Here is a 56,167-nt window from a genome sequence, read left to right as displayed (position 1 = left end):
GGGCAACACCAACGTCCTCAACATCACCAACAGCCTGGGCGAGGACACCACCGTCCACTTCCACGGCGCGCACGTCCCCGCCAAGATGGACGGCGGCCCGCAGGTCGCCTTCTCCGACGGGGACACCTGGTCGCCGACCTTCACGGTCAAGGACGACGCCATGACGCTCTGGTACCACCCGCACGCGCTGGGCACCACGGCGAAGCAGGCGGTGCACGGCCTGGCCGGCATGATCATCGTCGAGGCCGACGACGACACCAGCTCCGCACTGCCCAGCACCTACGGCACGGACGACATCCCGCTGATCTTCCAGTGCCTGGCCGTGGACAGCTCCGGTGACATCAAGTACGACCTGAGCGGCTACCTCAGCAGCGGCCTCAGCTTCCCGCTGCTGGTCAACGGCACCAACGTCGACGACACGACCCTCACCTTCACCGCGACCAAGACCCGGACCCGGTTCCGGCTGCTGAACGCCTCGCCGTCGGACATCATCACCATCCAGCGCAGCGACGGCGGCACGATGACCCAGATCGCCACCGACCAGGGCTACCTGGCGTCGGCGGCCGACGTGACGGAGATCCGGCTGGTGGCGGGGGCCCGCGCCGAGATGGTCATGGACCTCTCGGACGACGTCACCCTCCAGGCGGTCGTCACCACCGGCTGGGTGCGCGGCGGCAGCGGCACGTACGACTTCCTCGCCGTCACCGCGAGCGGCTCGGACACCCCGGACGACCTGCCCAGCTCGCTCAGGACCATCGACCGGTACGACACCAGCGACTTCACCGCGCGGACCATCACCCTCGGCCAGTCCGGCACGACGATGCTGATCAACGGTTCGGCGGGCACCAGCATGAGCTCGATGGCCATGATCAGCACGACCGTCGGGTCCAAGGAGATCTGGACGATCACCAACTCCACGCAGCTGGAGCACTCGTTCCATCTGCACGACGTGCCGTACCAGCTGGTGTCCATCAACGGCGAGGATCCCACCGGCGTCGAACTCGGCTGGTACGACACCTACGAGGTGGTCGGCGGCGGCTCGATCAAGATCGCCATGGAGTTCACCGACTTCTCCGACGACACGTACATGTACATGCTGCACTGTCATCTCCTACAGCACGAGGACGAGGGCATGATGGCGTCCCTCATGGTCACGGACAGCTAGGTCACGGCCAGCCAGGTCACGAACAGCCAGGTCACGGGCGGTCAGGTCACGTGCGGTCAGGTCACGGGCGGACGGTCGTCCCGCGGGCCTCTCGGGCAGGCTGCCGCCGGCAGTGGAAGTGCCGGCGGCAGCCGTTCGTGGGGTTCCGGTCACCGGCGGCCCTCCCGGAACATGTCGGCCCGGCCGTCCGTGCCGATGTGCCGGGTCACGCGGTACTGCCTCTCGTCTCGACGGACTTGACCGCTCACGGGGACCGCATCGCTCAGCTCCGGTCGGCGGCGACCCGGAGGCCCACCGTCGGATAGCCGCCGCTGCCGTCGCGTCCCTCGCCGCGGTAGTGGGTGGTGCAGCTGCGGAGGGTCGCGTACCAGGAGCCGCCGCGTACGGCGTTGACGTCCTGGCCGGCCTCCTCGCCGTTGGTGGCGGTGACGACGCTGGAGGTCCATTCGAAGCAGTTGCCCGCCATGTCGTGGGCGCCGTACCCGCTGACGCCGTCCGGGTACGCGCCCACGGCGAGGTGAGGCCGCCGGTCGCCATCAGCGCGTCGAAGACGTCGGTGTAGACGAACCCGGTCCAGGTGTCGTGGTGGATCCAGCCGGTCACCCCGCCGGTCGCGGAGACGGTGAGGATCTCGGAGATCGGCTCGCTCTCCCCGTACCGGGTGGACTCCGGCTCGTCGTAGGTGGCTTCGGTGGATCCGTGGTCCGCCAGGTAGTGGGCGGCGCAGACCGCGTTGTAGTTGTACCTGCTGGTGAGCACGGAGTCCGTGTAGGTGGTGCCGGCCGCGGGCCCCCAGGGGTAGGCGTAGGAGCCGGGGCCGCGGGCGGCGCTCTCCCACTCGGCCTCGGTCGGCAGCCGGAAGGTCCAGCCGGCGGCCTGTCCGGTGAGCCAGTCGCAGAACCCCTCGGCGTCCGCCAACGCGACCGTCAGGACCGGGTGTTGTTCCTTGCCGGCCGGGACCGTCCCGTCGTCCCAGTAGGACGGCACGGTGTGCCCGGTGCCCGCGTCCGTGCCGAGGAAGGCCGCGTACTGGGCGTTGCTGACCTGGTAGGCGCCCAGCCAGTAAGGCGACCCGATCGGCGCGGCCTCGCCGGCGCCGGTGGTGTCGGACAGGTCGGCCGTGAACACGAAGTCCGGGTCCGCGGGGGCGGACACCAGGGTCTGTCCGGCGACGGTGACCGGGTCCGCCGCGGCGGCCGGAGCCGCGCCGATCAGCGACACGGTGGCTCCCGCGCCGGCGATCCCGAGCAACTTCCTTCTGCTGAGCGGCTGTCGGTGCGGTGGTACGACGGTCATGGGGCGGCCCTCCGTCGACTCGATGGCTGGGGAGGCCGGCCACGCGGCGTTCAGGGGGGGCAGCGCACCGCGTGACCGGCTGTTCAACGGAACGTAAAGTGCGCGCCTTTGCCGTGGCCCTTGCCGGCCTGTGACTTCTCTGGACGCGCGAGCACGGGTTCGGCGCGGGTTGCGCGGCCGTTCCCGTTGAGCCCGCGGTCTGCCCGAAGAAGGGCACAGTGTCGACACCTTGCGCTGTGAATGACCCGATACCCCTTGACCGCACCTTACTGTCGACACTAGATACTTAGCGAGGAGCTTCACGCGATGAGGAGCACGCCATGACCGACCCCCGGCCCGGACAACGCCCTCCCTCGCCGACTCCGCCTCGGTCCACCCGGCGTCCGGCGGGTCCGCGTGGGTCACCCGGGAACCTCCCGATGGACGGCGGGGTGCCGGCGAAGCGAGCGGCGAACGGGCCCACGCGCCCGGCCGGCGGGCCACGGGTGTACGGGACCCGCGGGTCGTCACGTCGGCGGGGTGCGCCGTCGGCGTGACGGCTTGCGGCCGGCCTCCTGCTCCTGGATCTGCTCCTCCACCGAGCGCAGCGCCCGCACCGTCGCCCCCGCGATCAGCGCGGACGCCAGTTCGCCGTCCCGCTCCTCGCAGGCCTGCATCAGCCGCTCCTGGTCGTCCACGCTGTAGGCGAGCCGGCCGGGGCGGGTCAGGCTGAGGTGGCGGAGCATAAGGGTGCGCAGCGCCAGGGAGTCGAGGATCTGCTTGAGGGTGGCGTTGCCGACGATCTCGGTCATCCGCTCCTGGAGCTGCACGTGCCCCCAGAAGTACGCGTCCACGTCGCCCTCGTCGGCGAGTCCGCGCATCTTCTCGACCCGGCCGCGCAGTTCGGCGATCTCGTCGTCGGTGGCCCGTTCGACCAGCAGGGCGGCGAGCATCGACAGGAGCCGGCGGCGGACCTGGTAGATGTCCCGGATGTCCTGGAGGGACGGCGCGGCGACCCGGGGCCTGCGGCGGGCCTTCATCTCGACCAGGCCCTCCTGTTCGAGAACCATCAGGGCCTCGCGCACGGGGGTGCGGCTGGTGTCGAACCGCCGTGACAGGTCGACGCTGTTGAGGTCCTGGCCGGCCGCCAGCCGGCCCTCGATGATCCCGGCGCCCACCCACTCGGCGATCTGCGCGACCAGCGGCTCCCGCCGGTCGCGCAGCCGCAGCAGACGGGCCAGCACGACATGCGTGTCCTGATCGGCCATCCGGCGACCTCCCTGATCCGTGTCCGGGCCCGGTTCCGGGTACACAGCGGACACAACGGTGTCGACACTATCGCACTTCGACACCGCTCATCATCCCGGCCAGGTGGCGCGTTGTCCGCGTCTGTCGACAGCGGATCGGTTTCCGGGAGACGCACCGCCCGGGAGAGCCGCCGGCACCGCTAGTGCCCGACCTCCAGGGCGACCAGGAAGCGGGACACCATGTTGTAGACCGCGACGGTCGCCGTCAGCTCCACCAGTTCCGTCTCGTCGAAGTCCGCGCGCAGCGCGTCGAACAGCTCGTCGGGGACGCGGACCTCGCGGGTCATCGCGTCGGCGTAGGCCACGACCCGGGCCGTGCGTCCGTCGAACTCGGGTCTCTCCTTGCGGACTTCGGCCAGCTCCACGTCGCCGAGCCCGGCCCGCCGGGCGTCCGGCTCGTGCGCCTGCCATTCGTACGGCGCCCGGTTGAGGACCGCGATCCGCAGGATGACCAACTCACGGAGGTGCGCGGGCAGCGACATCCGCCCTCGCACGGCGCCGAGCAGGCTGTTCCAGCCGTCCGCGACCGACGGGCTGTGCAGCAGCATCCGGTCGAGCGGGCGCAGGCTGCCGCCGCGCCGGGCGCGGACGCGGTCGGCGATCTCGCCGCTGCCTTCGGTCTCGGGGAGTCGTGCCACGGGGTTGTTCCTTCCGTTCAGTCGGGCAGGGGGCGCGGCAACCGGTCCAGCAGGCGCAGGGCGTCCAGCCGCTCGACGGTGCCGATCCCGACGCCGTCGGCACCGAACACCATCACCTTCTCGCCCGTGAACTCCGGCCAGGGGGGCAGCGCGCCGCCGCCCGGGTCGTGGTCGGTGACGAAGCGGGCCCAGGTGTCGGCCATGGTGCGGGCCAGCTCCCGGTCGGCCTCCGTCCAGGGCCAGGCGCGGGCCGTCAACGTGTCCAGCACGTAGGGCAGTTCGGCGGTGTGGTGGACGCCGTAGCCGGGGAGGCCGTCGCGGGGCGGGGCGACGGCGAGGCCGGGGGGCAGCGGCGGGGTCCGAGTGAACCGGTACATCCAGGTGGGCGCGGCCGGCGCATGGGTGCGCGCCCAGTGCCACACCGGGTAGCCGAACCGGCTGTCCCCGGTGAACCGCCGTGCTGTCAGGCGGGCTTCGCCGGCGTCCCGCAGCGGGTACACGTCGTCCGCGCCGGGCGCGACGGGCAGTCGTCTGAGGACGTCCAGCGTGGCGTACACCGAGCCCTCGTCGTCGTTGGTGCCGACGAGCAGGGGGACGGCGTGCTGGCGCCCGGCACCGAAGACGTCGTCGCTGGGTTCGGTGAGGACCCTGCCGTCGACGACCGGCCCGAGGCCCCTCCGGACAAGCTCCGGCCCCCGGGATTCGGTTCGCATCCATCCCCGGGGGCCGGTTCTCTTCCGTCTGTCTTTTTACGACACCGTCAGGGTCAGGGCGCCCGTGTAGCTCCGTCCCGGGGTGATGGTCGTAGCCGTGCCGTCGACCGTGAGGGTGACCGTCCTGCCGCTCGGGGCCTCCACGGAGGCCGTGGACGCCAGGGTCAGGGCGCTCAGGTACGACGTCGCGGTCACCGTCCAGGTGGCGCCGGCGCCCAGCGTCACCAGCACGCCGTTGTTGACCACCGCGCTCGGGGTGTTGGTGACCTCGCTGATCTCGCGGTACTCGGCCTTCGTGATGGTGGAGACGCCGTGCTTGGCGGTGCTCGCAGAGATGACGCCCTCGACGGTGGTGCGGGTGAAGGAGAGGCTGAGGTTCTGGCCCTGGAGACTCGCGTTGCCGCCGCCCCACACCGAGTTGTAGAAGTCGCCGGTGAGGGCGATGTCGGTGAAGGTGCCCTTCGCGTCGGTGGACTGGGAGGACGTGGTCACCCAACTGGAGGACCTGGTGGGTGAACCGGTCGGCTCGGTGTACGTGCCGGTCGTCTCGCTCGACCAGGGGTGGCCGGACACGGTGACGCTGCTCGGGCGGTCGGTGTCCATGAGCTGGAAGATGACGCCGTTGCCGGAGTTGATCGTGGCGCCGTCGGAGCCGTCCACGGTGACGGTGCCCGCGACCGCCTTGCACATGAAGGTGGTCTCGCCGGTGTCGACCTGGGTGCCGCCGTCGATGGCGACCGAGCCCGCCGCGTACCACAGGACCATGAAGCGACCCGCGTCGACGGTGGTCGACCGCACCGGGAGGTCGTCGAGTTCGGCGGAGGTGAGCGGGACCGGCCCGGTGACCCGTGACGGGTGGGGTCACCGGGCCGGCGGTGTCAGGAGCTCCGGGCCCGTCGGCCTCAGGAGGTGCTGACACCCACGGTGAGCGTCGCCTTGTACCCGTCGGAGACGCTGTCACCCAGTGCGGTCAGGGTCAGCAGACCCGAGGAGGCACCGCCGTCGTCGTAGATCGTGTCGTCGGCGAGCGCGGTCTCCTTCGTGGTGTTGTCGGAGTACGGCGAGGTCGCCTGGACCTCGGTGTTGATGTCCGCGTCGAAGAACAGCTGACCGGTGTGGATGATCGAGCCGCCGGTGTACGAGTCGTCGGTCAGCGTCACGTCGGTGTGCACCCGCATGTGGACGTGGACCGCACGGGACACGTAGTGGCCCGGCCAGATCGAGATGAGACTCACCTGCCCGTCGGCGTCGGTCAGCTGACCGCCGCGCAGGAAGGTGCCGTCGTCCGTCTCGGTGTGGCCGTTCTTGCCGACGAAACCGGAGTACTCGCCCAGCGCGTCGCAGTGCCAGATCTCGACCAGCGCGTTCTCCAGCGGGGCACAGTCGTTGGCCTCGTCGACGACGGTGAAGGTGTACTGGACCTCGACACCCTCCTTGTCCTCGCGGACGTCCTCGCGCACCAGCGCGCCCGTGAGCGAGTAGGGGCCCTCGGTGACCTCGGCGGTGAGAGAGCAGACGCCCGCGGAGGCGTCGGAGGTGACGGTGGTGGAGGCGTCGGAGTCGGCCTCCGAGGTGGTGGTGTCGGCGGAGGCGAGGCCGGCGGCCATCAGCCCGCCCGCCGCGGCGATGGTGGCGCCACCGATCAGCACCCGGCGCCTCTTCATGGTGTTGTCCATGCGGTGGCGGCCGGTCGCCTGGGCGGCGGAGTCGTCGGAGGAAAGGGGCTCGGGGGTCTGCCCGGAGGCAGCGGCGTTGTCTGTCATGTCTGGAGAACTTAAGGAACGACCTGAGGTGGGCCATGGCCACGCACTGTGAGAACGCTGGGGAAGAACTCCTCAACTGAGCCTCTTCGGAACGGAGTCGGTGTCAATTCCGCGTGTCGCGCAAGCGGCGCGAACGTCACGGACGCGACAGACGACAGCCCCGCCGGAAGGCTCCGGCGGGGCTTCGGCCCGGCTCGGCAGAGAGGCGGTTCACGACAGCCCGGCGGCCCGCGCCCGCTCCACCGCCGGTCCGATCGCCTTGGCCACCGCGTCGACGTCGGCCTGCGTGGAGGTGTGGCCGAGCGAGAAGCGCAGGGTGCCCCGGGCCAGGTCCGGGTCGGTCCCGGTGGCCAGCAGGACATGGCTCGGCTGGGCGACCCCGGCCGTGCAGGCGGACCCCGTCGAGCACTCGATGCCCTGCGCGTCGAGCAGCAGGAGCAGCGAGTCGCCCTCGCAGCCGGGGAAGGTGAAGTGGGCGTTGGCCGGGAGCCGGTCCACCGGGTCGCCACCGAGGATCGCGTCCGGTACGGCCGTGCGCACCGCGTCGACCAGCCGGTCGCGCAGGGCACCGATCTCAGCGGCGAACCGCTGCTGGCGGTGGGCGGCGAGACGCCCGGCCACCGCGAAGGAGGCGATCGCCGGCACGTCGAGGGTGCCGGAGCGGACGTGCCGCTCCTGGCCGCCGCCGTGCAGCACCGGTACGGGGCTGTACTCACGGCCGAGCAGCAGGGCGCCGATGCCGTACGGGCCGCCGACCTTGTGGCCGGAGACGGTCATCGCGGCGAGGCCGGAGGCGGCGAAGTCGACCGGGACCTGACCGAACGCCTGGACCGCGTCGGCGTGCAGGGGGACGCCGAACTCGCCCGCCACGTCGGCGAGTTCACGGACCGGAAAGATGGTGCCGATCTCGTTGTTGGCCCACATGACGGTGGCGAGGGCCACGTCGTCGGGATTGCGGGCGATCGCCTCGCGCAGCGCCTCGGGGTGGACCCGGCCGTGGGCGTCGACGGGAAGGTACTCGACCGTCGCGCCCTCGTGTTCGCCGAGCCAGTCGACCGCGTCCAGGACCGCGTGGTGTTCGACGGGGCTGGACAGGATGCGGGTACGGGCGGGGTCGGCGTCCCGGCGGGACCAGTACAGGCCCTTGACCGCGAGGTTGTCGGCCTCGGTGCCGCCGGAGGTGAGCACGACCTCGCTGGGTCGGGCGCCGAGCGCGTCGGCCAGGGTCTCCCGGGATTCCTCGACCGTGCGGCGGGCCCGGCGGCCGGAGGCGTGCAGGGCGGACGCGTTGCCGGTGACACGGAGCGCTGCCGCCAGGGCGGTGGCCGCTTCCGGGAGCATCGGGGTCGTGGCTGCGTGGTCGAGGTAGGCCATGGTGGGGTCGATTCTACGGGGGGCGGGGTCCGGGTCGCCCAGCGCCGTAGGGGTCCATGACCGATTGCGTGTGCCGGTCGCGTGTGGCTGGTCGCGCGGTTCCCCGCGCCCCTCACGGGGCGTCGCCCTGAACGGGGTTTCGAGATCCCGTTCAGAGGCTCCAGGAGATCGTGTTCGAGACCGCCATCGCGACGCCGAGGACCACGAGGTCGGCCACGCCCAGGAACAGGCCCAGGTACGCGCGGCCCCTGCGCTCGGTGCCGCGCCACAGGGACACGGCCGCCAGGGCGATCGCGATCGGGCCCAGGAACAGGTTCAGGACCAGGAGGCCGAGCAGGCCGAGGATGAAGGACGCCACGGCCATGCCGTCGGCGTCGCGGGTGCGGGACTGGGGGCGGGCGGTGCGGGGGGCGGTGAGTTGCATCATGGTCGGCTCCTCCGGCGAGCGGGGACGGTGGGTCAGTTGGCCGAGGTGCGACGGTGGCGGGCGATGCGCTCGCGGACCGCGAAGACGGCCAGCCAGACGGCGATGACGGCGGCCAGGGCCGCGGTGACGTCGAGCGGCGCGTGGGCCACGGTGCCCAGCACCACGCCGAGCAGCATGAGTGCGGCGACGAGGAACAGCATGGGTTTCGATCCCCCTCCGTTAAATTTGGGTGAACGGTTGTAGTAACAGTTGTTCACTGACTTCGAGTCTAGCAACCCCGACGGCTTTTCAATTCCGGAGAACAGTTGTTAACTGGATGACATGAGTCACACCGTCGGCATCCGACAGGCCCAGAAGCAGAAGACCCGCCAGGCCTTCCTGGACGCGGCGCTCGGACTGCTGGAGGAGCAGAGCCTGAGCAGCCTGGGCCTGCGGGAGGTCACCCGGGCCGTCGGAGTCGCCCCGACCGCCTTCTACCGGCATTTCCGCTCCACCGCCGACCTCGGTGTCGCCCTGGTCGACGAGGCGCTGGGCAGTCTGCACCCCATGGTCCGCACGACGGTCGCCACGCCCGGCGCGGAGCGCATCACCCGGGCCGTACGGCTGATCGCCGACCACGTGGCCGCGCATCCTGCGCACGTCCGGTTCATCGCCCGGGAGCGGCACGGCGGGGTGCAGCCGGTACGGCAGGCGATCCGGGAGCAACTGGCCCGGTTCGCCGAGGAGGTCAAGACCGAGCTGGCCAAGGACCCCGAGGCCGAGGGGTGGAGCGACGAGGATCTGCTGATGCTCGCCCACCTCTACGTGGACCAGATGCTCATCACCGCCTCGCTGTTCCTGGAGACCCTGGAGTCGCCGGAGCCCTCGGAGGCGGCCCGGCAGCGCGTCGCCCACATCGCCACCCGCCAGATGAGGCTGATCAGCCTCGGCCGCCAGCACTGGCTGGACTAGGGGCCGTCCGGCAACGCGCGGGGGCGGTGTGTCCGGTCGTCGGACACACCGCCCCCGCGTACGGGCCCGGACCAGGGGCCTGGCGTACGGGCCCGGTGTCAGGGCCTGGCGTACTGGCCCGGTGTCAGGGCCTGGCGTACTGGCCCGGTGTCAGCTCTTGGTGGCCTGGGCCTGCTGGGTCGGGGCGCCGCTGGGGGCCGCACCACCCCCGCCGGGGCCGCCCTGGCCGCCGCAGCCGCCGCCCTGACCGCCGCCGGGACCGCCCTGGCCGCCGCCGCCCGGTCCGCCGCTCGGCATGCCGCTGGGGACGCCGGTCGGCTTGGCCGTGCCGGTGGGGGCACCCGAGGCGGCGCCGCCGGGACGGCCGGACGCGTTGCCGGTCGGCATGCCCGAGGGCTGCTGACAGGACTGCGACTGGCCGGAGTTGCCGCTGCCGGAGGAGGACGACGAGTCGCCCGAACCGCACGCGGTCAGCAGCAGCGGAGACACGGCGAGCAGGGCGACCGCGGGGACGAGACGTACACGCTTCATGAGAGCCAACTCCGTAAAGGATGAGGGAGTCCTGAGGCGTGGCACTCAACCAACGGCGCTTAGGGCGAACTTGGGCCCGCACTGTCCCCGGCCTGTGATTCGGGTAAAGCGCTGCCCAAGTCGCCGCGTTGACCTGCGCGTTCACCGGCGGCGGCGGTCTACTCGCTGGTACAGGCCCGTGACAGAACCGTGCGTCAGCCGAGGCCGGAGCCCAGCCGGACCCGGGCCAACTGCCGGGACTGGGCGACGAGTCGGTCCGCGCTGTCCCAGACCTCGGCGTCCTCCTCCAGGAAGCCGCCGGCCAGGTTGCGGGTGGTGATGGAGACCCGGAGCGGCCCCGGCGCCGGCCGGTGCCGGACGTGGACGGTGAGTTCGACCGTGGGGACCCAGCCCGTGAGGCCGATCTCGAAGGCGGTGGGCGGCAGCGCGTCGACCGCGAGGAGGAGCGAGAGCGGGTCCGGGTCACGGCCGTCCGCGAGGCCGAACCAGGAGCGCATCTCCCCCTTGCCGGAGGGCGCGCCGAGGGCCCAGCCCAGGGTCGACGGGTCCAGCTTGAGCATCAGCCGGTCGGTGATGGCGGAGCTGCCGTCCACCGGCGCGGGCCCGTCCTCGGGGCCGAAGCACTGGTCCATGGGCGGGATGACGGGTGGGACGGCGGTCGTACGGACGTCGTCGGGGAGGGCGTCGAGGTCGCCGTAGGAGGCGAGGACGCGGATGCGTTCCACCTCGTTGCCCTCGTCGTCGTACTGGAAGAGGGAGGCCTGGCCGGTGGAGAGGGTGCGGCCGGCGCGCACGGTGTCCGTGCGGATCACGGCCGGGCCCGGCTGGGAGGCGGTCAGGTAGTGCGCGGAGACGGTGAACGGGTCCGGGTGCGGCAGCGCGTCCGCGAGGGCCCGGCCGAGCACGGCCAGCAGATAGCCGCCGTTGACGGCGCTGATGATGGTCCAGCCGGCCGAGAGGTCGATGTCGTAGACACCCGGGGCACGCCGGGTGACCGCGGTGTCGCGGTCGAACTCGCTGTCGCCGATCAGGGCCCGCATGGTTGCTGCTTCTGGCATGCCTGAACAGTACAAGAGGTGATTACTAAGCGGTAGCTTTTGTGGGCGACGCGGCGGTGACCCATCGGTAAGGGATCCGTCGCCCGAGTGAGGTTCCGGCAATTTCTAGGTAAGTGTCCGGACACGTCCGTAACCCGGGCCCCGGAACTCCCCTCTATGGGGACATGAGCCTCACCGGGACTCCGTTCCTCTACACGACCATCGTCCTGTCGGTGGTCGCCCTCATACTGCCGCTCTTCCTGTGGTCGAGGATGCGGGGACCCCAGGCCGTGCGTACCGCGGCCCGGGTCCTGATGCTGCTGTTCGCCCAGGCCACGGCGGTGACCCTGATCTTCGTACTGGTCAACAACCAGAACAACCTGTACGACAACTGGGCCGACCTCCTCGGCACCGGCAACCACGTCCAGCAGGCCGCGAACCTCGGCCGGGACGGTACCGGCGGCATAGCGCTGAAAACGCTGCCCAAGGTGAGGCAGTCCTTCACCGCGGCCGGCGGACCGGGCATGCGCGGGGTGCGGGTCACCCAGCTCAAGGGCCGGATCTCCGGGGTGAACGCCGAGGTCTACGTGTGGCTGCCGCCCCAGTACGGCGAGCCGGAGTACCGGAACCACAGGTTCCCGGTCGTGGAGCTGCTGCCGGGCTACCCCGGCTCGGCGAAGGCCTGGTTCGGCTCGATGAAGGTGACCCAGCAGCTGGCGCCGCTGATGAGAAGCGGCCGGGTGGCGCCCTTCATCCTGGTCGCGCCGCGCACCAACCTGCTGGCCGGCGTCGACACCGGCTGCGCCAACATCCCGGGCACGGTCAACGCCGACAGCTGGCTGAGCATCGACGTCCCGAAGATGGTGACCGACAACTTCCGGGCCGCCGCCGCCCCGGCGAACTGGGCCACCGCCGGCTACTCGGCCGGCGCGCACTGCGCGGTCAAGCTGGCCGTCGCCCACCCGGACCGCTACCGGGCCGCGGTCAGCCTGTCCGGTTACAACGACCCGATCGGCGAACGCAACTCGCTCGCCGCGCAGAGCCTGACCCTGCGCGAGCAGAACAACCCCTACCTGCTGCTGAGGAAGGCGGTCAGCCCGCCCCGGATCGCCCTCTACCTCTCCGGCGAGTCCGGTGACGGCTACCAGGCCGGGGTGGCGCTCGAACAGATCGCCAAGGCACCGACCACCGTGCACGTGGTGTACCTGCCGCGCAGCGACGGCGGCCACAACATGGCGCTGTGGCGCCCCCAGGTGACGACCGTGTTCGAGTGGCTGACGGTGAACATGGGCCAGAGCCACGTCAGAGGCCGCTCCACTACTCCTCCCGAACCGTCGAGCGCCGGTTCCACGCACGCGGCGCTCGCCAGTGGTACCGCATCGCGAGCAGGCGCAGTACGAAAGCGGTGACGACCGCGAGCCCGCTGGTGACCGGGGTCAGCGCGTCGTAATGGATGCACAGCACCACCGTCGTCGCCCCGACGATCGCTGGGACCGCGTACAGGTCGCGGTCCCAGCGCAGCAGCGAGGGGACCTCGTTGGCGAGGACGTCCCTGAGCACGCCGCCGCCGACCGCGGTGGCCAGGCCCAGGGCCGCGGAGGCGGTGAGGTTCAGGCCGTAGGAGTACGCCTTCGTCGTGCCGCTGACGGCGAACAGACCGAGGCCGGCCGCGTCGAACACCAGGACCGCCGACTGCGTCCGCTCGACGTGCGGATGCAGGAAGAAGACCACCAGGGCGGCGATGAGCGGGGTGAGGAAGTACCCCAGGTCCGTGAAGGCGGCCGGGGGCACCGCCCCGATGATCACGTCCCGGAAGATCCCGCCGCCCAGCGCGGTGACCTCGGCCATCACCGCGATGCCGAAGACGTCGAAGTTCTTGCGGACGGCCAGCAGGGCGCCGGAGATCGCGAAGACGAAGATGCCGATGACGTCGAGGGTGTGCTGGACGGACGGGGAGAAGAGTTGCTGGAGCTGCACCCTGACATTGTGGACCGCCAGGGTGCATGCACCTTACAAAGCCAGGCCTACAGGGCCGGCTTGCCCGTGGTGAACAGCCAGGTCTGGAACAGGTCGTCCAGCTGCTGTCCGGAGATCTTCTCCGCGAGCCGGATGAAGTCGGCGGTGTCGGCGTTGCCGTAGCGGTGCAGCTTCGTCCAGGCGGGCAGGAGGCGGAAGAAGGCGGTGTCGCCGATCCGTTCGCGCAGCATCTGGAGGGTCATGGCACCGCGCTGGTAGACGGCCGAGGCGAACATGGTGTCGCGCTGCGGGTCGGCGACGGTGATCCCCCAGAAGGGGTTGTCGGCGGCTCGGGCGTTGTAGGCGGTCAGGAACGAGTCGTGGGCCGATTTGGTGCCCTGGTGCTCGGCCCACAGCCACTGGGCGTAGGTGGCGAAGCCCTCGTTGAGCCAGATGTCCTTCCACTGCGCCACGCTCACCGAGTCGCCGAACCACTGGTGGGCCAGCTCGTGCACGATCGTGGACTCGTTGCGCACCGCCGAGTAGGCCGGCTTGCTCTGCACCTCCAGCGAGAACCCCGCCTGGGGCATGTCGTCGACGATCGCGCCGGTCTCCTCGAAGGGGTACGGGCCGAAGAGCGAGGCCCAGTAGTCGGTGGCGGCCGCGGTGACGGCGTACACGTCGACGCTGTTGCTGTTCGCGAGGGTCGGGTCGATGGCCACGTAGACCGGTATGCCGGAGGGGGTCTTCCCGGTCCGCACGTCGAACTTCCCGATGGTGGCGGTGGCGAGGTAGGTCGCCATCGGCTTGCTCTCGCGCCAGTGGGTGTACGTCGAGTCGCCCTTGTCGTACGCCGAGACGAGCCGGCCGTTGGAGACCGCGGTCAGACCCTTGGGCGCCTTGACCCGGATGTCGTAGGTCGCCTTGTCGGAGGGGTGGTCGCTGGACGGGAACCAGGTGGAGGCCGCGTTGGGCTCGCAGGCGACGAAGACACCGTCGGGGGTCTTCATCCAGCCGTAGTCGGAGCCGAAGACGATGGGTCCGTTGAGGGGCACGGGTGTTCCGCCGTAGGTGACGGCGACGGTGAACTCCCGGCCCTTGGCGAGGGCGTTCCGCGGGGTGACGGTGATCTCGTCGCCGCTGCGCGTGAACTCGGCGCGTCTGCCGTCCACTTCGATCCGGGTGACGTCCAGTTTCTGGAGGTCGAGGTCGAAGGAGGAGAGGTTCTGGGTGGCGCGCGCGGTGATCGTCGTACGGCCGTCCAGGCGGCCGGTGTCGGGGGCGTAGGCGATGTCGAGGCCGTAGTGGCGGGCGTCGAAACCGCCGTTGCCGAGCTGCGGGAAGTAGGGGTCGCCGATGCCGTCGGCGCCCGGGGTGGGGGCGGGGGCGGCGGCGATGACGAAGGAGGCGGCTGCCGCGGTCGCGACAGCCGCCAGACGTGCCGAACGGGAGAGGCGCATGGTCGTCCCTTTCGAGCGTGCCGGTCAGTGGACGGACACGGACGACTCTGCACGCCACGGTTACGACATGTACATGGCTTTACCTAGTCGTGTCATGAGTCACCCTTCGACTGACTCCTGAAACGACGTCCCGGTCCGGTGGTCCGGACGACACGTGAACGCCCCGGCGACCCGATGGGGTCGCCGGGGCGTTCACGGGGACGCTCCGCCTACTTCTCGTCGCGGGTTTCCGGTTCCGCGGCCCCGGCCGCGGACCCGGCGTCCGCACCCTCCGCCTCAGCGGTCTCCGGCTCGGCCGTCTCCGGCTGCACGGTCTCCGTCTCGGAGGCCGCGGGCTCGGCCGTCTCCGGCTCGGCCGTCTCCGGCTGCACGGTCTCCGTCTCGGAGGCCGCGGGCTCGGCCGTCTCCGGCTCGGAGGGCGCCGGCTCGGAGGCGTGTTCCGCCTCGGCGATCTCCTCCGCCGCCGCGGCCACCGCGGCCGACGTCTCCGCCGACTCCTCCAGGACCGCCTCGCCCAGCAGCTCCGTGGCCTCCTTCGCCGCGGTCAGCAGGACGGTGTCCTGCGGCGCCTGGTCGGCGAAGTTCTCCGGGTGGTGGCAGGCCACCTGCTGACCCGGGCGGAGTTCGAGCAGCGGCGGCTCGGTCGTCTTGCAGATCTCCGTCGCCTTCCAGCACCGCGTGTGGAAGCGGCAGCCGGAGGGCGGCGAGATCGGCGAGGGGACGTCACCGCGGAGCAGGATGCGCTCGCTCTTCTGGCCGCGCCGCTTCGGGTCCGGGATCGGCACCGCCGACATCAGGGCCTTGGTGTACGGGTGCATCGGCGTCGAGTACAGCGAGTTGCGGTCGGCGAGCTCGACGATCTTGCCGAGGTACATCACCGCGATCCGGTCCGACACGTGACGGACGACCGAGAGGTCGTGGGCGATGATCACATAGGTGAGGCCCAGCTCCTCCTGGAGGTCGTCCATGAGGTTCACGACCTGCGCCTGGATCGACACGTCGAGCGCGGAGACCGGCTCGTCGGCCACGACCAGCTTCGGCTTCAGCGCGAGCGCGCGGGCGATGCCGATGCGCTGGCGCTGGCCGCCGGAGAACTCGTGCGGGTAGCGGTTGTAGTGCTCGGGGTTGAGGCCCACCACCGAGAGCAGCCGCTGCACCTCCTTCTTGATCCCGCCCTCCGGCGTCACGCCCTGGAGCTTGAAGGGCGCTCCGACGATGGTGCCGATGGTGTGCCGCGGGTTCAGCGAGGAGTACGGGTCCTGGAAGATCATCTGCACGTCGCGGCGCAGCGGACGCATCCCGCTGACCCCGAGGTGCGTGACGTCCTTGCCCTCGAACTCGATCTTGCCGCTGGTCGGTTCGAGCAGCCGCGTGATCAGCCGGCCCATCGTCGACTTGCCGCAGCCGGACTCGCCCACGACGCCGAGCGTCTCGCCGGACCGTACCTCGAAGTCCAGCCCGTCGACCGCGTGCACGGCGCCGACCTGCCGCTGGAGCAGGCCCTTCTTGATCGGGAAGTGCTTCTGGAGGCCGGTCACCCGGAGCAGGGTCTCCCCCGGGGCGACGCCCCCGGCGGAGGCGGTGCCGTCGCTCTGCGCGGGAATGGTCACCGCGGTGTCCTTGGGGTTCTCGCTCACAGCTTCGGCGCAATCTCTTCGGTCCAGATACGCTCCCGCTGCTCCTGGGTCATGTGGCATGCGGCCCAGTGCCGGCTGCCGACCTCGGTCAGCTCCGGACGGACCGTGCGGGTGACGTTGTCCTTGGGGACGTCCGCGTACGGGCAGCGCGGGTTGAAGGCGCAGCCGGACGGGATGTTGATCAGCGAGGGCGGGGAGCCCTTGACCGGGATCAGGCGCTCCTGCTGCTCGCGGTCGAGGCGCGGCATCGAGCCGAGCAGACCCCAGGTGTAGGGGTGGCGGGGCTCGTAGAACACCTTCTCGGCCGGGCCGCGCTCCACGCACCGCCCGCCGTACATCACCAGGATGTCGTCGGCGAGTTCGGCGACGACGCCCAGGTCGTGGGTGATGACGATGACCGCGGAGCCGAACTCCTTCTGGAGGTCCCGGATCAGGTCGAGGATCTGCGCCTGGACGGTCACGTCCAGGGCGGTCGTCGGCTCGTCCGCGATGAGCAGTTCGGGGTTGTTGACCAGCGACATCGCGATCATCGCGCGCTGGCGCATACCGCCGGAGAACTCGTGCGGGTAGTTGTCGACCCGCTTGTCCGGCTGGGGGATGCCCACCCGGTCGAGCATCTCGACCGCGCGCCGCCTGGCGGTCTTCTTGTCGACGTCGTGGTGGATGCGGTACGCCTCCACGATCTGCTGGCCGATCGTGTAGTACGGGTGCAGCGCCGACAGCGGGTCCTGGAAGATCATGGACATCTGCCGGCCACGGAGCTTGCGCACCTCGTCCGGCGGGCTGCTGAGCAGCTCGGTGCCGTCCAGCCAGATCTCGCCGGAGATCTGGGCCTTGCGCTTGCCGTACTGCCCGGCGGTGTGCAGGCCCATGATGCCGAGCGAGGTCACCGACTTGCCGGAGCCGGACTCGCCGACGATGCCGAGGGTCTTGCCCTTCTCCAGCTTGAAGGAGAGCCCGTCGACGGACTTGACCAGGCCGTCGTCGGTCGGGAAGTGCACCTTCAGGTCGCGCACTTCCAGGAAGGACGTCGGAGCGGGCGAGCTGCTCGTGGGTTCGCCCACGGCCGCTCCGCTCTTGCTCAGTTCCGTCATGAGAGCCTCACTCGGGGGTCGATCACGGCGTACAGGATGTCCACCACGAGGTTGGCGATCAGCACCGCGAGAGAAGTGATCAGGGTGACGCCCAGGATGATGGGCAGGTCCTGGTTCCGGATGGCGTCGAGCACCGCGCGGCCGAGGCCGGGCAGGTTGAACGTCGACTCCGTCAGGATGGCGCCGCCGATGAGGGCGCCGAGGTCCATGCCGAGCATGGTGAGGATCGGGGTCATCGTGGAGCGCATGGCGTGCTTGCCGATGACGACCTGCTCCTTGAGGCCCTTGGCGCGCGCCGTGCGGATGTAGTCCTCACCGAGGATCTCCAGCATGGTGGCGCGGGTGATCCGGGCGTACATCGCCGCGTAGAGGAACGCGAGGGTGATCCAGGGCAGGATCATGCCGCCGAACCAGCCGCCGACGCTCTGGCTGAGAGGCACGTACTGCGCGTCGATCCACTTCAGGCCGAAGGCGAAGATCGCCAGGCTGAGCAGACCGGTGAAGTAGATGGGGAGGGAGACACCCGCCAGGGCGACGACCATCGCGCCACGGTCCCAGATGGTGCCCCGCTTGAGCGCGGAGAGCACACCGGCCGCGACACCGAAGACCAGCCACAGGACGGCGGCACCGAGCGCGAGACCCAGGGTCACCGGGAAGCGGTCGGTGAGCACCGGCCAGACGGCCTGCTCGCTGCGGAAGGAGTAGCCGAAGCAGGGCGCGGCGCAGTGGGTGACGTCGCCGCCGCCCGAGTAGGTGCGGCCGACGAAGATGCCCTTGAAGAACTGCCAGACCTGGGAGTAGATCGGGTCGCTCAGGCCCAGCTTCTGCCGTACGGCCTCGACGGCAGCCGGGTCGGCCTGCTTGCCCACGAAGCTCGAGGCGATGTCCACGCCCGCCCACTTGGGGACGAGGAAGAAGATGCCGAAGACCACCATGACGATGACCACCAGCATCACTGCGGCGGCGAACAGCCGCCTGATGAGGTAAGCGAGCACAGCTAACGGCCCGCTGCGGGCCGCGGGCCACCGGAGGTCTTCCGGTGGCCCACGACCACGCCGCGCCGGCCTTCACCTGCCTTTCGTGCCGTACGGCGGGTGTGCCGGTTTACTTCTTAGGGTTCTTCAGGCCGAGGTTGACGAAGTCGTACGTACCGCTGTAGTTGTCCGTCGTGTAGACGTTCGCGAGGTTGTCCGACCGCCAGTTGATGAACTTCTCGAAGGTGAAGGGCAGGTAGTACGCGCCCTCCATGACCTTGTGGTTGATCTCGGTCGAGATCTTGGTCTTGCCCGCCGCGTCGAGGGTGGTGACGTACTGGTCGAAGAGACCGTCGATCGTCTTGTCCTTGATCAGGGCGTAGTTGTTGTTACCGCTCTGCGCGATGTACTTGCTGTCCCACAGCGGCAGACCGAAGCCCTGGACGGTCGGGAAGTCGGGGCCCCAGCCCATGATGATGATGCCGTAGCCCTTCTTCTGGACGTTCGAGGGGCTGCCGATGATGCCGGTGGTCTGCGAACCGTCGTACTGGTCGATCTGGGCGTTGATGCCGATCTTCTTCAGCGACGCCTGGAGCGACTGGGCGGTGGCCACCTCGACCGGCTTGTTGTTGCGGACCGCGATGGTGGTGGAGAAGCCGTTCGGCTTGCCGCACGCCTTCAGGGCCTTCTTGGCCTCGTCGACGTTGCCGTTCTTGTTGGCACCGGAGATGCCGTACGGGTCGTACTTCTGGCCCTCGGCGCCCGGGACGGACGGCGGGAGCATGTTGGTGCCGATGTCACCACCGGCGATCGGGCCACCACGGGCGGTCTGGAGCGACACGTGGTCGGCACCGAGGATGACGGCCTTGCGGCACTCGACGTTGTCGAACGGCTTCACGCTCTGCGGGAAGACCGCGTAGCGGATGTAGCCGGAGACCGGGTTGTCCAGGTTGGCCTTGTGCTCCTTCAGGGCGGTGGTGCGGCCCTGCGGGGACATGCCGGTCTGGTTGATGTCCAGGTCCAGGTCACCGTTGAGCAGACGCTGGTCCAGCTGGTTGGCGTCCGAGAAGAACTGAACGGTGATCTTGTCCGGGTAGGCCTTGCGGACCGGGTCCGAGGACTGCTTCCACTCGGTGTTGCGGACCAGCGTCAGGCTCTTGCCGGGGCTGTACGACTCGAACTTGTACGGGCCGGAGGAGAACGGGTGCAGGCCGTACTTGGACTTGGTGTCCTTGTCCTGGCGGACCGGCGAGGCCGAGACCAGGGCCAGCACGTCCTCGAAGTCCGAGTTGGCCTTCGGCAGGTGGAAGACGATCGTCTTGTCGTTCGGGGTGTCGATCGACTTCAGACCGAGCTTGTCCTTGGACGTGTCCTTGTAGGGGCCCTTGTACTCGCCCTTCGGGTCCAGGAAGTCCTTCAGGTAGGTCGGACCGCCGGACAGCACGTCCTGCGCCCAGACGCGCTCGATGCCGTACTTGACGTCCTGGGACGTGATCGGCTTGCCGTCCTCCCACGTGATGCCGTCACGCAGGGTGTACGTGTAGGTCTTGCCGCCGTCCGTGACCTTCGCGAGACCGGTGGCGAGGTCCGGGGTGAGCTCGGCGCCGGCCTTGCCCGGCTCCGTCTTGCCCGTGACCAGCTGACGGCTGTAGTAGCGCGCGAAGTTCCACATGAAGCCGTAGTAGCCACGCGTGGTGTCCCACGAGTCCGCGTCCTGGGCACCGCCGAAACGCAGCGTGCCACCCTTCTTGACCAGCGAGGCCTGGGCGACCTTGTTGTTCGCGGCGTCGAAGCCGGCGGCGCCGGACTTCGAACCGTTGTTGTCGTCGCTGCCTCCGCCGCCGCACGCCGCCGTGGTCAGCAGTGCGGCGACCGCAGCAGCGGCGGCAAGCGCCTGCTTACGCCGCCCTGAGGTGCGTTGGGTAGTCACGATCTCGGATCCTCCGGATTAGATGAGAGACCCCGTGTTGGTGCCACGGGACGCTTTTGGGTACGGCTGGTTCAGCGGGACGCCTTCGGGTCCAGCGCGTCACGCACGCCGTCGCCGAAAAGGTTGAACGCGAGGACGGTGATGAAGATCGCCACACCCGGGACCACCATGTACATGGGGTCGGAGTCGTAGTAGTCGATCGCACTCGAGAGCATCTGCCCCCAGGACGAGGTGGGCGGCTTGACGCCCACGCCCAGGAAGCTGAGCGCCGCCTCGGTCAGGATGTTCGTGGGGATCATCATCGTGGTGTAGACGATGATCGGCGCGACCAGGTTCGGCAGCAGTTCCTTGAACAGGATGTAGAAGCGTCCGGCGCCCAGCGAACGAGCGGCCTCGACGTACTCGCGCTCGCGCATCGAGAGCGTCTGGCCGCGCACCACACGTCCGATGTAGGGCCAGCCGAAGAAGCCGATGACCAGGATCATCACGAAGACGCGCACGTTGGAGCCGGAGAGGCCCAGCATGTTGTTCGGCATCACCGAGACCAGGGCGATCGTGAAGAGGAGCTGCGGGAAGGCGAGCAGGCCGTCCATCACACGGCTGATGAGCGAGTCCACCCAGCCGCCGAAGAAGCCCGCCAGGATGCCCAGCACGGTACCGAGGACGACCGCGACGACGGCGGAGAGGAAGCCCACCAGGAGCGAGACGCGGGCACCGTAGAGGATGCGGGCGAGGATGTCGCGGCCGTTGACGGGCTCGACGCCCAGCAGGTGGTCGCCGCTGATGCCGCCCAACGCCCCCTTCGGAGTACCGAACAGAGGGTCGATCAGGCTCTCGTTGAAGGAGTCCGGGTCCTGGCCGAGCAGATGGGTGATCACTGGCGCGAGCAGGGCGATCACGATGAGCAGGAGCACGACGATGCCGCCGGTCAGGGCGAGCCTGTCCTTCTTCAGGCGCTCCCAGGCGATCCGGCCCAGGGAACGCCCCTGCACGGCCTTCTCGCCGGCGGTGGCAGCCGCCGCTTCCTCGGCCGCACTCGGAGCCGCTTCCGCGGTCGGCTCGTGCAATGGTGCCGTCATCTGGCAGGGACCCCTCTCAACCGGCGGTGGCCGGCTTGCACTTGCCGCTGGTAGCGGCATGATCACTCTCACCTGGGCAGGGTTGAACACCCCATGGAGCGCGAGTCTTCAACGCTCTGGCGACTGGTTGCCAGAGTTGGCGGTGAATGGATGCGCAACCGTGATACGAGCAAGGCGTTTCGTTATCCGAACGGCGGGTAACGCCTGTCGGACGGGGACACAGACGACAAGCCGCCGCACGAGCCCCCAAAAGCCCCACATCCACCCGAGAGTGGCGTGATCCGGATCACGCTGCGCCGCGCACTTGTCCAGACCTGATCGGCCTGAGCGGTTGCCACCCTCTCACAGGCGTGACAATCGAGGGCATTCGGCCCCGGAACACCGGTGCCGCGGTCACCAGTTGAGGGTCGGCAGCGGACTCGGCAGCGGACTCGGTCAGTAGCCGCCGGGCGCGGGCGGGTAGCCGTAGCCGCCCGCCGGGGCCGGGGGGAGCGCCGCGTGGGCCTCGCGGTCGTAGAACGGACGGGCCGCCGCCCGCATCCACATCACGACCGGGTCGTACTCGTCGGTCATGGCCACCGTGGACACCGGCAGGCCGTCCGGTACCGCCCCGACCGACTGCTGCATCATCGCCCGCACCGAGTCCACGGCCGGCGGCGAGGTGTCGTACACGTCGAGGCCGATCGCGAGGTACGGCGCCCCGAGCGCCGGCTGCACCCAGGCACGGCGCAGGGAGCGGATCGCGGGCGTGCGGTGGGCGTTCTGCGACAGCAGGGCGTAGAACTGCGGGATCTCGATCGCCGGTTCGGCCAGCCGCAGCGGGCCGGCCGGCTGCCGGTCCAGGCCGGTGGCGATGCGGCGCAGGTCCAGCCAGGGGATGCCGACGCCGCCGCCCGGGGCGTGCGGGTTGAGCCAGAGGCCGAAATGGTCGGGGTAGAGGGTGCGGGCCACGTCGACGCCGTCGACCACCTCGTACGACCGGTTCCAGCCGCTCGCCGACAGTTCCTGGGCCGAGGTCACACAGGGGGCGTAGCCGTGGCCGTCGACCTCCATGTTCCCGTACTGGGCGTCGGGGGAGCCGGACTGGCCGTGCCAGAGCAGCATCCAGATCTGGCCGGAGGCGGGCGTGGCGAGGGCGCGGAGGAGTGCCTCGTAGGCGTCGTAGCGCCCGGGCGTTACCTGGCGCAGCATGTGCTCGACCTGTCCGGTCGCCGCGGTGCCGCTGGCGCTCACGTGTTACCGCCCCTTCATCTGTCGCCCCGCGTGTGGAGGCCGCCCCGCGTTTGGAGACAGCTTAAGCGCCCTGGGAGCGGGGGCCGATTGTCCGTGCGCGGGTGCGGCTCCGTGGTGGCCGGGCGCGCCCGCCCGGCGAGCCGCGGACGAGCACGGGTCCGCGCCCCTCGGCCGGTTGCCCCAAGGGCGTTTCTAGTGGCCGTACTGATAGAAGGGGCGGACGTGGTCCCGCATCCAGTGGGCCACCGGGTCGTCCGCCACGTCCAGCAGGACCAGGTTGACCGGCCAGGGCACCGGGACCCGGCCCAGTGCCTTGCCCAGCGCCTCCAGGGGCAGGGCGCGCAGGTCGCCCTCCCACTGGGAGAGTTCGACGCCCACGAACATCACCGGGTCGGACGTCTCGACCGCGGCCAGGCAGCGGCGGGCGGAGGCGACCACGCCGATCGCCGCGAACTCCGCCGACGCCGCGGTCAGGAAGTCCATCGGGTCGTCCTGCCAGTCCGGCTCGAAGAGGCGGACCCGGCCGCCGGAGGCGGGTCCGTCCAGTTCGGTGCGGTCGGCCCGGCACAGCTCGGCGACCCCTTCCGGCGGCAGCGGGAGGCCCACCACTCCCCCGGGGTTCACGGCGATGCCGACCTGCGGGGGCAGGCCGCGGGCGAACTCGGCGGCGGGCGCGATCGTGTACGACAGATGGGAGCCGGTCACCAGGCGGAACTGCTCCTCGGAACTGAAGACCGGCACGTACACCTGGCCGGCGATCTCCGTGGTGGGCAGGTCGAGGGGGCCGCTGTGCGGGCCGCCACCCTCGGGCAGCGGGATCCACAGGAAGCTGCGGCCCAGTACCTCGATGAGCCGGGCCGCCGCCGCGGGCACGCCGAGGGAGGCCGACAGCACCTCCTCCAGTTCGTTGCCGGGCCAACCGCCGTGCGGGTGGGGGTGTGCCTGTGCCGGGAAGTCCGCGGGAAGGTCCGCCGGGAAGTCCATCTGCCTACCGCCTGCTGGAAACCGCTGTTGAGGCTGAAAAGGCTAGCGGGTGACACCGACAAAGCCAGCAGCCGATTCAAGTCCACGGACCGGTCCGCGCGGACCGGGTCCGCACGGACCAGGTCAGTGCGCGCCGGGTCCGCACGGGCCGGGTCCGTGCGTTCCGGGTCGCGCGGGCTCGCACCTGGTCCGGGCCCGCACCTGGTCCGAGCCCGGCCGCCTCGCGCGCTCAGCCTGTGAAGGCGATCCCGCGCAGGGCGTCCGCCGCGTCGCGGTCGAGGAGCACCGCCGAACCGCAGCCCGGGGGCAGTTCACCCTTCTCGACGGAGCGGATCAGCCGGCCCGCCGCCCTGCGGTGGCGCAGGAAGGCGTACCGCGAGACACCCCGGCCGCGCTCGCGCTGGCCGTCCAGGGCCGTGCCCGGCGTGACGTCCAGGAGCAGCAGGTGCAGGGTGCCGCCGCGGCGCCGGGCCTCCCGGGCCAGCCAGTCGCGCACCCAGACCTGCGTGCCGCAGTCGTGCACGACCACGCCCTCGCCGGTGCGCAGGGCGCGGCGCAGGCCGGCGTAGTGGGCGAGGCGGACCAGCGGGCGGTAGACGGCGTACGGCAGGACCCGGGCCAGCCGGGCGTCCCAGCGGTCACGGGTGTCCTGGGAGTCGACGCGTATGCCCTGGACGGTGCGGTGCATCAGCGTCGACTTCCCGCTGCCGGGCAGCCCGGTGACCACGACCAGGTCCCGGGGGCCGAAGAGCAGTCGGTGCGGGCCGCGGCCGGCGCGCTCGCGCAGGTCGCGGACGACCGGTGCGGGACGTGCGCCGTACCGCTCGCGGGCCGGGGCCGTCGACTGCTCGGGCAGGGCGACGCCCGTCGTCGTCGCGAAGGTCGCCGCGTATGCCGTGGTCCTTGTCACCGTGACCGTCCTCCCTGGGGGTTCAGGAAAGGTTCTCCCCACGTAATGTAAAGAGAAGGTAATGCACGGTGTCTCGCGGTTCGGTGCGCGAACGGCCACAGGCCTGTCACAGAAGGCCGTGCCGGGTCCGGCCTGCCACGGCCCCGGACGGCGTGCAATGATGTCCGCGCCAACTGCATACCGGCCGCTTGAATCCGCGCGGGAGAGTCCCCCGGCACCACGGTGCCCGGGGCGCCGAAGGAGCAAGTCCCTCCCTTGAATCTCTCAGGCCCCGTTACCGCGCGGGCGAGGCACATCTGAAAAGCGGGCCGCTGTGACAGTGGCTCCACCCAAGGTGCAAGCCGTGACCACTCCGTGGTCAGGGCGAACCTCTCAGGTTCCGATGACAGATGGGGAGGACAGCTTCGCCTGTCATGCCCTTGGGACCTCCGGGAGACGACCGACCGATGAGCAGTACCGATTCCGCCGCACCCCGCCGTACCGCGCTCGATGCCCTGCACCGCTCGCTCGGCGCCACCATGACCGACTTCGCCGGCTGGGACATGCCCCTGCGCTACGGCTCCGAGCGTGACGAGCACGTCGCGGTACGGACCCGCGCCGGCCTCTTCGACCTCTCCCACATGGGCGAGATCGCCGTGACGGGGCCGGACGCGGCCCGGCTGCTGAACCACGCCCTCGTCGGGAACATCGCGTCCGTCGGGGTCGGGCGCGCCCGCTACACCATGATCTGCCGGGCCGACGGCGGCATCCTGGACGACCTGATCGTCTACCGGCTGGCCGAGGCCGAGTACCTGGTCGTGGCCAACGCCTCCAACGCCCAGGTGGTCCTCGACGCGCTGCGGGAGCGGGCCGCCGGCTTCGACGCCGAGGTGCGCGACGACCGGGACGCGTACGCCCTGATCGCCGTCCAGGGTCCCGAGTCGCCCGGGATCCTGAAGTCCCTCACCGACGCCGACCTGGACGGCCTCAGGTACTACGCCGGGCTGCCCGGCACGGTCGCCGGGGTCCCGGCGCTGATCGCCCGCACCGGCTACACCGGCGAGGACGGCTTCGAGCTGTTCGTGAAGCCGGAGCACGCGGTGGCGCTGTGGCAGGCCCTGACCGAGGCGGGCGAGCCGGCGGGCCTGGTGCCGTGCGGGCTGTCCTGCCGGGACACCCTGCGGCTGGAGGCGGGCATGCCGCTCTACGGTCACGAGCTCAGCACCTCGCTCACCCCGTTCGACGCCGGGCTCGGCCGGGTGGTGAAGTTCGAGAAGGAGGGCGACTTCGTGGGGCGCGAGGCGCTCACCGAGGCGGCGGACCGCGCCGGGTCGAACCCGCCCCGCGTCCTCGTCGGCCTGGTCGCCGAGGGCCGCCGGATCCCGCGCGCCGGGTACCCGGTGGTCGCCGGCGGCAAGGTGATCGGCGAGGTCACCTCCGGCGCCCCCTCGCCCACCCTCGGCAGGCCGATCGCCATGGCGTACGTCGACGCGGCGCACGCGGCGCCCGGTACGGCGGGTGTCGGTGTGGACATCCGGGGCAGCCACGAGCCGTACGAGGTCGTCGCGCTGCCGTTCTACAAGCGCGAGAAGTAGCCGGAAACCGCCGGAAGAACCGCTCCGGCGCGCTCCGGCCACGCCCTCCCGGCGTGACCTCACACACATCACCGCTGGTCACGCCCGTTTCCAGCAGTCCCCCCTTCACCAGCACTCCCCCGCGTACAGGAGAATTCAGGACATGAGCAACCCCCAGCAGCTGCGGTACAGCAAGGAGCACGAGTGGCTGTCGGCCGCCGAGGACGGCGTGGCGACGGTCGGCATCACGGAGCACGCGGCCAACGCGCTCGGTGACGTGGTCTTCGTCGAGCTCCCGGCGGTCGGCGACACGGTGACCGCGGGCGAGTCCTGCGGCGAACTGGAGTCGACCAAGTCGGTGTCCGACCTGTACTCGCCGGTCACGGGTGAGATCACCGAGGTCAACGAGGACGTCGTGGAGGACCCGTCGCTGGTGAACTCGGCCCCCTTCGAGGGCGGCTGGCTGTTCAAGGTGCGCTTCGCGGACGAGCCGGCCGACCTGCTCTCCGCCGACGAGTACACCGCCTTCACCGCCGGCTGAGGCGACGCGGAACCAGGCGTCGCAGAAACAGGAGTCGTAGAAACAGATGTCCGTTCTGAACACGTCCCTGCACGAGCTCGACCCGGAGGTCGCCGCCGCGGTCGACGCCGAGCTGGTGCGGCAGCAGTCCACCCTGGAGATGATCGCCTCCGAGAACTTCGCGCCGGTCGCGGTCATGGAGGCGCAGGGCTCGGTCCTCACCAACAAGTACGCCGAGGGCTACCCCGGCCGTCGCTACTACGGCGGCTGCGAGCACGTCGACGTGACCGAGCAGATCGCCATCGACCGGGTGAAGGAGCTGTTCGGCGCCGAGTACGCGAACGTGCAGCCGCACTCGGGCGCCTCCGCCAACCAGGCGGCCCTGTTCGCGCTGGCCCAGCCCGGGGACACCATCCTCGGCCTGGACCTCGCGCACGGCGGTCACCTGACCCACGGCATGCGCCTGAACTTCTCCGGCAAGCAGTTCGACGTGGTCGCCTACCACGTCGACGACGCCGGGCTCGTGGACATGGCCGAGGTCGAGCGGCTCGCCAAGGAGCACCGGCCGAAGGTGATCATCGCCGGCTGGTCGGCGTACCCGCGGCAGCTGGACTTCGCGGAGTTCCGCCGGATCGCCGACGAGGTCGAGGCGTACCTGTGGGTCGACATGGCGCACTTCGCCGGTCTGGTGGCGGCGGGGCTGCACCCGAACCCGGTGCCGTACGCCGACGTGGTCACCTCGACCACCCACAAGACGCTCGGCGGGCCGCGCGGCGGCATCATCCTCGCGAAGCAGGCGTTCGCGAAGAAGCTGAACTCGTCCGTCTTCCCGGGCTTCCAGGGCGGTCCCCTGGAGCACGTGATCGCGGCGAAGGCGGTCTCCTTCAAGGTCGCCGCCTCCGAGGACTTCAAGGAGCGGCAGCGTCGTACCGTGGAGGGTGCGCGCATCCTGGCGGAGCGGCTGACGGCCGCCGACGCCCGCGAGGCCGGCGTGAACGTCCTCTCCGGTGGTACCGACGTCCACCTGATCCTCGTCGACCTGCGCGAGTCCGAGCTGGACGGACAGCAGGCCGAGGACCGGCTCCACGAGGTCGGCATCACGGTCAACCGCAACGCCGTCCCGAACGACCCGCGCCCGCCGATGGTCACCTCGGGGCTGCGGATCGGCACTCCGGCGCTGGCCACCCGCGGCTTCACGGCCGAGGACTTCGCCGAGGTGGCGGACGTGATCGCCGAGACGCTGAAGCCCGCCTTCGACGCCGAGGCGCTGCGGACCCGGGTGGAGGCCCTGACGGCGAAGCACCCGCTTTACCCCGGTCTGAACAAGTAGTTCCCTGGTGGGGGCGCCCGACGGCGTGCGCCCCCGCCCTTTTCCAAGGAGTTCCCGTGGCCATCTCGGTCTTCGACCTGTTCTCGATCGGCATCGGCCCGTCGAGCTCCCACACCGTCGGCCCGATGCGCGCCGCCCGGATGTTCGCCCTCCGGCTGCGCAACGAGGAGCTGCTGCCCTCGGTCGCGCAGATACGTTCCGAGCTGTACGGATCCCTGGGCGCGACCGGCCACGGCCACGGCACCCCGAAGGCGGTGCTGCTCGGCCTGGAGGGCGCCTCCCCGCGCACGGTGGACGTGGAGACCGCGGACGACCGCATCGAGGCGATCAAGGCCACGCGCCGCCTGTCCCTCCTCGGCGAGCACGAGATCCCGTTCTCCTTCGACGACGACCTGAAGCTGCACCGGCGCAAGGCGCTCCCCTACCACGCGAACGGCATGACCCTCTGGGCGTACGACGCGCAGGGCACCGAACTGCTCTCGAAGACGTACTACTCGGTGGGCGGCGGGTTCGTCGTCGACGAGGAGGCGGTCGGCGCGGACCGCATCAAGCTGGACGACACGGCCCTGAAGTACCCCTTCCGCACGGGCGACGAGCTGCTGCGCCTGACGCGGGAGACGGGTCTGTCGATCTCCGCGCTGATGCTGGAGAACGAGCGGGCCTGGCGGACCGAGGAGGAGATCCGCGAGGGGCTGCTGGACATCTGGCGGGTGATGCAGGCGTGCGTCTCGCGCGGGATGTCGCGGGAGGGCATCCTGCCGGGCGGGCTGCGCGTGCGCCGCCGGGCCGCGGTCTCGGCCCGCCAGCTGCGCGCCGAGGGAAACGCGCTGGCGCACGCGATGGAGTGGATCACGCTCTACGCGATGGCCGTGAACGAGGAGAACGCGGCGGGCGGCCGGGTGGTCACCGCCCCCACGAACGGCGCGGCCGGCATCATCCCGGCGGTCCTGCACTACTACATCAACTTCGTCCCGGGTGCCGACGAGGACGGCGTGGTCCGCTTCCTCCTCGCGGCCGGCGCGATCGGCATGCTCTTCAAGGAGAACGCGTCCATCTCCGGCGCCGAGGTCGGCTGCCAGGGCGAGGTCGGATCGGCCTGCTCGATGGCGGCGGGCGCGCTCGCCGAGGTCCTCGGCGGCTCCCCGGAGCAGGTCGAGAACGCGGCCGAGATCGGCATGGAGCACAACCTCGGCCTCACCTGCGACCCGGTGGGCGGCCTGGTCCAGATCCCCTGCATCGAGCGCAACGGCATGGCAGCGGTCAAGGCGGTCACCGCGGCCCGCATGGCCATGCGCGGCGACGGCTCCCACAAGGTGTCCCTGGACAAGGTCATCAAGACCATGAAGGACACGGGCGCGGACATGAGCGTCAAGTACAAGGAGACGGCCCGGGGCGGGCTGGCGGTGAACATCATCGAGTGCTGAGGGGACGCCCGCCGCGTCACCCCGGACTGAACGTGACCCGGACGGCCGAGTCCGCCGGAAGCACCAGGACGCTTCCGGTGACCGGCTCCCAGTCCTCAGGGATGACGAACATCCGGCGGTTGGACTCCGCGAGCAGGCGCAGTCCGTCGTAGCGGTACCGGAACCGCTGGTGTGCGTCACCGGGAAAGGCCGTTTCGTGGACCTGCCCGTCACGGAAGTGAAGACGGTCGGGGCTGTCGATCGTCACGGCCGGGCGCAGCCACAGGTGGCGAGCCAGGTATGCGGCGTCGTCGTGACCGTGCTGCTTGGCATAGGCATGGGTGGCCCAGAAGGACGACAACGCGACCAGTGCCGCGACGAGGACGAGAGCCGTCCGCTCGCGTGCCACCGGGTAGTTCGCGCCTTTGAGCTTGAAGAACAGCAATCTGCCGTACATGAACAGCCCGAGGCCTCCGCCCAGCAGGAGCGGCGTGTCCATCGCTCCGGCCGGCCAGACGGCGAAGCCGCCCAGCATGCCGAGCAGGAAGAGACATCCCCCGCACACGGACAATCCGTAGGGGAGCAACCGGACCACGCGTGCGGGTGGCTCGGCCCGGCTTCCCGCGGACCGGACGGCGTAGTACACGACGACACCCGACAGCGCGACGGTGAGCGCGGCCCCGGCCGGTACGTACAGCGCCCCGGCGCTGCGGAGGGCGTAGTCCTGGGTGGAGAAGCCGAGAGTCGCGGCGTCGACGCCGAAGTACTCGTAGAGAGCGTCGGTGTAGGCGAACCCGAAGTACAGCAGCAGGGCCCCGACGAACGTGGTGGGGGCGATGAAAGTGGCCAGCGTACCGACCCAGTTGCCCGAGAAGGGTGTTCGCGGTTCCGGGCCGCTGTCCGCCATGGCTGCCCTCTTCCTGGATACGGACTCAGCCGGCGTCCCCGGACAGACCGGGCTCGGGTTCGGGCGGCGGCGTGTCGTCCGGTGCGGGCGTGCGTGTGGGCGTGGGCGTCGGTGTAGGGGTAGGTGTGGGTGTGGGTGTGGGCGTCACCGGCTCTGTCGTGGGAGTCACGGTGGGCCCGGTCGTGTCCGGCTCGGGTTCAGGTGTGTACTCGGCGTGGATCTTCTCCTGGATGCTGTCCCTGACAGCACCACCATCACTCAGGGTCACACAGAGGACACGCGTCCCGCTCCTGGAGGTCACACCCTCCTCCGAGAAGCCGAATTCCGCGTTCACGGTCTGCTGTGGCGGGACATAGACGGTCCGGCTCGGCGGGATCGCGGCTCTGCCGGTGTCTCCCGGCGTGCAGTCCACCACGCTGAGCGTGCCTACGTACTGCTTCGTCGACGGGTTGCTCACGCCCTTGGCGTAGCTGAAGGGCCACACCCCGCTGAAGCCGTCCGACAGGCGGCCCGCGTGACTGAAGTCCCCTGAGTGCTTCTCACGCTCCTGCTCCTCCTGCTTCCGTTTGTTCTCCTCCTGCGTCTGCTCGTCACTTGTCGAGGCCCGTGTGTCGTCGGACGCGAGGTCAGGCTCGGGCGACGGGGTGGAAGGTGACGAGCAACCGACGAGAACGGTGACGCCGGCGCAGAGCACGGCGAATGCGAAGGTTCTGCGTCTCTCCCTGCTGTTGACGGGCATGCAAGACGTCCTTTCGCGGGGCGGTGCCACTGCGAGCGTCCGCCGACCATCACTCATCGAAGCAGAGATAAATGGCATATGCCCTTAGATGCTCCCCCAAGAGGAGCAACGTCGGCCGCAATGTCCCGGAGGCCGATGTTCCCCCTGGGGCTACCCATCAGTAATCGCCTGCTTCTACGCTGCCGCCAACTCGGCCTTCGGAAGCAGGGAGTTGGGACATGGGAGTGGTCAGACGGCTGGCGGCGGTCGTGGCTGCCGGGGGGTTGCTCCTGGGGGTTCCCGGGGCGGCGCACGCGGACACCGGGCCGGGCGCGGTGAAGTTCTCCGCGAGCACCGGCATCGGTACCCACAACGCGTACGAGAAGGACAAGTACACCTACTGGGCGCAGGCGCTGGACTCCGGGGCCTCGCTGCTGGAGCTGGACGTGTACGCGGACAGCATCACCAAGCGGTGGCGCGTCAGCCACAGCAACCCGTTCGGGAACGACAACAACTGCGAACACGCCGACACTCCGGGCGAGTTGTACAGCCAGAGCCGCAACCAGGATCTCGGCAGCTGCCTGGACAACATGGCCGCCTGGGAGCAGTCGCACCCCGACCACGCGCCCGTCGTCGTCAAGGTCGAGATGAAGGTCGGCTTCAACAACAACGTCGGTCTCGGCCCCGACGAGTTCGACACGCTCGTCTCGCAGAAGCTCGGCAGCAGCGTGTACAAGCCGGCCGACCTGCTCGGCTCGTCGTACCCGACGCTCGACGCCGCCGCGAAGGCCGACGCCTGGCCCACCCGCGACCAGCTCAAGGGCAAGTTCGTCTTCGAACTGATCCCGGGCACGGTGGAGCAGGCCAACCCGTTCGACCACTACTGGACCGACCAGGAGTACGGCGACCACCTGCGGGACCTGTACGCCGCCGGGAACATCTCCGCGGCCCAGGCCTTCCCCGCCGTGCTGGGCGCGGCCGGCGGGGATCCGCGCACGAGCCGTTACGACTCCTCCGTCCGGCCCTGGTTCGTGTTCTTCGACGGCGACGCGGCCACCTACGTCAACAACGGCTACGACACGTCGTTCTACGCCACGAACCACTACATCCTGATCATGACGGACGCCTACGCCGTCGCACCGGCGATCTCCTCGACCAGCCCGACGGACGCCGAGGTCGCGGCCCGGCTCGCCCTGCTCGCCGCCGACCACGCCAGCCTCATCACCTCGGACTGGTCCACCAAGTCGGCCGCCGTGCTCGGCGAACTGGCCGACCGCGGCTGACATTTGACCCGCTCGCGAGGATCCCCCGTGCAAAGCTGGGAATACGGAACGCGCAGTTGCAATTCCTGCCCCCCACCGTCCGTATCCGCACCGACCCAGGGAGTCCCCCCACATGTTGCACGGAATCGACGTGAGCGCCTATCAGTCCTCCGGCTACGGCACGGACGACCTCTCCTTCGTCTTCATCAAGGCGACGGAGGGGCGTTCGTACGTCAACCCGAAGCTCGCCGCGCAGACGAAGCCCGGCCGCGACGCCGGACTGGTCGTCGGCTTCTACCACTTCCTCTGGCCGGGCAACCTGACCGCCCAGGCCGAGTACTTCGTCAAACACGCCCCCGAGAAGGCAGGCGACATCCTCGCCGTCGACTGGGAGACCACCGGTGACGGCACCCACGCGAGCAACGCCGAGAAGGACTCCTTCATCCGCAAGGTGAAGGCCCTGCGCCCCGGTTACCGGGTGGTGCTGTACACCAACCGGAACTTCTGGCTGAACATCGACGACACCTCCTACGCCGGCGACGGCCTCTGGATCGCCGACTACGTCAGCGCGGGCCACCCCCGCATCAAGGCCTCCTGGCGTTTCCACCAGTACACCAGCGACCCGCACGACAAGAACGTCGCGAACTTCGCCAGCAAGGCCGCGCTGAAGGAGTGGGCCAAGGACGCGTGACGCCGGGCCCCGCCGCCGAGGAGGGGCGCAGGGCGGCGCCGTCAGCCGCGGAAGTCCGCCGGCCGCTCCGGGGACGCCTCCGCCAGGGCCGCGCGCACGGCCTCGGTGCCCGCCCGCAGGCCGTACACGGGGGTGCCCGGCTGCTGGCGCCAGGAGTCGTCGATGCCGCCGTTGTCGACGGTGTCGAAGCCGAGTTCGTCGATCAGGGCGCGGACGGCCGTCTTGGCCGCCTCGTCGTCGCCGGAGACCGGGATGGCCTGCCGGCCGGGGTCGCCGGCGGGGCGGTGGCGGTCCAGGATGTCCTGGGCGAAGGTGCCGTTGAAGGCCTTGATCACGGGGTGGCCGAGCTGCCGCTCGGTCCAGCGGCTCTCGGTGAGCCCCTCGTCCTCGATCCCGGCGATACGGCCGTCCCGCTGCTGCGGGTAGTAGTTGCCGGTGTCGATCACGGCCGCACCCTCGGCCGCCCCGTCCAGCAGGCCCGCAGGAAGGTCGGGAACCGCCTTCAGCGGGACCGTGACGACCACGATCTCCGCGCCCCGGGCGGCCTCGTCGGCCCGTACCGCCTTCGCCCCGGTCTCCTCGACGAGCGCGGCGAGCGTCTCGGGACCGCGCGAGTTCGCCACGTACACGTCGTGGCCGAGGGCGGTGAGCCGCCGGGTCAGGTTGCCGCCGATGTTGCCCGCGCCGATGATGCCGATCTTCATGACACACCTCTCGAGAGTCCATGCACCTGCATACATATGCTGCTGTGCGGCATCAACCCCGGCCGTGCACGACCTATTCCGCGGCTGGTCCGACCGGGTGAGACCCAGGTTCCGGCACCGGTTCCGGCCCGTTCCGGCCCCGGTTCCGGCCCGTTCCGGCCCCGACGCGCGGCCCGCGGCCCGCAGGCCGCGGCGTCGCTCAGCCCGCGAACGGGTCCGCCAGCTCCGCGCGCAGTACCTCCACCGCCTCGTCCGCGTCCCCCGCGGCCACCGCGCGGGTCAGCGCCTCGTGGGCCGCGTCGCCGGTGAGCGGGTCGGCGGTGCGCAGCCCGGTGAGGGCCAGCAGGTCGACCAGGCCCTCCCGGAGCACCGGCACGAACTCGGTGAACAGGTCGGTCAGGACCGGGTTGTGGGCCGCCGCGACCACGGCCGCGTGGAAGGCGATGTCCGCGTCCACGAAGGCTGCGTCGTCCGCCTGCGCCGCCGCCCGCCGCCCGGCGAGCGCCGCCTCGATCGCCGTGACGTCCTCGGGCGTACGGCGCTCCGCGGCGAGCCGGGCCGCGTGCACCTCGACGGCCGTCCGGACCTCGTACACGTCGGTCACCGCCGCCCGGCGCAGCCTGGTCGGCCAGTCCTCGGCGGCCTCGACGGCGATCACGAAGACCCCGGCTCCCTGCCTGGGCCGCACCAGCCCGGCGCCGGCGAGCACGCGCAGCGCCTCACGGACGGTGGAGCGGCCCACACCGAGCTCCTTCGCCAGGGTGGTCTCGCCGGGCAGCCGGGTGCCGACGGGCCAGGCGCCGCCGGTGATCTGCGCGCGCAGCCGGGCGGCGGCCTGTTCGACCAGGGGGCTCGGGCGGACGGGTCCCAGCGCCATGCGGTGTCACCAACTTCTTCGGGGGCCGTGCCGCGGTCGGCGGCACGCTGCACAGGAATTCTCACTTGTCTGAGGACCTGAGGACTCGCTAGCCTACCGGCCATGACGTTCCGCGGTCTTCTTCTCGGCTGCCGCGGCGGGGCCTGACGCGACCGGCACCCCGCCGCGGGTCGCCGTGCTGCCGGTCACTTCCGACCGGACCAGCCGAGAGGCAGCAGCACCGATGACCCTCCTGTGGAACCCGCAGCGCCCCAGTCCGATGCCGTACGACCGCTACCGCCCCTTCCAGGACCGGGTCGCCGTGCCGGTGGCGGACCGGGGCTGGCCCGCCGCCCGGATCGACCGGGCCCCGCTGTGGGTGCCCGTCGACCTGCGCGACGGCAACCAGGCGCTCGCCGAACCGATGGACACCCCGCGCAAGCGCCGTTTCTTCGACCTGATGGTCCGCACCGGCTTCAAGGAGATCGAGGTCGGCTACCCGTCCGCGAGCCGGACCGACTTCGACTTCGTACGGCATCTGGTGACCAGCGGGGCCGTACCGGACGACGTGACCCCGGTGGTGTTCACGCCGGCCAGGCGGGACCTGATCGACCGGACCTTCGAGGCGGTGGAGGGGATGGACCGGGCCGTCGTCCACCTCTACATCGCCACCTCCCCGGTATGGCGGGAGGTGGTGCTTCGCCGGGACCGGGCCGAGGTGTGGCGGACCGTGCGCGAGGCGGCCGGGCACATGGCGCGCCGGGCCGGTGACGCTCCCGGCGTCCGCTTCCAGTTCTCCCCGGAGACCTACAACCTGACCGAACCCGACTTCGTCCTCGAACTCTGCGACGGGCTCACCGAGTTGTGGGACGCGAGTCCGGACCGGCCGGTCACCCACAACCTGCCCGCGACCGTGGAGATCGCCACCCCGAACGTCTACGCCGACCAGATCGAGTACGCCCACCGCAACCTCGCCCGCCGTGACGCGGTGATCCTCTCCGTACACCCGCACAACGACCGGGGCACCGGCGTCGCCTGCGCCGAACTCGCCGTGCTGGCCGGGGCCCAGCGCGTGGAGGGCTGCCTGTTCGGCAACGGCGAGCGCACCGGCAACGTGGACCTGGTCACCCTCGCCCTCAACCTGTTCGCCCAGGGGGTGGACCCGATGGTCGACTTCGGCGACATCGACGCGGTCCGTGAGACGGTCGAGGCGTGCAACCGGCTGCCGGTGCACCCGCGGCACCCGTACGCGGGGGACCTCGTCCACACCGCGTTCTCCGGCACCCATCAGGACGCGATCAGCAAGGGGTTCGAGGAACACGCCCGCCGGGCGGCCGAGTTGGGGCTGCCCGAGTCCCGGGCCCCGTGGTCCGTGCCGTACCTGCCGGTCGACCCGGCCGATCTGGGCCGTACGTACGAGGCGGTCATCCGGGTCAACTCCCAGTCAGGAAAGGGTGGATCGGCGTACCTGCTGCGCACCCACCACGGCGTCGACCTGCCCGCTCGGATGCGCCCGGAGTTCGCGCGGCTGGTCCAGGGGGTGACGGACACCAGCGGCCGGGAGGCCACGCCGAAGGAGCTGTACGACCTCTTCCGCGCCGCCTACCTGACCGACGCGGCCGACGGCGAGGTCCGGCTGGACTCCTGGTCGGTGCAGGAGGAGGCGCCGGGCCGGCACCGCTTCGTCTGCACCCTGAGCACGGACGGCCGGACCGGCGACCACGAGGGCACCGGCTCCGGCCCGCTGACCGCGCTGGCCGACGCGCTGACCGGTGCCGGCCACGCCACGGAGGTCCTGGAGGTCACGGTGCACGGGTCGTACGCCTTCGCCGAGTGCCGCGTGGCCGGGTCCACGACGGTCTGGGGCGCGGCCGAGGACCCCGCACCGCTGGCGGCCTCCGTCGGCGCGGTGCTGTCCGCGGTGAACCGGGCGGCGGTGCGATGAGCGTCGTACTGCGTGCGGACGGGGTGGAGGTGGTCCGGGACGGGCGGCCGATCCTCCAGGAGGTGTCACTGACCGTCCGGGCCGGCGAGCACTGGGCGCTGCTCGGCGCCAACGGTGCCGGGAAGTCCACCCTGCTGGGGCTGCTCGGCGCCCTGGTCCATCCGACGCGGGGCACCGTCGAGGTGCTCGGCAGCAGGCTGGGCCGGGTCGACCTGCGCGAACTGCGGACGCGGGTGGGGCACGTCGACCCCCGCCATCCGCTGACCGAGCCGCTGCGGGTCCGGGACGTCGTCCTGACCGGGCTGACCAACTCGGTGGCCCGGCTGCCCCGGTGGCGTCCGACGCCGGAGCAGGAGGAGCGTGCCGACGGGCTGATCGGAACGCTCGGGCTGGCCGCGCACCGGGAAGCCCGCTGGCCCACGCTGTCGCAGGGGCAGCGCGGCCGGACCCTGATCGCCCGCGCCCTGATGCCCGAGCCCCGGCTCCTGCTGCTCGACGAGCCGGCCACCGGCCTGGACCTGCCGGGCCGGGAGCGGCTGCTGTCCGCCCTGGACGCGCTGCGCCGGGAGCATCCGGCGCTGGCGACCGTGCTGGTCACCCACCATCTGGAGGAGCTTCCGGCGGGTACCACCCATGCCCTGCTGCTCCGGGACGGGCGGGCGCTGGCGCAGGGCCCGGCGGCCGAGGTGCTGACCGGCGACCAGGTCGGCAAGTGCTTCGACCTGCCGCTCACCCTGGAACGGCACGGCGGCCGCTGGACCGTCCGCGTCGACCCCCGGAACACGGGCGCCGGTCCCCGGGCGTGAGAAGAAAAAAAGGGGGGCCCGCGGTGCGGGCCCCCCTGCCGTGCCTGACGCCTACTTGTTCAGGTAGGCCCAGAACTCGTCGAACGACAGGACCTTGTCGCCGTTGAGGTCGCGGGTCCTGATGATGCTCTCGGCGACCGTGTCGGTGACGTTCCAGTCACCCCCCTGAGCGAGGGCGGACTTGAACTCGGCGGCGGTGATGAATCCGTCACCGTCCGCGTCGATCCGCTCGAACTGCTTGCGCGCCTCGTCGATGTCAGCCACCGATCCGCCCCTTTTGTCTACGTTCCAACTGCATTACCGGCGTACTGCCGCAGGTCAGGTTAACGGCCCGGCCAGGCCTTCAGTGCGGCGACCACCCACCCGAACTCCTCCTGGTACCGCGGCGGCGCCTCCGCTCGGGAGCCGGGTCGTCGGGCAGCGCCGGCCCGAGGGTCCTGGTGCGCTCCCGGATCCACGGGTCGGCCGTGTCCAGCCCCTCGAAGACCTCCTCCACGAAGTCGTCCACGGTCCGCTGCCGTTCGGCGGCCGACAGCCGCGCCAGCCCGGTGGCCCCGGCCGGCTCCCCGGTGGTGAGAAGTCCGGTGCCGTCGTCGATCATGTCTGCGAGTGTGGGCCTTCCAGTGGGTGGAGACTCGAGGAGCACGGTGACAGGGACCCTGCGGGACATTCTCGACGCGGCGGCAGCGGGCGTCCTCCCGCCCGCCGACGGCGGCACCACGGTCGTACCGCAGCCGTCGCCGCGGGACGCGGGGGTGCTCTCCTTCACCGCGCACTCGGTGGTGTTCACGGACGAGGACCCGGACTGGGTGTACGACACCCTGCGCGCGATCCCCTGCGACCCGCTGTGCGCGACCATGAACGCGCGTTTCCTCACCGCGCTGATGGACCGCACCGGCCGGGAACAGGAGACGATCGACGCGCTGCTGGTCGCCGGACCGCTCCCGGGCCGCCCGGAACTCGCGCTGACCGAGCTGACCGGCCCCGACCACTCCCGGGTCGCCTACGCCCGCGCACGCCGTGACGAGGTGCGCGCCTGGGGCGTCGACGGCGGGGTGCTGGTGCTGGGCCGGGGTGTCGCCGGACGCCTGGAGGTGTCGGTGGAGGTGGCGGAGGGGGCACGGCAGCGGGGGCTGGGCCGCGCCCTGGTGACGGCCGCCCGCCGGCTCGCCGGTGAGCCGCTGTGGGCGCAGGTCGCACCGGGGAACGCCCGGAGCGTACGGGCGTTCCAGGCGGCGGGCTATCTGCCGGTCGGTGCCGAGGCCCTGCTGCACGAGGTCTGAGCCGGGCGTGCGGCCGGCCCCGGCCGGCCGAGGCCCCCGGTCAGCGGAAGACCCCGGTGTGGCCGAGCGAGTAGCGGCCGGGCTGCGGGTAGACGGCCAGTCCGTGCGGTCCGCTGCCGACGTGGATGCGGGCGAGTTCGGTGCCGGTGCGGGTGTCGATGGCGTACACCTCGGAGTTGTAGCGGCCGGACAGCCAGAGCACCTTGCCGTCCGCCGACACCCCGCCCATGTCCGGGCTGCCGCCGCCGGGCAGCCGCCACTTCTTGGTCAGCCGGTCCTGGGCGAAGTCGAAGACGGAGATGGTGCCCTCGCCCCGGTTGGAGATGTACATCTCCCGGGAGTCCCGGCTGACGTACAGCCCGTGGGCGCCCTTGCCGGTGGGCAGGAAGGTGGGCCGGGTGAAGGCGTCGCCGTCCAGGACCCACAGTCCGTCGGCCATCATGTCCGCGATGTAGAACCGCTTGCCGTCCGGGGAGGCCTTCACGTCCTGCGGCATCGCGCCGTGGAGGGGCAGCCGCTCCTGCCGCAGCACCTCCATCCGTGCCGTGTCGACCTTCAGCAGTTCGCCGCTGAACTCGCAGGACACGATGAAGTACCGGCCGTCGAGGGAGAAGTCGGCGTGGTTGACGCCGTAGCAGGTGACCGGAAGGACCTTGACGGTCTTCATGGTGTGCGCGTCCCGGAAGACCAGCTCGCGGTCGTTGGAGGCCATCACGATCGCGTACTTGCCGTCGGGGGTGAAGTACAGGTTGTACGGGTCGTGCACGGCGACCGGCCGGCCGGCCTCGCCGGTCCTCGGGTCGATGGGGGTGAGGCTGTTGCCCAGGTCGTTGTTGACCCACAGGGTCTTCAGGTCCCAGGACGGCACGACGTGCTGGGGCTGCCGGCCGACCGGGATGGTGCGGATCACCCGGTACGTCCTCGGGTCGATGACCGAGACCGTGTCGGAGTTGGTGTTGGGGACGTAGACCAGGGACGGGAAGCCCTTGACCACCGGGGAGAGCCGGCCGGGACGGTCGGCGGCGTACATGTCCTTCGGGTCGAGGACCGGCGGCATGCCCGGCAGCCCGTCGACGGCCGGTTCCTCCTGCCGGGCCTGCGGCCGCGCGGGAACGGTACTCGCGGCGGCCGCGGGCCGGCCGGGGTCGTCGCTGCACCCGGAGAGCAGCGCGAGGGCCGCGAGGACGGCGCCGGCGGCCAGCAGACGGGCGGCTTTCGTGGTTCTCATCGGCTCAGCAGCTCCGTGGTGGTGACCGCGCGCAGTCCACGGCGGTGGAGTTCTTGGAGTACGTCGGGGAGGGCGTCGACCGTGTCCTGGTAGCCGAAGTGCATGCTGACCACGGAGCCGCCCCTGACCTCGGCGAGCACCTTGCGGGTGACGGCGGACGCGCCGGGCCGGGTGTAGTCGAGCGAGTCGACGTCGTACGACAGCACGTGCGGGTAGCCGGCCGCGACGGCGAGCCGGGCGACGAGCGGCGAGGCGGTCGCCGCCCTGGACGGGCGGAACCAGCGGCCGACCGAACCGGTGAGCCGGCGGAGGCGGTCGGCGCAGTCGGTGATCTCCTTGCGGGCGCCGGCCTCCGCCATGGCGTTGATGGAGATGTGCCGCTGGGTGTGGTTGCCCAGGTCGTGACCGCCGTCGAGGATGCGGCGGGCCATCGCGGGACACGCGTCGAGCCAGGTGCCGACGGCCAGCACGGTGAGGTGGGCGCCGTGCTGCTCGGCGGTGGCGAGGAGCCGGGTGGCCAGGGCGGGGTCGCCCTGGCCGTGGAAGGTGAGCGCGACGTTCGCGCTGTCGCGGGGGCCGTGGGTGACTTGGAGGGGCAGCCGTTCGGCGGCGGACGATGACGGTGGCGGGGGTGAGGCCGAGGGCGAGGTGGGGGGTGAGCCCGAGGGTGAGGTGGGGGGCGCTGCGGTGGCCGTGCCGGTGGTGCCGCAACCGTTGGCCATGGCGCCGCCGGCTACCAGGCCGGCGCCTGCTCGGAGGACGTCACGTCGGTTGGTGGGGGTCACTTGCCCCATTTAAGGGTGAATAGGTAAGAAAATGGGCTATTGACGTCGACTGCGGGTCTACCGGTCGGCGACCCGCATCTCGAACCATGTCGTCTTGCCTCGCGGGAGCAGGTCGACGCCCCAACGGTCCGACAGTTTGTCCACCAGGAACAGGCCCCGGCCGCTGATGTCGAGTTCCTGAACCGGCATCAGGCACGGCAGGCCGCGCGACGGGTCGCGGACCTCGATCCTGATCCAGCCGGGCCGACGGCGCATCCGCAGACCGAACACGCGGGCCCCGGTGTGTCGCACCGCGTTCCCCACGAGTTCGGAGACGAGTAAGACCGCGTCCTCCGTCATCTTCGGGGTGAGGCGCCACTGGCGGAGGATGACGACCTGGGCGAGCCGGCGGGCGGTCGCGGCGGACTCGGGGCGGGACGGCAGCGGAATCTCCGCTTCCGTCGGGTTGCCGAACAGTTCGATCGCCTTGAGTGCCTGCTCGTCCTCGACCGCAGGCGACCACCGTGCCGCGGCCGCACGGCTGTGTCCCCGCGGCTGTTCGATGCCCTCCAGCCCCGCCATGCCCCCATCATGGCCGCCCCGAGGGCGCTCCGGGGCCGTTCCGGAGGAATACGCCCCCGGGAACACTCCACCCGGCGGCTGCCGATCGGCATATGCCATCGGCATTTCGACGGCTCTGACACCCCTTCCGACCTGCGGCGAAGGCTCATCTCCGGGCAATCGACGGACCCCCTCGACAAGGCAGACTTAAGGGTGCCTTAAGGCTCCCATAAACCGCCCCATCGAGGGACCCGGAATCAGACATCACGTCAATTGCAAGTGGTTCGGGGGATTCACAACAGGGTGAAGATCACAGGAACTTGGCCTTGCCAGGCCCTTCCTCCACGAAGCTGCGCATACCGCGCTCCCGGTCCTCGGTCGCGAACAGGCCCGCGAACCAGTTCCGTTCGACGGCGAGCCCGGTCTCCAGGTCCGTCTCCACACCGGTGTCGATCGCCTCCTTGGCGGCCCGGAGCGCGATCGCCGGACCCTGGGCGAGCCGGGCGGCCCAGGCGTGCGCCTCGGAGTAGACGTCGGCGGCGGGTACGACGCGGTCGACGAGGCCGATGGCGAGCGCCTCGTCGGCCTTGACCATCCGGCCCGTGAAGATCAGGTCCTTGGCCTTGGACGGGCCGACGAGCCGGGGCAGCCGCTGGGTGCCGCCGGCCCCCGGGATCAGCCCGAGCAGGATCTCGGGCTGCCCCAGCTTGGCGTTGTCGGCGGCGATCCGGTAGTCGGCGCAGAGCGCGAGTTCACAACCGCCGCCCAGCGCGTAGCCGGTGACGGCGGCGACGACCGGCTTGGGGATCCGGGCGACGGCGGTGAAGGAGTCCTGGAGGTCACGGGCGCGCAGAACCATGGCCGCGTGGTCCATGTTCTGCATCTCCTTGATGTCGGCTCCCGCCGCGAAGACCTTCTCGCCGCCGTAGACGACGACGGCACGAACGTCCTCGCGACGGCCCGCCTCCTCCGCCAGTTCCTTGATCCGGTCCTGGGTGGCGACGTCCAGCGCGTTCATGGGCGGCCGGTCGAGGCGGATCGTACCGACACCTTCGGCGACTTCGAGGGTCACAGTCATACCGAGCAGGTTAACGCCGGTTCATTCAGCGCCCCGCAGCGGCGCTGGGAACTGCGCGAACAGCCCCCGAGCGCCGACAGCCGAACGGTTACGCGGTCCATTCCTTCCAGGACATGTTCCAGCCGTTCAGGCCGTTGTCCGGCGACACCGTCCGGTCGTTCGAGTGCTTCACCGTCACCACGTCACCGATGATCGAGTGGTCGAAGAACCAGGCGGCCGGCACCGACCGGTCGCCGCCGCCGCGGAGGTCCCGCAGGCCGACGCACCCGTGGCTCGCGTTGTAGTTGCCGAAGGCGTCCCCGCCCCAGTAGTTGCCGTGGATGAACGTTCCCGACGTGGTCAGCCGCATCGCGTCCGGCACGTCCTTGATGTCGTACTCGCCGCCGTAGCCGACCGTCTCGCCGTTCATCCGCGTGACGCGCAGCTTCTCGCTGATGACCATCTGGCCGTTCCACGTGTCGTAGCCCGGCTTGCCGGTCGTGACCGCGAGGGTCTTCACGACCTTGCCGTCCTGCATGACCTTCATCGTGTGCTTCTTGGCGTCGACGACGGAGACCTGGTTGCGGCCGATCGTGAACTTCACGGTCTTGGACTGCTCGCCGTACACCCCGTCACGGCCCTCGACGCCGTTGAGGTCGAGGGTGACGGAGACCTTCGTGCCGGACTTCCAGTAGTTCTCGGGCCGGAAGTCGAGGCGGTCGTTGCCGAACCAGTGGCCCTGCACGTCGACCGCCGGCTCGGTCTTGACGGTGATGGCCTTCTCGACGGCCGCCGGGTCCGTGATGCCCCGGGTGAAGCGGACGGAGAACGGCATTCCGACGCCGACCGTGGAGCCGTCCTCCGGCGTGAAGTACCCGACGAACGTGTTCTTCGGGGTGAGGGTGGTGAAGCTGGAGTCCTCGGCGGACTCCCGGCCCTCGGCGTCCTTGGCCACCGCGTGCACGGTGTACTTGGTCGCGTTGGCGAGGTGCAGGGACGGCGTCCAGCTGACGCCGTCCGCGGCTATCGCGCCGTCCACCTTGTGGCCCTTGGCGTCCTTGACCTCGACGTCGGTCAGCTTGCCCTTGGCGGCGGTGACCTTGAGCGCCCCGCTGGTGTCCACGCCGGTCGCGCCGGACCTGGGGCTGATGCTGACCGTGGCGACGGACTGCTTGCTCGCCTGGGTCGTCGAGTCCTTCTGCCTGGCGCCGTCCCCGGCCCCCTTGTCGTCGGAGGAGCCGCCCCCGCACGCGGTGACGGCCACCAGCAGGACCCCGGATATGCCGGACACGAGCGCCAGCCGCCTCCCCCGAGTCCTCCGAGTCCGAACCGACGCCCCCGATATCGGCCGCACGTTCAAGTCGTTCTCCCCTCCCAGGGCCTGGTCAGGCCCACCCCGGCGCGTTCAGCGCGCACATTGGCGCATATTAACCGCAGGGTTTTGAGCTTGGTGTTGGGCGAATGTCACCGTTGCGTCGCAACTTCCGCCCCCCACCGTCCGGCCGCCGCCCGGTCACTTGACCGCGCCGCCCGCCTTCCACTCCTTCCACCCCATGTTCCAGCCGCCGAGCCCGTTGTCGGGAGCGACCGTCCTGTCGTTGCTGTTGACGACCTCGACCACGTCCCCGACCAGGCTGCGGTCGTAGAACCAGCCGGCCGGCGTGTCCGAGCTGCCGCCCTTCACGTCGCGCAGGCCGACGCAGCCGTGGCTGACGTTGACCCGGCCGGGGGCGTCCGGCGCCCAGTAGTTGCCGTGCAGGAAGGTGCCGGAGTCGGTGAGTTTGAGGGCGTGCGGGACGTCGGGGATGTCGTACTCGCCGCCGAAGCCGACCGTGCGGCTGTTCATGCGGGTGACCTCGTGCATCTCCATCACCACCATCTTCCCGTTGTAGGTGGTGTGCGCGGGCGCGCCCGCGGTGATCGGCACGGTGGCGAGCAGGTCGCCGTCGCGGGTCACCTCCATGGTGTGCTTGGCCGCGTCGACGAGGGAGACCTGGCTGCGGCCGACGGTGAAGGTGAAGGTCTTGTACTGGAGGCCGTAGACGCCCCGGGCGCCTTCGACGTCACGGAGCCTCAGGTCGACGGTGACGACCGTGCCGGGCTGCCAGTAGCGCTCGGGGCGGAAGTCGAGGCGGTTCCTGCCGAACCAGTGCGGGCGGATGTCGACCGCGGGCGCGGCGCTGACCCGCACGGCGCGCTCGACGGCGGCGCGGTCCTCGATGTCGCGGCTGAACGCGAGGGAGACGATCATCCCGGTGCCCACGGTGGCCCGGTTCTCGGGGGTGACGTACCCGATGAAGCGTTCGTCGGGGACGAGCGTGGTGAAGGTGGTGTGGCGGGCGGAGCGCCGGCCCGAGCCGTCCAGGGCGATCGCGTCCACCGTGTACTTGGCGGCCAGCGCCAGCTTCGGGTCGTCCGGCCGCCAGGTCACGCCGTCCGCGGCGATGTGCCCGGGGACCGGGGAGTCCTGGGCGTCCTGGGACCGGACGACGTTCACCGACTCGAGCCGACCGCTCGGCACCCGCACCGTCAGCCCCGCGCCGGGGCGCACGCCCGTGGCGCCGTCGTCCGGGGAGATGCGGATGACGTCCTCGGGCGACGGCGGCGCGCCCCCGAGGACGTGGTCGACGCCCAGTCCGTGCGTCTCGTCCGAGGAGCAGCCGGCGGCGCCCGCCAGCAGCATCCCCCATGTCAGTACCGCGGCCAGCGCGGCCCCCGCGCGCCGTGCGCGCCCTTGTGCATGCGTCACGTGCCGCTAACGATCGGGCATGCCCCGGGGAAACGTGAGTGCGACGCCGGCACTGGGCAGAACAGAGGGAAGGACGACGAGCTGGGGAGCCGCCGCGCCCGTGGACGAGCCGCCGCGGGCGCGTCCGTGACGGATGCCGTCCGTGCCCGGGGCCGGGAGCCCGGGTGCGGACGGCTGTCCGGGCGCGGGTCCGGTGCGCCCCGGGGGCCGGCGAGCCGCGGAACGAATAAAGGGGCCGACGTGACGAGCGCAGCCGAGCAGCAGGGAGCACCGGCGCGGGCCCCGAGGGCGGAAGCCCCCGCGGTGAACGGGACGCCGCTGCCCGTCCCGTCCGCCTGGCCGGGGGCGTCGACCCCGCTGGGCGCCCGGTTCCGGGTCGGTCCCGACGGGGTGGCGGGCACCAACTTCGCGCTGTGGGCGGCCGGGGCGGAGGCGGTCCGGCTGTGCCTCTTCGACGAGCACGGGCGGGAGACCCAGCTCCGGCTGACCGAACTCACGCACGAGATCTGGCACGGGTTCGTGCCCGGTGTGCTGCCGGGGCAGCGGTACGGCTACCGGGTGGACGGCCGCTGGGATCCGTGGACCGGCGCCCGCTGGAACCCGGCGAAACTGCTCCTCGATCCCTACGCGCGGGCGGTGGACGGCGAGTTCGCGCTGCCGCCCGAGGTGTACGGGCACGTCCGGGACTGGCCCGACCAGCAGGTCGCCGACACGGTCCGCGACGACCGGGACTCGGCGCCGTACGTCCCGAAGGGCGTCGTCGTCCACGATGACGACGACTGGTCCGACGACCACCGCCCGAAGACCCCGTGGGCGGACTCCGTCATCTACGAGCTGCACGTGCGCGGCTTCACCAGACTGCATCCGGGCATACCCGAGGAACTGCGCGGCACCTACGCGGGGCTGGCGCACCCGGCCGCGATCGAGCACCTGGTGAACCTGGGTGTGACGGCGGTGGAGCTGCTCCCCGTCCACCAGTTCGCCCACGAGGACCACCTGCTGAAGCGCGGCCTGAGGAACTACTGGGGCTACAACTCCATCGGCTACTTCGCCCCGCACGCGGCCTACGCGGCCTCCGGTACGACGGGACAGCAGGTCGGCGAGTTCAAGCGGATGGTGCGCGCGCTGCACGCGGCCGGCATCGAGGTCGTCCTCGACGTGGTCTACAACCACACCGCGGAGGCGGGCGAGCTGGGCCCGACGCTGTCCCTGAAGGGCATCGACAACCGGGGTTACTACCGCCTCCAGGACGACGCCCGTCGCTTCGCCGACTACACCGGCTGCGGCAACACCCTGCACGTGGTCCGCCCGCACGTGCTGCGCCTGATCACCGACTCGCTGCGCTACTGGGTGACCGAGATGGGCGTGGACGGCTTCCGCTTCGACCTCGCGGCGGCGCTGGCGCGTTCGATGCACGACGTCGACATGCTCTCCCCCTTCCTGGCCGTCATCGCCCAGGACCCGGTGCTGCGCCGGGTGAAGCTGATCGCCGAACCCTGGGACGTGGGCTCCGGCGGCTACCAGGTGGGCGCGTTCCCGCCGCTGTGGACCGAGTGGAACGACCGCTACCGCGACGCGGTCCGGGACTTCTGGCGCGGCGCCCTCCCCGACGTCCACGACCTCGGCTACCGCCTCTCCGGCTCCAGCGACCTCTACGCCTGGGGCGGGCGCCGCCCCTACGCCTCCGTCAACTTCATCACCGCGCACGACGGTTACACGCTGCGCGACCTGGTGTCGTACGAGGCGAAGCACAACGAGGCGAACGGCGAGCACAACCGGGACGGCTCGAACGACAACCGCTCCTGGAACTGCGGGGCCGAGGGCGAGACCGACGACCAGGCCGTACAGACGCTGCGCAGGCGGCAGTTGCGGAACCTGCTGACGACGCTGCTGCTGTCGACGGGGGTCCCGATGCTGGTCGCGGGTGACGAGCTGGGCCGCACCCAGCGCGGCAACAACAACGCCTACTGCCAGGACAACGACATCAGCTGGCTGGACTGGGAGCTGCTGGCGGACCCGCGCTGGCGGGCCCTGTTCGACCTGACCGCCCGGCTCATCGCGCTGCGCCACCGCCATCCGGTGCTGCGCCGCCGCGCCTTCTTCTCGGGGCGCGCGCACTCCGCGGACGGGCTGCGCGACCTGGCCTGGTTCACGGCGCGCGGGGAGGAGATGACGGAGGGCGACTGGTACGCGCCCGCCGCGACCCTCGGCATGTACCTCTCGGGGCGGGACATCCCCGGCCGCGACGAGCGCGGGGCGCCGGTGCTGGACGACAGTTTCCTGACCGTCCTGCACGCCGGCGACCGTCCGGCCCGGTTCGTGCTGCCGGGGCCGCCCTGGGCGGAACGCTACGAGGTGGTCGTGGACACCTCGTGGGAGGAGCAGCGGGCGGCACCCGGGGTGGTGCACCGGGCGGGGACGGCGATCACGGTGCCGGCGCGGTCGGTGCTGCTGCTCCGGGTGGCGGGCTGAACCCGCCCCCTGCCGGCGCTAGCCGAGGATGCCCCGCTGGTACGCGGTCGCGACCGCTGCCGCGCGGTCCTTGACGCCGAGTTTGGCGTACAGGTGGGTGAGGTGGGTCTTCACCGTGGCCTCGCTGATGAAGAGTTCACGGGCGATCTCGCGGTTGGAGGTGCCCCGGGCGACCAGGGCCAGCACCTCGCGTTCACGGCCGGACAGCGGTTCGTTGCCCGGGGCGCCGGGGGCGCGGACGGCGGAGACCAGCCGGGAGGCGACGGCCGGGGAGAGCACGGTGCGGCCCTGGGCGGCGGCGCGGACGGCGGTGAACAGCTCCTCGCGCGGGGCGTCCTTGAGGAGGTAGCCGGTGGCGCCGGCCTCGATCGCGGGCAGGGTGTCGGAGTCGGTGTCGTACGTGGTGACGACGAGGACCCTGGCGCGGGCGTCGCACCGGGTCAGTTCGCGGATGGCGTCGACTCCGCCGCCGCCCGGCATCCGCAGGTCCATGAGGATCACGTCCGGGTCGAGGGCCGCGGCCAGCGTGACCGCCTCCACACCGTTCGCGGCCTCGCCGAGGACCGTGAAACCGGGGGCGGACTCGAACATGCCGCGCAGGCCGTCGCGGACCACGGGATGGTCGTCGACGATCAGCAGGGAGACGGGGGTGTCGGCGGTCGGCTCAGCTGTCATGGCGGACCAACGGTACGCGTGCCGACAGGGCCGTGCCGAGCCCCGGTTCGGACTCCACGGTGAGCGAACCGGCGATGCGTTCGGCGCGGGCCCGCATCCCGTCGAGGCCGAAGCCGCCGGCGCGGCTGCGGGCGGGCACGGCGAGCGGGTCGAAGCCGGTGCCGTCGTCGCGGATGTCGAGGATCACCTCGTCGCCCAGGTAGGAGAGGGTGACTCCGACCCGGGAGGCCCGCGCGTGCCGGGCCGCGTTGGAAAGGGCCTCCTGGACGATGCGCAGGAGGGTGGCCGCGACCTCGCCGTGCAGGTGCTCGGCGGTGCCGGTGACGGTGAACTCGACTCGGACGCCGGTGTGTTCGCCCCATTCGGCGACCGTCTTCGTCAGCGCCTCGGGCAGGCCGTCGTGTTCCAGGGCGACCGGCGCCAGGTTGTGCACGGAGCGGCGGGCCTCCCCCAGGCTGTGCCGGGCCAGTGCCAGCGCGCGGCCCGCGTGGTCCGTGGCCGTCCCCGGGTCGGGGGTGTTGATGACGACCTGGAGCTGGGCGATGATCCCGGCCAGTCCCTGGGCGATGGTGTCGTGGATCTCGGCCGCCAGCCGCCGGCGTTCGTCGGCGACCCCGGCCTCCCGTGCCTGGACCAGGAGTTGGGCGTGCAGGGCCGCGTTCTCGTCGAGGGCCTGCTGGAGGGCGACGTTGGTGCGTTCCAGTTCGGCGATGGTCTCGGTGCGCTCGCGCGAGCGCCGCCTCTCCTGTTCGTCGAGGTGGGCGACGACCATTTGCAGACCGGAGTTGGCGACCACGAGCGGGATGAAGAGGAGCCACTGGACGGCGCCGGCGAGCGGCAGCCCGCCGGCCTGCGCGCCGGCCACGGTGACCGCGCTCGCGAGCAGTCCGATCCGCTGCCACCTGGGCGGCAGCGTCTCGTCGGCGTCCATGTAGCCGGCGGCGGCGTAGAACGCGAAGAACGGGTTGAGCCAGGTGAGGACGAAGGCGAGGGCCCAGCGCACGGCGTAGTACACCGTCCCCGACCGGGACGGCGCCCGGCCGCGACCGGGCCTGCGCACCCGGGTGCCGTGCCACCAGAGCTGGAGTGCGAGCGAGGCACCGACCAGCGACCAGCCCGTGTACCACTTGACCGGCGCGGCATGCGGGTCGGCGGAGGCGACGGCGAGGACGACACCGACGCCGAGCAGCCCGTACGGACCCCAGGTGTGCAGCTGGTCCCAGCGCCGGTCGATCCGGCTGTCCACCGCGGTCATGTCCCCAGTCTGCACGGCCGGCCGCCTACTCCCAGCGGAACCAGCGGGCGGCCCCCGCCGTGAGCAGCACCGCCCACACGGCGAGCACGCCCAGGTGTTCCCAGCCCGGCCAGTGCCCGGCGGCGGCCTGGTCCAGGGCGCGGGCCGCCGCGCCGAACGGGGTCAGCTGGACGATCCGGGCCATGGTGTGCGGCATCTCCCGCACCGGGATCCACACGCCCGCGCAGAACATCATCGGGAAGAACACCGCCGAACCGATCGCGCCCGCGATCCTCGTCGTGCGGGAGAGCGCCGAGACGACGGAACCGAGGGCCAGGGCGGCCGCCGCCGCGAGCAGCAGCGCCAGCAGGTAGCCGCCGGGCTGCCGCGGCAGTCGTACGCCGAAGGCCAGCCGGCCGACGGTGAGCGCGAGCAGCGCCGAGCCGAGGGCGACCGTGCCCTGGACGGCCATCTGCGCGGACAGCAGCGCCGCGGGCCGCACCGGGGTGAGCCGCGTGCGGCGCAGGATGCCCCGCTCGCGGTAGCCGGTGAGGGCCTGGGGCAGGGTCTGCACCCCGGACATGATGAGGGCGATCAGCACGGCGACGGGCACGTACGCGTCCACGGGCCGCAGTCCGCCGAGGGACGTGTCGGCGTCCCGGAACGAGGGGATCGAGCCGAGGATCACCAGCAGCAGCGTCGGGAACAGGAACACCCAGAAGACGGCGCCGGGTTCACGGCGGAACAGACGGAACTCGGTCCGCAGGACCGCGGTGTTCATACCGCTTCCTCCTTCGTCAGGTCCAGGAAGGCGTCGTCGAGGGTCGCGTCCACCACCCGCAACTGGTGGGCGGTGACGCGGTGGCGGGCGAGCAGGGTGATGACCGCGTTCACGGTCTCGTCGGTGCCGGCGAGCGTGATCCGGCCGTCCTTGCGCTCGACGGAGGCGAGGGCGGGGAGGGCGGCGAGGTCGTGGTCGTCCAGCGGGGCGGACGGGGTGAAGCTGATGACGGTGGCGCCCGCGGAGCGGCGGATCAGCCCGGCCGGGGTGTCCAGGGCGGCCACCCGCCCCCTGTCGATCACGGCGATCCGGTCGCAGAGCCGCTGCGCCTCCTCCATGAAGTGGGTGACGAGCAGGACGGTGACCCCGCGGTCCCGGACGTCCTCGATCAGCGCCCAGGTGTCCCGCCGGGCGCGCGGGTCGAGCCCGGTGGTCAGTTCGTCGAGGACGACGACGCGCGGATTCCCGACCAGGGCCAGCGCGATGAAGAGGCGTTGCCGCTGGCCCCCGGAGAGCTTGCCGAACCGGGTGCCGAGCCTGCCGGTGAGCCCGAGTCGCTCGGCGAGCGGCCGCCAGTCGGCCGGGTTCGGATAGAAGGAGGCGTACAGCTCCAGCGCCTCGCGGACGGTCAGCTTCGGCTGGAGTTCGCTCTGCTGGAGCTGGGCGCCCAGGACGAGGGCGACCCGCTCGTGCTCGGCGACGGGATCGAGCCCGGTGACCCGGACCCGCCCGCCGTCCGGCACCCGCAGCCCCTCCACGCACTCGACGGTGGTGGTCTTGCCGGCGCCGTTCGGACCGAGGATCCCGAAGATCTCCCCCTCCTCGACGGCGAAGCCCACCCCGTCCACGGCGGCCCGCCCGCCGTACGACTTCCGCAGTTCTGTCACTTCGATGACGGTCGGCATGCTCCGAGGGTTCCGGCCGGAGCGGGTCCGCCGCATCGCCCGCCCCGCTCGACCCGGCATCCTCCGATCGGTTGACGCGGGGCGTCCGATCGTCCGACCGCTCGAACACTTCCCAGGTCGTAGGCCCTGTGACGGATCCGGGTCCGGCCAAAACTCGGTGGGCGTCGTCAGTGCCGGTCCGTAGGCTCGGCCCTGATGCCTCCGACACGTGCAACCACCAACGACCGGTCCGCCCTCCGTATCCTGCTGCGCCTGTGGCCCTACGTACGGCCGGTGCGGGTGCGGCTGTTCTCCGCCGCTCTCGTGGCGATAGTCGCCTCCTGTACGGGGCTCGTGATCCCCCTCGTCCTCAAGTGGATGGTGGACGGCCCGGTGGCCGGCCGTGATCCGGCCGGGGTGTGGCTTGGCGCGCTGTACCTGCTGCTGCTCGGACTGGCGGAGGCGTTGCTCTTCGGCCTGCGCCGCTGGCTGGTCGCCAGACCCCTCTCCCACGTCGAGGCGTCGATGCGGGCGGCCCTCTACGCCCGGCTCCAGCGGCTGCCGGTCGCCTTCCACGACCGCTGGGCCTCCGGCCAGTTGCTCTCCCGGGCCACCACCGACCTGATGCTGCTCCGCATGTTCCTCGCCTTCCCGCTGACCTTCCTGCTGGTCAACGGGGTCACGATCCTGGTCGGCGTGGTGATCATGCTGTTGCAGGACTGGACGCTGGGCCTGGTCATCCTGTTGCCCACGGTCCCCGTGATGTGGACCTGCGTGATCTTCGAGAAGCGGTACGCGAAGGTGGCCCGGCTCGCCCAGGACCAGGTCGGCGACCTGACGACGGTGGTCGAGGAGAGCGTGCTCGGCATCCGCATCATCAAGGGCTTCGGGCGCCACCGCAGCCAGGCACGCGCGTTCCGGGAACTGGTCCGCACGCTGCGGGGCACGGAACTGCGCAAGGCGCGGATGCTGGCGACGATCTGGGGCGTCATCGTGACGCTGCCGGAGATCGCCATCGGAGCGGCCCTGTTCTGGGGTTCGGTGCAGGTCGCGAACGGCGACCTGAGCGCCGGCACCCTGGTGGCGTTCCTGTCGACGGCCCTGGCGCTGAGGTGGCCGGTGGAGTCGATCGGCTTCCTGCTGGCGATGAGCCAGGAGGCGGCGACGGCGACGGAACGGTATTTCGAGGTACAGGACGCGCTGGAAGAGGATGCCGCTGCCGCTGCGGCTGCGGCTGCGGCTGAGCGGGGGCGGGCCGCGCAGTACCCCGCGCCCCTTCGGGGCGCTTCGCATCCCGCGTCCGGACAGCGCCCCGAAAGGGGCGCGGGGAACGGCGCGACAAGCCCTCACCGACCCGCGCCCGACAACGATGGCATCCGCTTCACCGCCGTCTCCTTCCGCTACCCGGACGCCTCGCCGGACTCGGTCCCCACCCTGGAGGACATCACCCTGCACATCCGCCCCGGTGAGTCCATGGCCCTGGTCGGCGCCACCGGCAGCGGCAAGACCACGCTCACGGCCCTCGTCCCCCGCCTGCACGAGGCCACCTCCGGCCGGATCACCCTGGACGGCACGGACATCACCGCCATGCCCCGCGAGGAACTCCGCACCCTGGTCGCCGTCGCCTTCGAGGAACCCACCCTCTTCTCGGCCTCCGTCGGCGAGAACGTGCTCATGGGCGCCGACGACACCGCCGGCGAGCCCGAGCTGGTCCGCGCCCTCTCCGTCGCCCAGGCCGACTTCGCGCACGCCCTCCCCCAGGGCACCGGCACCCAGGTCGGCGAGCAGGGCCTCAGTCTCTCCGGTGGCCAGCGCCAGCGCCTCGCGCTCGCCCGGGCGGTCGTCGGCCGGCCCCGTTTCCTGGTGCTGGACGACCCCCTGTCCGCCCTGGACGTGCACACGGAGGCCGCCGTCGAGGCCGCCCTGCGCGACGTTCTCGCCGACACCACCGCGCTGATCGTCGCCCACCGCCCGTCCACCGTGCTGCTCGCCGACCGCGTCGCCCTGCTCTCCGGTGGCCGGATCACCGCTGTCGGCACCCACCACGAACTGCTCCGCGACAACGCGGAGTACGCCCACCTCATGTCCGGGGAGGATCACCGCCGATGACCACCGCCACCTCCCTGCCCGTCCCCGACGAGGACGACGAACTCCCCGGCCCGCGGGTCCGGGGCGACGGCGACCCCTTCGACCAGGACGTGCTGCCCACCCCGCCGGGCGCCACGGCTGACCTGCTCCGCTCGCTCCTCGCGCCCATGAAGGCGCGGGTCGCCGTCACCACGCTCCTGCTGCTGCTCCAGCAGGCGGCGGTGCAGGCCGGCCCGCTGCTGGTGGCGTACGCCATCGACCGGGCCGTACCGGCGTTCCGCCACCACGACCACGGCCCGCTGATCGCGGTCGCGGTGGGCTACGGCCTGTGCGCGCTGCTCTCCGGCGGCCTCCAGTACGCGTTCGTCGAGGCGTCCGCGCGCGTCAACCAGGACGTACTGCTGGACCTGCGCGGCCGGATCTTCCGGCACGCCCAGGCGCTGAGCGTCGACTTCCACGAGCGCTACACGTCGGGACGGCTCATCTCCCGCTCCACCACGGACGTCGAGTCGCTGCGCGAGCTGCTGAACGAAGGCCTCCAGGAGCTGGTCACGGTCATCCTGTCCTTCGTCTACATCTCGGCGATGCTGCTCTGGCTGGACGCGGGGCTCGGCGCGGTCGCCGTCGCCTCGTTCGTCCCGCTGTACCTGCTGGTGCGGATCTACCAGCGGCGGGCGGTACGGGTGTACAAGGCGCGGTCCACGGCGATCGCGGCGGTGATCGTGAAGTTCGTGGAGACGATGAACGGCATCCGTCCGGTGCGCGCGTTCCGCCGGGAGGCCGCCAACGACGCCGAGTTCGCCGTGCTGAACCGCCGCCACGAGCGCACCAACGGCGACGCCCTCCTGGAGATGGCCCGGTATGTCGTGGGCTCCCGGCTGGTCGCCAACACGGCGGTCGCGGGGATCGTGCTGTGGGGCGCCTACCGGGTGGCGTCCGGCTCACTGGAACTGGGCGTGCTGGCCGCCGCGGTGCTGTACCTGCGCCGCCTGTACGACCCGATCGACCGGCTCGGCATGTTCCTCAACTCGTACCAGTCGGCGGCGGCCTCGCTGGAGAAGATCGCGGGTCTGCTGGCCCAGACGCCGTCCGTGCCCGAGCCCTCGGTGCCGGCGGAGCTGCCCCCGCGCGCCACCGGACTGCCCGGCCGCGAGGTCGTCTTCGACGGCGTCCGGTTCGCCTACCGCACCGGCGGCGAGGTGCTCCCCCGCTTCGACCTCACCCTGCCGGCCGGCCAGACGGTCGCGGTCGTCGGTTCCACCGGCGCGGGCAAGTCGACCCTCGCCAAACTCCTCGCCCGCTTCTACGACCCGTCCGCGGGCCGGGTCCTCCTGGACGGGGTGGACCTGCGCGAACTGGCCGTGGCCGAACTGCGGCGCGGGGTGGTGATGGTGACCCAGGAGTCGTTCCTGTTCTCCGGTACGGTCGCCGAGAACATCGCGATCGGCCGGCCGGACGCCACCCGTGAGGATGTCGAGCAGGCGGCGAAGGCGATCGGCGCGCACGAGTTCATCGCGGCCCTGCCCGACGGCTACGACACGGACGTCCGCAAGCGCGGCGGGCGCATTTCGGCGGGCCAGCGCCAACTGGTGGCGTTCGCGCGCGCCTTGCTCGCCGACCCGGCGGTGCTGATCCTCGACGAGGCGACCAGTTCGCTGGACGTCCCCGGGGAACGGGCCGTGCAGCGGGCGATGCAGACCGTGCTCAAGGGCCGTACGGCGGTGGTGATCGCGCACCGCCTGTCGACCGTGGAGATCGCCGACCGGGTGCTGGTGATGGAGCAGGGCCGGATCGTCGAGGACGGCCGCCCGGCCGAACTCATCGCCGGGACCGGCAGGTTCGCGGATCTGCACCGGGCGTGGCGGGACAGTCTCGCGTAGACCGAGGGATCGGGGGCTCGCAAGGTGATCGACGCGTACGAGGATCCGGGCACGCCCGACACGCGCGGCGGCTGGTACTACCTGTGGTGGCTGGTGCGCGTGCAGGCCGGCCGGTCGCTCGCCGGGGCGCTGCTCGGCAGTGTCTGGCTGACCTTGATGGCCGGGACGCCGTACCTGATGGCCCGCGCCGTCGACGACGGCCTGGTGCCGGGCAGGATGGCGGTGCTGGCCGGGTGGACGGCGGCGATCTTCCTGCTCGGGGCGGTCAACGCGTGGGTGAGCATCATGCGCCACCGCACGATGACCCGGGTGCGGATGGACGCCTACTTCCGCACGATCAAGGTGGTCGTCGGGCACGCGGTCCGGCTCGGCGCCGAACTGCCGCGCCGGGCCGGGGCCGGTGAGGTCGTCACGATCGGCGTCGGCGACGTGCACACCATCGCCCAGGCGCTCACCGTCGTCGGCCCCGGGGTGGGCGCGGTCGTGGTGTACGCGGTGGTGGCCGGCCTGCTGTCGACGGTATCGCCGCTGCTGACCGCGGTGGTGCTGCTCGGGGTGCCGGTGGTGGCCCTGTTCGCGGGCCCGCTGACCCGACGGCTCCAGGGCAGGGAGACCGAGTACCGGGAACGCCAGGGCATCCTGACGGCCCGCATCGGGGATCTGGCGGGCGGCCTGCGCGTGCTCAACGGCCTCGGCGGCAAGGGCCTGTTCGCGGACGCCTTCCGCCGCGACTCCCAGCATCTGCGCGCCCAGGGCTACCGGGTGGGCGCGGTGGCCAGCTGGGTCCAGGCCCTGGGCATGGGCCTGCCCACGGTGTACCTGGCGGTGGTCACCTGGATCGCGGCCCGGATGACCGCCCAGGGCGAGATCACGGTGGGCCAGCTGGTGTCGGTGTACGGCTATGTCGCGGTCCTGGTGGGTCCGGTGGCCTTCTTCCTGGACATGGGCTACCAGCTGAGCCGTGGCGTGGTGGCCGCCCGCCGGGTCGTACGCCTGCTGCGCCTGGAGCCGGAGCAGCCCGCGGCCACCGACCGGGCACCGGCGGAGCCGGCCGTCCTGCACGACCCGGAGTCGGGGGTACGGGTACGCCCGGGCCTCCTGACGGCCCTGGTCGGCGCGAGCGCCACGGAGACGACGACGGTGGTCGACCGCCTGGGCAGGTACTTGCCGTCGGACGTGACCTGGGGACCGGTACGCCTGGACGCGGTCCCGCTCCCGGAGGTCCGCTCCCGCATCCTGGTGGCCGACAACGAGGCCCACCTGTTCGCCGGCACCCTGCGCGACTCGATCAGCGCAGGCACGGAGCGCCCCGTCAGGGGCGCGGGGCCGCATCGCGACGCGCCCCAGAGGGGCGCGGGGAACTGCGCGACAAGCCCCC

53 protein-coding genes, 1 pseudogene and 2 riboswitches (1 of these 56 cut by a window edge) are annotated in these 56,167 nt (G+C 71.2%); of the genes and pseudogenes, 16 read left to right on the top strand and 38 right to left on the bottom strand.

Annotated elements, in window-relative coordinates:
• Positions 1–1,165 carry the 3' portion of a multicopper oxidase family protein gene (locus AAW13_RS13980; protein ID WP_046726907.1) on the top strand. 449 nt of this gene lie to the left of the window's left edge, so 1,165 of the gene's 1,614 nt are visible here — the last part of the coding sequence; its start codon lies beyond the left edge, outside the window; it ends in the stop codon at positions 1,163–1,165.
• Between the two features lie 262 nt (positions 1,166–1,427).
• Here the strand turns inward: AAW13_RS13980 and AAW13_RS47765 are convergent, their stop codons facing one another.
• The 10 genes and pseudogenes from AAW13_RS47765 to AAW13_RS45925 form a co-directional block, all read right to left on the bottom strand.
• Complete coding sequence (locus AAW13_RS47765; protein ID WP_420855463.1) at positions 1,428–1,631, bottom strand: SUMF1/EgtB/PvdO family nonheme iron enzyme; 204 nt, start codon at positions 1,629–1,631, stop codon at positions 1,428–1,430.
• Between the two features lie 323 nt (positions 1,632–1,954).
• Positions 1,955–2,461: pseudogene (locus AAW13_RS47760) on the bottom strand (formylglycine-generating enzyme family protein); the annotation flags it as partial.
• Between the two features lie 506 nt (positions 2,462–2,967).
• Complete coding sequence (locus tag AAW13_RS13960) at positions 2,968–3,708, bottom strand: GntR family transcriptional regulator (RefSeq protein ID WP_052768427.1); 741 nt, start codon at positions 3,706–3,708, stop codon at positions 2,968–2,970.
• Between the two features lie 179 nt (positions 3,709–3,887).
• The gene (locus AAW13_RS13955; RefSeq protein WP_046726904.1) at positions 3,888–4,385 is read right to left on the bottom strand and encodes a carboxymuconolactone decarboxylase family protein; all 498 of its coding nucleotides are present in this window, start codon (positions 4,383–4,385) and stop codon (positions 3,888–3,890) included.
• A gap of 17 nt (positions 4,386–4,402) precedes the next feature.
• Positions 4,403–5,098, bottom strand: coding sequence for a carboxylesterase family protein (locus AAW13_RS13950; protein ID WP_046726903.1), 696 nt, complete (start codon positions 5,096–5,098; stop codon positions 4,403–4,405).
• A gap of 36 nt (positions 5,099–5,134) precedes the next feature.
• Positions 5,135–5,896, bottom strand: a complete 762-nt coding sequence (locus AAW13_RS13945; RefSeq protein WP_206306214.1) for a hypothetical protein — start codon at positions 5,894–5,896, stop codon at positions 5,135–5,137.
• 104 nt (positions 5,897–6,000) lie between these two features.
• Entirely contained in the window at positions 6,001–6,861 is an 861-nt protein-coding gene (locus AAW13_RS13940) for an intradiol ring-cleavage dioxygenase (protein WP_079178809.1), read from the bottom strand.
• A 210-nt stretch (positions 6,862–7,071) separates the two neighbouring features.
• On the bottom strand, positions 7,072–8,235 hold the full coding sequence (locus AAW13_RS13935; protein ID WP_046726902.1) for a cysteine desulfurase family protein: 1,164 nt from the start codon (positions 8,233–8,235) through the stop codon (positions 7,072–7,074).
• Between the two features lie 151 nt (positions 8,236–8,386).
• Positions 8,387–8,659: a hypothetical protein gene (locus AAW13_RS13930; RefSeq protein ID WP_046726936.1), complete on the bottom strand. Its 273-nt coding sequence runs from the start codon at positions 8,657–8,659 to the stop codon at positions 8,387–8,389.
• A gap of 35 nt (positions 8,660–8,694) precedes the next feature.
• Complete coding sequence (locus tag AAW13_RS45925) at positions 8,695–8,862, bottom strand: hypothetical protein (protein WP_046726901.1); 168 nt, start codon at positions 8,860–8,862, stop codon at positions 8,695–8,697.
• Positions 8,863–8,983: 121 nt separating this feature from the next.
• Here AAW13_RS45925 and AAW13_RS13925 point away from each other — a divergent pair, with 121 nt between their 5' ends.
• Positions 8,984–9,613 carry a TetR family transcriptional regulator gene (locus tag AAW13_RS13925; protein ID WP_046726900.1) on the top strand — a complete coding sequence of 210 codons (630 nt, stop codon included), beginning with the start codon at positions 8,984–8,986 and terminating at the stop codon, positions 9,611–9,613.
• Positions 9,614–9,763: 150 nt separating this feature from the next.
• Here AAW13_RS13925 and AAW13_RS13920 read toward each other — a convergent pair whose 3' ends face one another.
• Entirely contained in the window at positions 9,764–10,144 is a 381-nt protein-coding gene (locus tag AAW13_RS13920) for a hypothetical protein (RefSeq protein WP_046726899.1), read from the bottom strand.
• 194 nt (positions 10,145–10,338) lie between these two features.
• The gene (locus AAW13_RS13915; protein WP_046726898.1) at positions 10,339–11,202 is read right to left on the bottom strand and encodes a thioesterase family protein; all 864 of its coding nucleotides are present in this window, start codon (positions 11,200–11,202) and stop codon (positions 10,339–10,341) included.
• Positions 11,203–11,366: 164 nt separating this feature from the next.
• Here AAW13_RS13915 and AAW13_RS13910 point away from each other — a divergent pair, with 164 nt between their 5' ends.
• A complete protein-coding gene (locus tag AAW13_RS13910) occupies positions 11,367–12,590 on the top strand; it encodes an alpha/beta hydrolase (protein ID WP_046726897.1) in 1,224 nt (407 codons plus the stop codon).
• Here the strand turns inward: AAW13_RS13910 and AAW13_RS13905 are convergent.
• The 10 genes from AAW13_RS13905 to AAW13_RS13860 form a co-directional block, all read right to left on the bottom strand.
• Complete coding sequence (locus AAW13_RS13905) at positions 12,499–13,158, bottom strand: trimeric intracellular cation channel family protein (protein ID WP_046726896.1); 660 nt, start codon at positions 13,156–13,158, stop codon at positions 12,499–12,501. The genes AAW13_RS13910 and AAW13_RS13905 overlap by 92 nt on opposite strands.
• Positions 13,159–13,205: 47 nt before the next feature.
• Positions 13,206–14,597, bottom strand: a complete 1,392-nt coding sequence (locus tag AAW13_RS13900) for a M1 family metallopeptidase (protein ID WP_071659542.1) — start codon at positions 14,595–14,597, stop codon at positions 13,206–13,208.
• Between the two features lie 209 nt (positions 14,598–14,806).
• Positions 14,807–16,207, bottom strand: coding sequence for an ABC transporter ATP-binding protein (locus tag AAW13_RS13895; protein WP_206306218.1), 1,401 nt, complete (start codon positions 16,205–16,207; stop codon positions 14,807–14,809).
• 23 nt (positions 16,208–16,230) lie between these two features.
• The gene (locus AAW13_RS13890) at positions 16,231–17,328 is read right to left on the bottom strand and encodes an ABC transporter ATP-binding protein (RefSeq protein WP_046730688.1); all 1,098 of its coding nucleotides are present in this window, start codon (positions 17,326–17,328) and stop codon (positions 16,231–16,233) included.
• Entirely contained in the window at positions 17,325–18,323 is a 999-nt protein-coding gene (locus AAW13_RS13885; protein WP_046730689.1) for an ABC transporter permease, read from the bottom strand. The genes AAW13_RS13890 and AAW13_RS13885 overlap by 4 nt, the downstream gene beginning before the upstream one ends.
• 109 nt (positions 18,324–18,432) lie before the next feature.
• Complete coding sequence (locus AAW13_RS13880; RefSeq protein ID WP_046730690.1) at positions 18,433–20,232, bottom strand: ABC transporter substrate-binding protein; 1,800 nt, start codon at positions 20,230–20,232, stop codon at positions 18,433–18,435.
• Positions 20,233–20,303: 71 nt separating this feature from the next.
• On the bottom strand, positions 20,304–21,311 hold the full coding sequence (locus AAW13_RS13875) for an ABC transporter permease (RefSeq protein ID WP_046730691.1): 1,008 nt from the start codon (positions 21,309–21,311) through the stop codon (positions 20,304–20,306).
• A gap of 435 nt (positions 21,312–21,746) precedes the next feature.
• Positions 21,747–22,544 carry an enhanced serine sensitivity protein SseB C-terminal domain-containing protein gene (locus AAW13_RS13870; protein ID WP_046730692.1) on the bottom strand — a complete coding sequence of 266 codons (798 nt, stop codon included), beginning with the start codon at positions 22,542–22,544 and terminating at the stop codon, positions 21,747–21,749.
• A 192-nt stretch (positions 22,545–22,736) separates the two neighbouring features.
• The gene (locus tag AAW13_RS13865) at positions 22,737–23,528 is read right to left on the bottom strand and encodes an enhanced serine sensitivity protein SseB (protein ID WP_046730693.1); all 792 of its coding nucleotides are present in this window, start codon (positions 23,526–23,528) and stop codon (positions 22,737–22,739) included.
• Between the two features lie 229 nt (positions 23,529–23,757).
• Positions 23,758–24,438 carry an AAA family ATPase gene (locus AAW13_RS13860; RefSeq protein ID WP_046730694.1) on the bottom strand — a complete coding sequence of 227 codons (681 nt, stop codon included), beginning with the start codon at positions 24,436–24,438 and terminating at the stop codon, positions 23,758–23,760.
• Between the two features lie 189 nt (positions 24,439–24,627).
• Positions 24,628–24,728, top strand: a riboswitch (glycine riboswitch).
• Positions 24,729–24,837, top strand: a riboswitch (glycine riboswitch).
• 47 nt (positions 24,838–24,884) lie between these two features.
• On the opposite strand from AAW13_RS13860, the gene gcvT reads away from it, so the two are divergent.
• The 4 genes from gcvT (at position 24,885) to AAW13_RS13840 (ending at position 29,265) form a co-directional block, all read left to right on the top strand.
• Positions 24,885–26,012, top strand: coding sequence for a glycine cleavage system aminomethyltransferase GcvT (gene gcvT, locus AAW13_RS13855; RefSeq protein WP_046730695.1), 1,128 nt, complete (start codon positions 24,885–24,887; stop codon positions 26,010–26,012).
• A 142-nt stretch (positions 26,013–26,154) separates the two neighbouring features.
• Positions 26,155–26,532 (top strand): glycine cleavage system protein GcvH, encoded by a 378-nt coding sequence (gcvH, locus tag AAW13_RS13850; RefSeq protein WP_046730696.1) that lies wholly within the window; start codon positions 26,155–26,157, stop codon positions 26,530–26,532.
• Positions 26,533–26,578: 46 nt separating this feature from the next.
• Positions 26,579–27,841: a serine hydroxymethyltransferase gene (gene glyA, locus AAW13_RS13845; RefSeq protein ID WP_046730697.1), complete on the top strand. Its 1,263-nt coding sequence runs from the start codon at positions 26,579–26,581 to the stop codon at positions 27,839–27,841.
• 56 nt (positions 27,842–27,897) lie between these two features.
• Positions 27,898–29,265, top strand: coding sequence for an L-serine ammonia-lyase (locus tag AAW13_RS13840; protein ID WP_046730698.1), 1,368 nt, complete (start codon positions 27,898–27,900; stop codon positions 29,263–29,265).
• A gap of 16 nt (positions 29,266–29,281) precedes the next feature.
• On the opposite strand, the gene AAW13_RS13835 is transcribed toward AAW13_RS13840, so the two are convergent.
• Both AAW13_RS13835 and AAW13_RS45920 read right to left on the bottom strand, forming a co-directional pair.
• Positions 29,282–30,151 carry a hypothetical protein gene (locus AAW13_RS13835; RefSeq protein ID WP_046730699.1) on the bottom strand — a complete coding sequence of 290 codons (870 nt, stop codon included), beginning with the start codon at positions 30,149–30,151 and terminating at the stop codon, positions 29,282–29,284.
• Between the two features lie 25 nt (positions 30,152–30,176).
• Positions 30,177–30,890, bottom strand: coding sequence for a hypothetical protein (locus AAW13_RS45920; protein ID WP_046730700.1), 714 nt, complete (start codon positions 30,888–30,890; stop codon positions 30,177–30,179).
• 218 nt (positions 30,891–31,108) lie between these two features.
• Between AAW13_RS45920 and AAW13_RS13825 the strand changes: the two genes are divergently transcribed.
• Both AAW13_RS13825 and AAW13_RS13820 read left to right on the top strand, forming a co-directional pair.
• Positions 31,109–32,152 (top strand): phosphatidylinositol-specific phospholipase C domain-containing protein, encoded by a 1,044-nt coding sequence (locus AAW13_RS13825; RefSeq protein WP_206306213.1) that lies wholly within the window; start codon positions 31,109–31,111, stop codon positions 32,150–32,152.
• Positions 32,153–32,264: 112 nt separating this feature from the next.
• Positions 32,265–32,822 carry a glycoside hydrolase family 25 protein gene (locus AAW13_RS13820; protein WP_046730701.1) on the top strand — a complete coding sequence of 186 codons (558 nt, stop codon included), beginning with the start codon at positions 32,265–32,267 and terminating at the stop codon, positions 32,820–32,822.
• A 41-nt stretch (positions 32,823–32,863) separates the two neighbouring features.
• Here AAW13_RS13820 and AAW13_RS13815 read toward each other — a convergent pair whose 3' ends face one another.
• Positions 32,864–33,526 (bottom strand): NADPH-dependent F420 reductase, encoded by a 663-nt coding sequence (locus tag AAW13_RS13815; protein WP_046730702.1) that lies wholly within the window; start codon positions 33,524–33,526, stop codon positions 32,864–32,866.
• A 199-nt stretch (positions 33,527–33,725) separates the two neighbouring features.
• On the bottom strand, positions 33,726–34,403 hold the full coding sequence (locus AAW13_RS13810) for a FadR/GntR family transcriptional regulator (protein ID WP_046730703.1): 678 nt from the start codon (positions 34,401–34,403) through the stop codon (positions 33,726–33,728).
• 223 nt (positions 34,404–34,626) lie between these two features.
• Between AAW13_RS13810 and AAW13_RS13805 the strand changes: the two genes are divergently transcribed.
• Both AAW13_RS13805 and AAW13_RS13800 read left to right on the top strand, forming a co-directional pair.
• Entirely contained in the window at positions 34,627–36,327 is a 1,701-nt protein-coding gene (locus tag AAW13_RS13805; RefSeq protein WP_046730704.1) for a 2-isopropylmalate synthase, read from the top strand.
• Complete coding sequence (locus AAW13_RS13800; RefSeq protein ID WP_046730705.1) at positions 36,324–37,133, top strand: ABC transporter ATP-binding protein; 810 nt, start codon at positions 36,324–36,326, stop codon at positions 37,131–37,133. The genes AAW13_RS13805 and AAW13_RS13800 overlap by 4 nt, the downstream gene beginning before the upstream one ends.
• Positions 37,134–37,184: 51 nt before the next feature.
• Here the strand turns inward: AAW13_RS13800 and AAW13_RS13795 are convergent, their stop codons facing one another.
• Positions 37,185–37,397 carry an EF-hand domain-containing protein gene (locus tag AAW13_RS13795; RefSeq protein WP_046730706.1) on the bottom strand — a complete coding sequence of 71 codons (213 nt, stop codon included), beginning with the start codon at positions 37,395–37,397 and terminating at the stop codon, positions 37,185–37,187.
• A gap of 79 nt (positions 37,398–37,476) precedes the next feature.
• The gene (locus AAW13_RS47755; protein ID WP_046730707.1) at positions 37,477–37,734 is read right to left on the bottom strand and encodes a hypothetical protein; all 258 of its coding nucleotides are present in this window, start codon (positions 37,732–37,734) and stop codon (positions 37,477–37,479) included.
• On the opposite strand from AAW13_RS47755, the gene AAW13_RS13785 reads away from it, so the two are divergent.
• Positions 37,733–38,416, top strand: coding sequence for a GNAT family N-acetyltransferase (locus tag AAW13_RS13785; RefSeq protein WP_046730708.1), 684 nt, complete (start codon positions 37,733–37,735; stop codon positions 38,414–38,416). The genes AAW13_RS47755 and AAW13_RS13785 overlap by 2 nt on opposite strands.
• A 40-nt stretch (positions 38,417–38,456) precedes the next feature.
• Here the strand turns inward: AAW13_RS13785 and AAW13_RS13780 are convergent, their stop codons facing one another.
• From AAW13_RS13780 to AAW13_RS13755, 6 genes are all read right to left on the bottom strand, one after another.
• Positions 38,457–39,644 (bottom strand): YncE family protein, encoded by a 1,188-nt coding sequence (locus AAW13_RS13780; protein ID WP_046730709.1) that lies wholly within the window; start codon positions 39,642–39,644, stop codon positions 38,457–38,459.
• Positions 39,641–40,438, bottom strand: a complete 798-nt coding sequence (locus AAW13_RS13775) for a polysaccharide deacetylase family protein (RefSeq protein ID WP_046730710.1) — start codon at positions 40,436–40,438, stop codon at positions 39,641–39,643. Before AAW13_RS13775 ends, AAW13_RS13780 begins: the two co-directional genes overlap by 4 nt.
• Before the next feature lie 48 nt (positions 40,439–40,486).
• Positions 40,487–41,095 (bottom strand): ATP-binding protein, encoded by a 609-nt coding sequence (locus tag AAW13_RS13770; RefSeq protein WP_079178808.1) that lies wholly within the window; start codon positions 41,093–41,095, stop codon positions 40,487–40,489.
• Positions 41,096–41,279: 184 nt separating this feature from the next.
• Complete coding sequence (locus AAW13_RS13765; protein WP_046730712.1) at positions 41,280–42,047, bottom strand: enoyl-CoA hydratase/isomerase family protein; 768 nt, start codon at positions 42,045–42,047, stop codon at positions 41,280–41,282.
• Between the two features lie 88 nt (positions 42,048–42,135).
• On the bottom strand, positions 42,136–43,386 hold the full coding sequence (locus AAW13_RS13760) for a L,D-transpeptidase (protein ID WP_206306212.1): 1,251 nt from the start codon (positions 43,384–43,386) through the stop codon (positions 42,136–42,138).
• Positions 43,387–43,539: 153 nt separating this feature from the next.
• The gene (locus tag AAW13_RS13755) at positions 43,540–44,775 is read right to left on the bottom strand and encodes a L,D-transpeptidase (RefSeq protein WP_071659539.1); all 1,236 of its coding nucleotides are present in this window, start codon (positions 44,773–44,775) and stop codon (positions 43,540–43,542) included.
• 240 nt (positions 44,776–45,015) lie between these two features.
• Here AAW13_RS13755 and glgX point away from each other — a divergent pair, with 240 nt between their 5' ends.
• Complete coding sequence (gene glgX / locus AAW13_RS13750) at positions 45,016–47,247, top strand: glycogen debranching protein GlgX (RefSeq protein ID WP_206306211.1); 2,232 nt, start codon at positions 45,016–45,018, stop codon at positions 47,245–47,247.
• Positions 47,248–47,265: 18 nt separating this feature from the next.
• Here the strand turns inward: glgX and AAW13_RS13745 are convergent, their stop codons facing one another.
• The 4 genes from AAW13_RS13745 to AAW13_RS13730 are packed head-to-tail and all read right to left on the bottom strand — an operon-like array spanning position 47,266 to position 50,842.
• Complete coding sequence (locus AAW13_RS13745; RefSeq protein WP_046730715.1) at positions 47,266–47,922, bottom strand: response regulator; 657 nt, start codon at positions 47,920–47,922, stop codon at positions 47,266–47,268.
• Positions 47,912–49,177, bottom strand: a complete 1,266-nt coding sequence (locus AAW13_RS13740; protein WP_046730716.1) for a sensor histidine kinase — start codon at positions 49,175–49,177, stop codon at positions 47,912–47,914. The genes AAW13_RS13745 and AAW13_RS13740 overlap by 11 nt, the downstream gene beginning before the upstream one ends.
• A gap of 25 nt (positions 49,178–49,202) precedes the next feature.
• Positions 49,203–49,937 carry an ABC transporter permease gene (locus AAW13_RS13735; protein WP_046730717.1) on the bottom strand — a complete coding sequence of 245 codons (735 nt, stop codon included), beginning with the start codon at positions 49,935–49,937 and terminating at the stop codon, positions 49,203–49,205.
• Positions 49,934–50,842 (bottom strand): ABC transporter ATP-binding protein, encoded by a 909-nt coding sequence (locus tag AAW13_RS13730; protein ID WP_046730718.1) that lies wholly within the window; start codon positions 50,840–50,842, stop codon positions 49,934–49,936. Before AAW13_RS13730 ends, AAW13_RS13735 begins: the two co-directional genes overlap by 4 nt.
• 195 nt (positions 50,843–51,037) lie before the next feature.
• On the opposite strand from AAW13_RS13730, the gene AAW13_RS13725 reads away from it, so the two are divergent.
• The 3 genes from AAW13_RS13725 to AAW13_RS13715 all read left to right on the top strand — a co-directional run.
• On the top strand, positions 51,038–52,930 hold the full coding sequence (locus AAW13_RS13725) for an ABC transporter ATP-binding protein (protein ID WP_046730719.1): 1,893 nt from the start codon (positions 51,038–51,040) through the stop codon (positions 52,928–52,930).
• On the top strand, positions 52,927–54,789 hold the full coding sequence (locus AAW13_RS13720; RefSeq protein ID WP_046730720.1) for an ABC transporter ATP-binding protein: 1,863 nt from the start codon (positions 52,927–52,929) through the stop codon (positions 54,787–54,789). Before AAW13_RS13725 ends, AAW13_RS13720 begins: the two co-directional genes overlap by 4 nt.
• Before the next feature lie 24 nt (positions 54,790–54,813).
• A partial coding sequence (locus AAW13_RS13715; protein WP_107483320.1) for an ABC transporter transmembrane domain-containing protein occupies positions 54,814–56,167 on the top strand: 1,354 nt, incomplete at its 3' end.

Source organism: Streptomyces humi (assembly GCF_001005085.2).
GTDB classification, from domain to species: Bacteria; Actinomycetota; Actinomycetes; order Streptomycetales; family Streptomycetaceae; genus Streptomyces; species Streptomyces humi.
The sequence above is the reverse complement of the archived record's forward strand: the minus strand, read 5'-3'. Positions and strand labels throughout refer to the sequence as shown.

Bases quoted from the DNA above. Each gene is read 5' to 3' on its own strand.
- AAW13_RS47765 (WP_420855463.1), bottom strand. From the start codon at position 1,631: ATGGCGGGCAACTGCTTCGAATGGACCTCCAGCGTCGTCACCGCCACC.
- AAW13_RS13960 (WP_052768427.1), bottom strand. From the start codon at position 3,708: ATGGCCGATCAGGACACGCATGTCGTGCTGGCCCGTCTGCTGCGGCTG.
- AAW13_RS13950 (WP_046726903.1), bottom strand. From the start codon at position 5,098: ATGCGAACCGAATCCCGGGGGCCGGAGCTTGTCCGGAGGGGCCTCGGG.
- AAW13_RS13940 (WP_079178809.1), bottom strand. From the start codon at position 6,861: ATGACAGACAACGCCGCTGCCTCCGGGCAGACCCCCGAGCCCCTTTCC.
- AAW13_RS13935 (WP_046726902.1), bottom strand. From the start codon at position 8,235: ATGGCCTACCTCGACCACGCAGCCACGACCCCGATGCTCCCGGAAGCG.
- AAW13_RS13930 (WP_046726936.1), bottom strand. From the start codon at position 8,659: ATGCAACTCACCGCCCCCCGCACCGCCCGCCCCCAGTCCCGCACCCGC.
- AAW13_RS45925 (WP_046726901.1), bottom strand. From the start codon at position 8,862: ATGCTGTTCCTCGTCGCCGCACTCATGCTGCTCGGCGTGGTGCTGGGC.
- AAW13_RS13925 (WP_046726900.1), top strand. From the start codon at position 8,984: ATGAGTCACACCGTCGGCATCCGACAGGCCCAGAAGCAGAAGACCCGC.
- AAW13_RS13920 (WP_046726899.1), bottom strand. From the start codon at position 10,144: ATGAAGCGTGTACGTCTCGTCCCCGCGGTCGCCCTGCTCGCCGTGTCT.
- AAW13_RS13915 (WP_046726898.1), bottom strand. From the start codon at position 11,202: ATGCCAGAAGCAGCAACCATGCGGGCCCTGATCGGCGACAGCGAGTTC.
- AAW13_RS13910 (WP_046726897.1), top strand. From the start codon at position 11,367: ATGAGCCTCACCGGGACTCCGTTCCTCTACACGACCATCGTCCTGTCG.
- AAW13_RS13900 (WP_071659542.1), bottom strand. From the start codon at position 14,597: ATGCGCCTCTCCCGTTCGGCACGTCTGGCGGCTGTCGCGACCGCGGCA.
- AAW13_RS13890 (WP_046730688.1), bottom strand. From the start codon at position 17,328: ATGACGGAACTGAGCAAGAGCGGAGCGGCCGTGGGCGAACCCACGAGC.
- AAW13_RS13875 (WP_046730691.1), bottom strand. From the start codon at position 21,311: ATGACGGCACCATTGCACGAGCCGACCGCGGAAGCGGCTCCGAGTGCG.
- AAW13_RS13865 (WP_046730693.1), bottom strand. From the start codon at position 23,528: ATGGACTTCCCGGCGGACCTTCCCGCGGACTTCCCGGCACAGGCACAC.
- gcvT (WP_046730695.1), top strand. From the start codon at position 24,885: ATGAGCAGTACCGATTCCGCCGCACCCCGCCGTACCGCGCTCGATGCC.
- gcvH (WP_046730696.1), top strand. From the start codon at position 26,155: ATGAGCAACCCCCAGCAGCTGCGGTACAGCAAGGAGCACGAGTGGCTG.
- glyA (WP_046730697.1), top strand. From the start codon at position 26,579: ATGTCCGTTCTGAACACGTCCCTGCACGAGCTCGACCCGGAGGTCGCC.
- AAW13_RS13835 (WP_046730699.1), bottom strand. From the start codon at position 30,151: ATGGCGGACAGCGGCCCGGAACCGCGAACACCCTTCTCGGGCAACTGG.
- AAW13_RS45920 (WP_046730700.1), bottom strand. From the start codon at position 30,890: ATGCCCGTCAACAGCAGGGAGAGACGCAGAACCTTCGCATTCGCCGTG.
- AAW13_RS13825 (WP_206306213.1), top strand. From the start codon at position 31,109: ATGGGAGTGGTCAGACGGCTGGCGGCGGTCGTGGCTGCCGGGGGGTTG.
- AAW13_RS13820 (WP_046730701.1), top strand. From the start codon at position 32,265: ATGTTGCACGGAATCGACGTGAGCGCCTATCAGTCCTCCGGCTACGGC.
- AAW13_RS13815 (WP_046730702.1), bottom strand. From the start codon at position 33,526: ATGAAGATCGGCATCATCGGCGCGGGCAACATCGGCGGCAACCTGACC.
- AAW13_RS13810 (WP_046730703.1), bottom strand. From the start codon at position 34,403: ATGGCGCTGGGACCCGTCCGCCCGAGCCCCCTGGTCGAACAGGCCGCC.
- AAW13_RS13805 (WP_046730704.1), top strand. From the start codon at position 34,627: ATGACCCTCCTGTGGAACCCGCAGCGCCCCAGTCCGATGCCGTACGAC.
- AAW13_RS13800 (WP_046730705.1), top strand. From the start codon at position 36,324: ATGAGCGTCGTACTGCGTGCGGACGGGGTGGAGGTGGTCCGGGACGGG.
- AAW13_RS13785 (WP_046730708.1), top strand. From the start codon at position 37,733: ATGTCTGCGAGTGTGGGCCTTCCAGTGGGTGGAGACTCGAGGAGCACG.
- AAW13_RS47755 (WP_046730707.1), bottom strand. From the start codon at position 37,734: ATGATCGACGACGGCACCGGACTTCTCACCACCGGGGAGCCGGCCGGG.
- AAW13_RS13780 (WP_046730709.1), bottom strand. From the start codon at position 39,644: ATGAGAACCACGAAAGCCGCCCGTCTGCTGGCCGCCGGCGCCGTCCTC.
- AAW13_RS13775 (WP_046730710.1), bottom strand. From the start codon at position 40,438: ATGGGGCAAGTGACCCCCACCAACCGACGTGACGTCCTCCGAGCAGGC.
- AAW13_RS13770 (WP_079178808.1), bottom strand. From the start codon at position 41,095: ATGCCGATGGCATATGCCGATCGGCAGCCGCCGGGTGGAGTGTTCCCG.
- AAW13_RS13765 (WP_046730712.1), bottom strand. From the start codon at position 42,047: ATGACTGTGACCCTCGAAGTCGCCGAAGGTGTCGGTACGATCCGCCTC.
- AAW13_RS13745 (WP_046730715.1), bottom strand. From the start codon at position 47,922: ATGACAGCTGAGCCGACCGCCGACACCCCCGTCTCCCTGCTGATCGTC.
- AAW13_RS13740 (WP_046730716.1), bottom strand. From the start codon at position 49,177: ATGACCGCGGTGGACAGCCGGATCGACCGGCGCTGGGACCAGCTGCAC.
- AAW13_RS13735 (WP_046730717.1), bottom strand. From the start codon at position 49,937: ATGAACACCGCGGTCCTGCGGACCGAGTTCCGTCTGTTCCGCCGTGAA.
- AAW13_RS13730 (WP_046730718.1), bottom strand. From the start codon at position 50,842: ATGCCGACCGTCATCGAAGTGACAGAACTGCGGAAGTCGTACGGCGGG.
- AAW13_RS13725 (WP_046730719.1), top strand. From the start codon at position 51,038: ATGCCTCCGACACGTGCAACCACCAACGACCGGTCCGCCCTCCGTATC.
- AAW13_RS13720 (WP_046730720.1), top strand. From the start codon at position 52,927: ATGACCACCGCCACCTCCCTGCCCGTCCCCGACGAGGACGACGAACTC.